Source organism: Marinomonas hwangdonensis (assembly GCF_003721245.1).
GTDB lineage: Bacteria > Pseudomonadota > Gammaproteobacteria > Pseudomonadales > Marinomonadaceae > Marinomonas > Marinomonas hwangdonensis.
In genome coordinates this window covers 517,730-558,778 of the sequence record NZ_RIZG01000002.1, presented here as the reverse complement: position 1 = coordinate 558,778, position 41,049 = coordinate 517,730, and the positions used below count along the sequence as shown (strand labels likewise).

At 44.6% G+C, this 41,049-nt stretch carries 42 protein-coding genes (1 of these 42 running past the window's edge); 33 read left to right on the top strand and 9 right to left on the bottom strand.

Features of this window, described 5'->3' with window-relative positions:
• Nucleotides 1–586: 586 nt before the first annotated feature.
• The 3 genes from EBI00_RS05605 (at nucleotide 587) to EBI00_RS05595 (ending at nucleotide 2,204) form a co-directional block, all read left to right on the top strand.
• Entirely contained in the window at nucleotides 587–796 is a 210-nt protein-coding gene (locus tag EBI00_RS05605) for a cold-shock protein (RefSeq protein WP_012071288.1), read from the top strand.
• Between the two features lie 126 nt (nucleotides 797–922).
• On the top strand, nucleotides 923–1,465 hold the full coding sequence (locus EBI00_RS05600; RefSeq protein WP_123094920.1) for a DUF2058 domain-containing protein: 543 nt from the start codon (nucleotides 923–925) through the stop codon (nucleotides 1,463–1,465).
• A gap of 31 nt (nucleotides 1,466–1,496) precedes the next feature.
• On the top strand, nucleotides 1,497–2,204 hold the full coding sequence (locus tag EBI00_RS05595; RefSeq protein WP_123094919.1) for a fumarylacetoacetate hydrolase family protein: 708 nt from the start codon (nucleotides 1,497–1,499) through the stop codon (nucleotides 2,202–2,204).
• On the opposite strand, the gene EBI00_RS05590 is transcribed toward EBI00_RS05595, so the two are convergent.
• The 4 genes from EBI00_RS05590 to flgA all read right to left on the bottom strand — a co-directional run bounded on the left by EBI00_RS05590 (nucleotide 2,194) and on the right by flgA (nucleotide 4,345).
• The gene (locus EBI00_RS05590) at nucleotides 2,194–2,652 is read right to left on the bottom strand and encodes a DTW domain-containing protein (protein WP_123094918.1); all 459 of its coding nucleotides are present in this window, start codon (nucleotides 2,650–2,652) and stop codon (nucleotides 2,194–2,196) included. The genes EBI00_RS05595 and EBI00_RS05590 overlap by 11 nt on opposite strands.
• A 51-nt stretch (nucleotides 2,653–2,703) precedes the next feature.
• Nucleotides 2,704–3,183: a flagella synthesis protein FlgN gene (locus tag EBI00_RS05585; RefSeq protein ID WP_123094917.1), complete on the bottom strand. Its 480-nt coding sequence runs from the start codon at nucleotides 3,181–3,183 to the stop codon at nucleotides 2,704–2,706.
• A gap of 42 nt (nucleotides 3,184–3,225) precedes the next feature.
• Complete coding sequence (flgM, locus tag EBI00_RS05580) at nucleotides 3,226–3,540, bottom strand: flagellar biosynthesis anti-sigma factor FlgM (RefSeq protein ID WP_123094916.1); 315 nt, start codon at nucleotides 3,538–3,540, stop codon at nucleotides 3,226–3,228.
• 112 nt (nucleotides 3,541–3,652) lie between these two features.
• Nucleotides 3,653–4,345, bottom strand: coding sequence for a flagellar basal body P-ring formation chaperone FlgA (gene flgA, locus EBI00_RS05575; protein ID WP_123094915.1), 693 nt, complete (start codon nucleotides 4,343–4,345; stop codon nucleotides 3,653–3,655).
• A gap of 141 nt (nucleotides 4,346–4,486) precedes the next feature.
• Here flgA and EBI00_RS05570 point away from each other — a divergent pair, with 141 nt between their 5' ends.
• The 23 genes from EBI00_RS05570 to pseG all read left to right on the top strand — a co-directional run bounded on the left by EBI00_RS05570 (nucleotide 4,487) and on the right by pseG (nucleotide 29,254).
• Nucleotides 4,487–5,419, top strand: a complete 933-nt coding sequence (locus tag EBI00_RS05570) for a chemotaxis protein CheV (protein WP_123094914.1) — start codon at nucleotides 4,487–4,489, stop codon at nucleotides 5,417–5,419.
• A gap of 49 nt (nucleotides 5,420–5,468) precedes the next feature.
• Nucleotides 5,469–6,305, top strand: coding sequence for a CheR family methyltransferase (locus EBI00_RS05565; protein WP_123094913.1), 837 nt, complete (start codon nucleotides 5,469–5,471; stop codon nucleotides 6,303–6,305).
• Nucleotides 6,306–6,505: 200 nt separating this feature from the next.
• Nucleotides 6,506–6,898 carry a flagellar basal body rod protein FlgB gene (gene flgB, locus EBI00_RS05560; RefSeq protein WP_123094912.1) on the top strand — a complete coding sequence of 131 codons (393 nt, stop codon included), beginning with the start codon at nucleotides 6,506–6,508 and terminating at the stop codon, nucleotides 6,896–6,898.
• Nucleotides 6,899–6,903: 5 nt separating this feature from the next.
• Nucleotides 6,904–7,353: a flagellar basal body rod protein FlgC gene (flgC, locus tag EBI00_RS05555; protein ID WP_123094911.1), complete on the top strand. Its 450-nt coding sequence runs from the start codon at nucleotides 6,904–6,906 to the stop codon at nucleotides 7,351–7,353.
• Between the two features lie 10 nt (nucleotides 7,354–7,363).
• Entirely contained in the window at nucleotides 7,364–8,068 is a 705-nt protein-coding gene (locus tag EBI00_RS05550) for a flagellar hook assembly protein FlgD (protein WP_123094910.1), read from the top strand.
• 12 nt (nucleotides 8,069–8,080) lie between these two features.
• Complete coding sequence (locus EBI00_RS05545) at nucleotides 8,081–9,778, top strand: flagellar hook-basal body complex protein (protein ID WP_123094909.1); 1,698 nt, start codon at nucleotides 8,081–8,083, stop codon at nucleotides 9,776–9,778.
• A gap of 150 nt (nucleotides 9,779–9,928) precedes the next feature.
• Nucleotides 9,929–10,672: a flagellar basal-body rod protein FlgF gene (gene flgF / locus EBI00_RS05540; protein ID WP_123094908.1), complete on the top strand. Its 744-nt coding sequence runs from the start codon at nucleotides 9,929–9,931 to the stop codon at nucleotides 10,670–10,672.
• Nucleotides 10,673–10,715: 43 nt separating this feature from the next.
• Complete coding sequence (gene flgG, locus EBI00_RS05535) at nucleotides 10,716–11,501, top strand: flagellar basal-body rod protein FlgG (protein WP_123094907.1); 786 nt, start codon at nucleotides 10,716–10,718, stop codon at nucleotides 11,499–11,501.
• 23 nt (nucleotides 11,502–11,524) lie between these two features.
• Nucleotides 11,525–12,379 (top strand): flagellar basal body L-ring protein FlgH, encoded by an 855-nt coding sequence (locus EBI00_RS05530; RefSeq protein ID WP_123094906.1) that lies wholly within the window; start codon nucleotides 11,525–11,527, stop codon nucleotides 12,377–12,379.
• Between the two features lie 53 nt (nucleotides 12,380–12,432).
• The gene (locus tag EBI00_RS05525; RefSeq protein ID WP_123094905.1) at nucleotides 12,433–13,512 is read left to right on the top strand and encodes a flagellar basal body P-ring protein FlgI; all 1,080 of its coding nucleotides are present in this window, start codon (nucleotides 12,433–12,435) and stop codon (nucleotides 13,510–13,512) included.
• Between the two features lie 8 nt (nucleotides 13,513–13,520).
• Entirely contained in the window at nucleotides 13,521–14,507 is a 987-nt protein-coding gene (gene flgJ, locus EBI00_RS05520; RefSeq protein ID WP_123094904.1) for a flagellar assembly peptidoglycan hydrolase FlgJ, read from the top strand.
• 108 nt (nucleotides 14,508–14,615) lie between these two features.
• Nucleotides 14,616–16,592, top strand: coding sequence for a flagellar hook-associated protein FlgK (flgK, locus tag EBI00_RS05515; protein WP_123094903.1), 1,977 nt, complete (start codon nucleotides 14,616–14,618; stop codon nucleotides 16,590–16,592).
• A 4-nt stretch (nucleotides 16,593–16,596) separates the two neighbouring features.
• Entirely contained in the window at nucleotides 16,597–17,916 is a 1,320-nt protein-coding gene (flgL, locus tag EBI00_RS05510; protein WP_123094902.1) for a flagellar hook-associated protein FlgL, read from the top strand.
• Nucleotides 17,917–17,936: 20 nt separating this feature from the next.
• Nucleotides 17,937–19,487, top strand: coding sequence for an HD-GYP domain-containing protein (locus EBI00_RS05505; RefSeq protein WP_123094901.1), 1,551 nt, complete (start codon nucleotides 17,937–17,939; stop codon nucleotides 19,485–19,487).
• Nucleotides 19,488–19,768: 281 nt separating this feature from the next.
• Entirely contained in the window at nucleotides 19,769–20,653 is an 885-nt protein-coding gene (locus EBI00_RS05500) for a flagellin N-terminal helical domain-containing protein (protein ID WP_123094900.1), read from the top strand.
• 630 nt (nucleotides 20,654–21,283) lie between these two features.
• Entirely contained in the window at nucleotides 21,284–22,168 is an 885-nt protein-coding gene (locus tag EBI00_RS05495) for a flagellin N-terminal helical domain-containing protein (protein ID WP_123094899.1), read from the top strand.
• Nucleotides 22,169–22,236: 68 nt separating this feature from the next.
• Nucleotides 22,237–22,668, top strand: coding sequence for a flagellar protein FlaG (locus EBI00_RS05490; RefSeq protein ID WP_123094898.1), 432 nt, complete (start codon nucleotides 22,237–22,239; stop codon nucleotides 22,666–22,668).
• A gap of 31 nt (nucleotides 22,669–22,699) precedes the next feature.
• Nucleotides 22,700–24,373, top strand: a complete 1,674-nt coding sequence (gene fliD / locus EBI00_RS05485) for a flagellar filament capping protein FliD (protein WP_123094897.1) — start codon at nucleotides 22,700–22,702, stop codon at nucleotides 24,371–24,373.
• Nucleotides 24,374–24,405: 32 nt separating this feature from the next.
• Nucleotides 24,406–24,837: a flagellar export chaperone FliS gene (fliS, locus tag EBI00_RS05480; protein ID WP_123094896.1), complete on the top strand. Its 432-nt coding sequence runs from the start codon at nucleotides 24,406–24,408 to the stop codon at nucleotides 24,835–24,837.
• Nucleotides 24,837–25,130 (top strand): flagellar protein FliT, encoded by a 294-nt coding sequence (gene fliT, locus EBI00_RS05475; protein ID WP_123094895.1) that lies wholly within the window; start codon nucleotides 24,837–24,839, stop codon nucleotides 25,128–25,130. The genes fliS and fliT overlap by 1 nt, the downstream gene beginning before the upstream one ends.
• Nucleotides 25,120–27,228, top strand: a complete 2,109-nt coding sequence (locus EBI00_RS05470) for a motility associated factor glycosyltransferase family protein (protein ID WP_123094894.1) — start codon at nucleotides 25,120–25,122, stop codon at nucleotides 27,226–27,228. The genes fliT and EBI00_RS05470 overlap by 11 nt, the downstream gene beginning before the upstream one ends.
• A gap of 20 nt (nucleotides 27,229–27,248) precedes the next feature.
• Entirely contained in the window at nucleotides 27,249–28,268 is a 1,020-nt protein-coding gene (gene pseI / locus EBI00_RS05465) for a pseudaminic acid synthase (protein WP_123094955.1), read from the top strand.
• Nucleotides 28,265–29,254, top strand: coding sequence for a UDP-2,4-diacetamido-2,4,6-trideoxy-beta-L-altropyranose hydrolase (pseG, locus tag EBI00_RS05460; RefSeq protein WP_123094893.1), 990 nt, complete (start codon nucleotides 28,265–28,267; stop codon nucleotides 29,252–29,254). The genes pseI and pseG overlap by 4 nt, the downstream gene beginning before the upstream one ends.
• 38 nt (nucleotides 29,255–29,292) lie before the next feature.
• On the opposite strand, the gene pseF is transcribed toward pseG, so the two are convergent.
• The 4 genes from pseF to EBI00_RS05440 form a co-directional block, all read right to left on the bottom strand.
• Nucleotides 29,293–30,021 carry a pseudaminic acid cytidylyltransferase gene (gene pseF / locus EBI00_RS05455; RefSeq protein WP_123094892.1) on the bottom strand — a complete coding sequence of 243 codons (729 nt, stop codon included), beginning with the start codon at nucleotides 30,019–30,021 and terminating at the stop codon, nucleotides 29,293–29,295.
• Nucleotides 30,018–31,202, bottom strand: coding sequence for a UDP-4-amino-4,6-dideoxy-N-acetyl-beta-L-altrosamine transaminase (pseC, locus tag EBI00_RS05450; protein WP_123094891.1), 1,185 nt, complete (start codon nucleotides 31,200–31,202; stop codon nucleotides 30,018–30,020). Before pseC ends, pseF begins: the two co-directional genes overlap by 4 nt.
• Complete coding sequence (pseB, locus tag EBI00_RS05445) at nucleotides 31,189–32,184, bottom strand: UDP-N-acetylglucosamine 4,6-dehydratase (inverting) (RefSeq protein ID WP_123094890.1); 996 nt, start codon at nucleotides 32,182–32,184, stop codon at nucleotides 31,189–31,191. Before pseB ends, pseC begins: the two co-directional genes overlap by 14 nt.
• A 179-nt stretch (nucleotides 32,185–32,363) precedes the next feature.
• Complete coding sequence (locus EBI00_RS05440) at nucleotides 32,364–32,957, bottom strand: DNA-3-methyladenine glycosylase I (RefSeq protein WP_123094954.1); 594 nt, start codon at nucleotides 32,955–32,957, stop codon at nucleotides 32,364–32,366.
• A gap of 130 nt (nucleotides 32,958–33,087) precedes the next feature.
• Here EBI00_RS05440 and EBI00_RS05435 point away from each other — a divergent pair, with 130 nt between their 5' ends.
• The 5 genes from EBI00_RS05435 to EBI00_RS05415 all read left to right on the top strand — a co-directional run bounded on the left by EBI00_RS05435 (nucleotide 33,088) and on the right by EBI00_RS05415 (nucleotide 37,629).
• A complete protein-coding gene (locus tag EBI00_RS05435; RefSeq protein ID WP_123094953.1) occupies nucleotides 33,088–33,714 on the top strand; it encodes an NUDIX domain-containing protein in 627 nt (208 codons plus the stop codon).
• Nucleotides 33,715–33,780: 66 nt separating this feature from the next.
• Entirely contained in the window at nucleotides 33,781–34,266 is a 486-nt protein-coding gene (locus EBI00_RS05430; RefSeq protein WP_241556958.1) for a DUF1249 domain-containing protein, read from the top strand.
• A 77-nt stretch (nucleotides 34,267–34,343) separates the two neighbouring features.
• Entirely contained in the window at nucleotides 34,344–34,925 is a 582-nt protein-coding gene (locus tag EBI00_RS05425) for a YqiA/YcfP family alpha/beta fold hydrolase (RefSeq protein ID WP_123094889.1), read from the top strand.
• Nucleotides 34,926–35,078: 153 nt separating this feature from the next.
• The gene (parE, locus tag EBI00_RS05420; RefSeq protein ID WP_123094888.1) at nucleotides 35,079–36,977 is read left to right on the top strand and encodes a DNA topoisomerase IV subunit B; all 1,899 of its coding nucleotides are present in this window, start codon (nucleotides 35,079–35,081) and stop codon (nucleotides 36,975–36,977) included.
• Nucleotides 36,978–37,014: 37 nt separating this feature from the next.
• Nucleotides 37,015–37,629: a UPF0149 family protein gene (locus EBI00_RS05415; RefSeq protein ID WP_123094887.1), complete on the top strand. Its 615-nt coding sequence runs from the start codon at nucleotides 37,015–37,017 to the stop codon at nucleotides 37,627–37,629.
• 102 nt (nucleotides 37,630–37,731) lie between these two features.
• Here EBI00_RS05415 and EBI00_RS05410 read toward each other — a convergent pair whose 3' ends face one another.
• Nucleotides 37,732–38,928, bottom strand: coding sequence for an amino acid aminotransferase (locus EBI00_RS05410; protein WP_123094886.1), 1,197 nt, complete (start codon nucleotides 38,926–38,928; stop codon nucleotides 37,732–37,734).
• Between the two features lie 190 nt (nucleotides 38,929–39,118).
• Between EBI00_RS05410 and EBI00_RS05405 the strand changes: the two genes are divergently transcribed.
• Both EBI00_RS05405 and EBI00_RS05400 read left to right on the top strand, forming a co-directional pair.
• On the top strand, nucleotides 39,119–40,306 hold the full coding sequence (locus tag EBI00_RS05405) for a methyltransferase (RefSeq protein WP_123094885.1): 1,188 nt from the start codon (nucleotides 39,119–39,121) through the stop codon (nucleotides 40,304–40,306).
• A 354-nt stretch (nucleotides 40,307–40,660) separates the two neighbouring features.
• Nucleotides 40,661–41,049: the beginning of a class I SAM-dependent DNA methyltransferase gene (locus tag EBI00_RS05400; RefSeq protein WP_123094884.1), read on the top strand. Its footprint extends 1,183 nt past the window's final position; only the first 389 of its 1,572 coding nucleotides appear in the window; its start codon is at nucleotides 40,661–40,663; its stop codon lies off the right edge, out of view.

The following is a 41,049-nucleotide window of genomic DNA, read 5'->3' as shown; positions in this document are numbered from 1 at the left end:
GCCGATGCGCTTGCGCCTGTTTCGCAGGCAAGAGCGGCGGGTGTTGTTTGAGCGACCTCTGAACATCTGCTTAGATTAATGATCAAATACATACAATAGCAATGAGAGGGTAGATCAGTTAACTCTGTTTCACGTAGATGGTCTATGTAGATTAACTTGTCAGTAGCCCAGCATAATGCTTCGATGAGACTGCCGAAATGACTTATATGAATGCCTTGCGCTTGAAAATAGAGGTAGAATATAAAGTATGATCTAGTAACGCTACGTTTTAATTTAAAATTTTCTAGCCTTATATTATTTATATTATGTAGTAAAAACAATATGTTAGAGAATATTTCTGCTTTATTGGTCTTTTTGTTAAAAGATTTATTACATTTTTTGCAAAACTGGATTGACCTCAATGACAAAAGAAGACTACAATGAATCTCGTTTAAAAGAGTTGGCAATATTTATGTCCAGAGTTACGAATACTACGTTAAGTATGTTCGCTCCTGTTAAGTCATAAGTAATACCGAGTTTTTTTAGCACTATATCGTTGGTGACTTTCATCTTCGTATAAATTAACTTAACCTACAGGAATACAGACATGTCTGACGTAGTAACTGGTACAGTAAAATTTTTCAACGAAACTAAAGGTTTCGGTTTCATTACACAGGATCAAGGTCCTGATGTTTTTGTTCATTTTTCTGCAATCAACACTTCTGGTTTCAAAACTTTGGCTGAAGGCCAAAAAGTTGAATTCCAAGTAGCTCAAGGCAAAAAAGGCCCTGAAGCTCAAAACGTTACACCTCTATAATGTAACGTTGCTGAGGATACTCTCAGCAGTGCGAATGCTAAAAAGCGACTTTTAAGTCGCTTTTTTTGTTTTTGTACCTTATGTGTGTCATGTGTAGAATTGAATGAAAAAGTAAGGCGACTTTCTATGGCTAAATCATTACAAGAGCAATTGTTGGGTGTTGGACTCGTTGATAAGAAAAAAGTTAAGAAATTAAAAGCGGAATCCCTACAGCAGAAGCAAAAAATCAAAAAAGGCAAGGCTGTTCCATCTGATGAAAGTGAGCGCCAAGAAACCCTAAAACGTCAAAGAGCAGAAAAGACAGAGAAGGATCGCGCTCTTAATTTGGAGCGACAAAAAATTAGTGAGCAGAAAGCGGTTCATAGTCAAATACGTCAAATGATTGAACAAAATAAAGTTCGTAAACAAGATGGCGATATTGCTTATCACTTTACAGATAATAAAATAGTAAAAAAACTGTATATCAGTCAAACATTGCATAACGACTTAAGCTACGGACGTCTTGCGATTGCTAAGCTCGACCAGCAGTATGAGTTAGTACCTGAGCCTGTTGCTGTCAAAATCAGTGAAAGAGACTCAACCTATATACTCGTTTGCAATAATCGCGTCGAAAGTGTTGAAGAAGATCCCTACGCTGACTTTAAAATACCAGATGATTTGATGTGGTAGCATTACGATTGTTTAATTGGGAGTTGAGTTAGTGAAGCTTATTGTGCCGAAGCAGGAAAATGTTTTACTGTCTATAAATAATAGTGACTTATTTTTTCCGGTAGGTCGTGTTTTTTGCGTGGGGCGCAATTATGCCGAGCATGCCAAAGAAATGGGTGACGATCCAGACAGAGATCCGCCGTTCTTTTTTTTAAAAAGTGCTTCATGTGTTGTTCCTGCGTCTTTTGAGAGGCAAACCTTTATATCTTACCCCACGTGTACTTCGCAATTTGAATATGAGGTAGAGCTTGTGGTGGTACTTGGTAAAGGTGGCTTTAACCTTTCTAGGACTCAGGCCTGCGACGCGGTATTAGGTTATGCTGTTGGCTTAGATATGACACGCAGAGATCTGCAGACGGAAGCAAAGAAGAAGGGGCGGCCTTGGGAAGTAGGTAAATCATTTGACCAGTCAGCGCCTATTAGTCCGATTGTTTTAAAAAATGATGATCTAGCGATTGATATGGCCAATGCTGAAATAGGTTTAAAGTTAAATGGTCGAACAATGCAGATTAGTCGCACATCCAATCTTACCTGGTCCGTTGAAGACATTATTGCACAATTGTCTCAGAGCTTTGAGCTACGAGCGGGGGATGTCATTATGACAGGCACTCCCGAGAATGTTGGCGCTGTAAATGTTGGGGGCAATATGCTTGCTTGGGTGGACGGCCTTGGCGCTATTGAGGTCAGTGTTACTGATTGAAGACGTGAAATTCGTGCAATAGAGTTGAGCTGACGGGATTGTCGGTCTTATTTAGTAAGTGAATGACCATTTCAGCCGTACACAGACCATTCTCTATTTGATTGCGGCGTTTCTTATAAGCTGATTTTAGGTGGGTGACTTCGTAGTGTGCAAACTGGCTCAGGTAAGGAGAGCGGTTATACATTTTTTGTGCTTGCTGCCAAGTTCCGTCAAGAATGATAGCGTTGTTAATAGTGTGTAATGTTTCCGTTGTCACGGTTGGGCAATCGTTCGAGTGTTGATATACCAAGATAGTATCAGCCGGAGACAAGTTTAGTATGGAGGCGTGGGGTGCTTTTCTCTGCCACACAATGACTTCGCACTGCTCGCCAAGCACTTTTTTTACGATGGTCCCTGTTCCTGATGCTTTTTTCAGCTCTTCGCTATGGGTAAGTAGCCAAATTTTCATAATGGGGTGCTTTGCAGTAGTAAAAGATTCGGATTGATTGGGTTGTATCGGTTACGCTCTACCTAAGGTGTGTTTGCTGCTGATTGGTTTAGTGGAGCCTCTCGCTGTGTAAACCTTATTCTTTTCGTTATGCCCTTGTAGAAGCTCAAAAAGATGTTTATTACGTTTTTGAAGTGTAAGCAAAATGCGAGCGTTAGTATTGTTTTTGTTTTTGCAGAGATTGAGAAGAGCTTCGCATTCAACTATAAGAAGCCGTAAGTCATCGAATGAGCTATCTTGTTTGCTTAGCCAGTCTTTAAACTCTTTCTCGGTAGGTTTTTTCCTGTTAACGATGTCAAATTTAATGAGAATATTGATTCTTTTCTCGTTAAGCGTATTCATCTCATCCAAAAGAGATTGTTTTTCATTTGATAGGTCAATAATAAGCTTACTATTTTGCTCACCATAGGCAAGCCTCTCCCTATCAAGTAACAAGCTTAATTGTTGTAGTGTTTCTTTACTTTTAATAAAAACTGGGGTGACGGGTAACATAGAAAAGACCAATGGAAAGCAGTAAAAATATTACTGCTTTGCTTAGAATAGTGAATCCATGGAAGCCATGTTACTAGCCAGCTTTTGTGTGTCTATTTTATACTCCCCAGAAGCAATAGCATTTTTTATTTGCTCTACTTTGTCCATATCGATGTCAGGAAGACTGTTCATTTTAGCTTGTTGATTTTGCAATATCTGTGCCGCACCACTAAGTTTGACAGTATCTTCAGCCATAGTATTCGAATTCTGTTTAACATTCGTTTTGTCAGCTGTACTGTTCAATGCGTCATCTTTAAGCGAACGTTCACTTTTGTTGACTGGGCTTTGACCAGATAGACCTGTAAATTGTATTGCCATTGGGTTTTCCGCCCTTAAATTAATTGCTATTGCACTTGTATCGGCTGAGTTTTCCCAAACTTTAATAAAAAGTCTAGTTAAAAGGAATGGTATGCATCCATTCAGGTCGTAACTAGTAGTTTACAAGAACCTCACTGTCAGTTACAACTTTAGCATATATAATTCGATTAGAGCTGGAATTCTTGACACGTATTTGTTGTCCTTTAGTGCCGTTTTCCAGTGCAACGCCATTCATTTTTACTTCTATGTTTCCACTGCTTGCAGTGATAAGGACAGCATCACCTTTTGCAACTAAAGTCGGCATGTCGGTATTCATGTCGGTAATAAAGGTGTTAATACGTAAATTACGTGAAGCGACAAGACCATAAGGTGGATTTTTTTTACCAAACACTTGGCCGCGTAACGTAGAGATGTCAACTTTGGCTAGTCCTGTATTGGATTGATCTATCTTTTGTCCCCTGTTGATGGGGACCGTGGTCTTTATAGCCTCAATCGTAATGGTTTGAGTGACAGGAATATAGGATTTCCATGACGGAGAGTCGCATTTAATTTCATAATTTGTGCGTCGCGTTGCCTCTGGTCTTTGATTATTGATCTGTACCTCTTGGCTTTCACATTCAGGAAGATAATTTAGGGCTGCTAAATTATTTAGTGTGATATTAATGGCCGCTTCGGGGTATATTTGTGTCAGGCGAGGGATTTCAACCTTCGTAATGAAGTCGTTGATTTGCTCTTCGATTGGCGATGCCAGTAGTAAGTTTGATTGGAAACAAATGAAGGCGAAGCTTAGCCTTGTTGTTCGCATGATTGTCTCTCTTCATTTATTATTTACAGTGTAAATAAGATAGTTAGTAAATTATCAAAAATCACTTTATCATTGGACGATGTACTTTAACAATTCTGAGCTAATATCTCAGTTCAATGTTTACACATTTTGGAGGCGTTTATGGCCGGAGTTTTGGATACCGTTAACCAACGCACACAACTGGTGGGTGAGAATCGACTAGAGTTGCTACTGTTTCGTCTAAATGGCAAGCAAATATACGGCATTAACGTCTTTAAAGTGAAAGAGGTACTTCAGTGCCCTAAGCTCACCACAATGCCTCACAGCTCGCCCGTTGTTAGAGGCGTTGCTCACATTAGGGGTGGCACTATACCCATACTTGATTTGGGCTTAGCTACCGGCGCCAGCCCAATGGAAAATATCAGCCAATGCTTCGTAATTATCACTGAATACAATAGAAGGATTCAAGGATTCTTAGTTCGAGGTGTTGAGCGCATAGTCAATATGAACTGGAGCGATATTCAACCGCCTCCTAAAGGGCTGTCAAACGACAACTATCTGACTGCTGTTTGCCAAGTTGATAAAGAAATGGTCGAAATTATTGATGTTGAGCAAATATTATCCGAGGTAGCCCCGACCCGCCAAGATATATCTGAAGGTATCATCAACGCGGGAGTAACGGAAAATGCTCGTAAACATCATATATTGATTGTTGACGATTCTTCTGTTGCTCGTAAGCAGATCAAACGTTGTATGGAACAAGTTGGTTTTGCAACCACCGTTTTGTGTGATGGTAGAGAAGCACTGACGTTCCTTCAAAATCTTGTGGCAGAAGGTAAAGATGTGACGAAAGAGTTTTCAATGGTGATATCGGATATCGAGATGCCTGAGATGGATGGATACACACTGACCACGTCAATTCGCAATGATAGTCGCTTGCAGGATCTTTTTATTCTTCTTCACACTTCACTTAGTGGTGTGTTTAACGAATCAATGGTGAAAAAAGTGGGGGCAGATGGTTTCCTTGCAAAATTTCAGCCTGATGAATTAGCCAGTTTAGCAATACAGACAGTACAGGCTCAGTCAGAAGAATAGTCCTTTTAAGACTGTTTACTTTACTGAATCTGTTTAATATGGAGTTTCAATGCTCAGCAGCACAAATGCGATAACACCCAATGGGTACATAAGGTTTAGAGATTACTTGCAAAAAGCGTGTGGTATCTCGTTGAGTGAGAACAAGCAGTATTTAGTCGCTAGTCGGCTTGGGAAAATTTTAGAAAGAGAAAACTTTTCAAAAATAGAGCAGTTGGTAGACGTGCTTGAACGGTACGGCAGTTCTAAATTGAAAGAAGAAGTCATTAATGCCATGACAACTAATGAGACTCTTTGGTTCAGGGATACTCATCCGTTTGCTATATTAAAAGACAAAATTCTGCCAGAGATGACGTCCTCACCGTTACGTATCTGGTCAGCCGCTTCCTCTACGGGGCAAGAGCCTTATTCTATCAGCATGGTGATTGAAGAGTTTAAATCGTCACGACCTGGTGTTCTAAAAGCGGGGGAAAAAATAGTCGCTACGGATATTTGTACGAATATTTTACAACACGCTAAGCAAGGTGAATATGACAGTCTGGCGATCGCGCGCGGCCTCGGAGCAGACCTCCAGCGTCGATATTTTGATAAAGTGAATGAGTCAACTTGGAAGATTAAGTCAAACCTAAGTTCAAGAGTGGAGTTCAAATACTTAAATTTGATTGAATCTTTTTCAATGCTTGGTAAATTTGATGTGGTCTTTTGTCGAAACGTGCTGATTTACTTTACGGTTGATCTGAAATTGGACATTTTGAAGCGTTTGCACGCTTCCCTTAAACCTGGAGGCTACTTATTTCTGGGGGGGTCTGAAGCGTTGAGTGGATTATCCGAATATTTTGAAATAGTGCAATGTCACCCAGGTATTGTGTACAAAGCCAAAGCACGATAACCCAACGTCAATAGTATTTAGAATTTAGCTCTACCTGATGCAATTTAGGTAGGGCTTTTTTTTGTCTTAAATGCCTTGCCGCTTTTTGCCGTATTGGCTTAAATACTTCATAAGTGATTGAAATAATTGGTTTTTATTTTATGGCATTATAATTGCTTAATGTCAATCAAGTTGAATTTTAAAGTTTTGGTGAGGGTCAAATGGCGATATCTTTTGCAGGGGCGTTTGCAGGACATGACAAGGCTCTGGAGTTTAGAACGGCTAGAGCAGCCGTGCTTGCGAATAACATTGCCAATGCAGATACACCTAACTACAAGGCAAAAGATCTTTCTTTTGATGCGTTGCTGAGTAATGAAAGCAGCAAACTTCACCTTAGAAGTACCAATGCGAAACATATGTCAGGGTCAAGCTTACATGGCGAGCCAGAAGGTACCATGTACAGAACGCCTAGCCAGCCCTCATTAGATGGGAACACGGTTGACATGCAGCGAGAGCAGGCCGAATACGCGCAAAATTCGCTGCAATTTGACACAAGTTTTATGTTTTTGGATAGAAAAATCAGTGGTATGAAAAAAGCACTTACTGGGAATTAATCATAATGTCTTTAACTAATATCTTTACTATTTCTGGTTCTGCAATGAGTGCTCAAACGATTCGTTTAAACACCATTGCTAGCAATATGGCCAACGTCGACAGTGTTGCAAGCTCTGTTGACCAAACTTATCGTGCTCGCAAACCTGTCTTCTCACAATTGATGAATGACAATATGAAAGAGTATGGCTGGGGTAACGCTAATTTAGACCGGAGTGGTGCTGGTATTGGGGTCAAAGTGGACGGGATTGTTGAGTCCGATGCGCCACTTCAGCCAAGATATGAACCTGATCATCCAATGGCAAATGATGAGGGCTACGTTTTTTACCCTAATGTGAATCCAATGGAAGAGATGGCGGACATGATGTCCGCTTCTCGATCATTTCAGACCAATGTGGAAATTATGAACTCAGCAAAAAGTATGATGCAAAAAATGCTGACATTAGGGCAGTCATAGGAGCTGAATAATGGCAAATATATCTGACATGAATGGGCTAAACGGTCTGATTTCGCAATATGGGACTGATGCGGCAAAGTCGAAAGCAGGCATCGAAAAAGCGGACGTAAAAAAAGAAGACGCTGCCCTTGCTGACCAAAATGTGTTTTTAAAGCTTTATATTGAGCAGCTTAAGGGGCAGGACCCTACGGCCCCTCAGGACACAAACGACATGGTGGCACAAATGTCACAGTTTAGTTCCTTAGAGCGGTTAACGGGGATTTCGGATCAGCTTGAAAATATGGCGACGTCACTAACCTCTAATCAAGCGCTTAGTGCTTCCACACTAGTTGGAAAGTCTATCTTGATGGATGGCAGCCAAGCCAAAGTAACGGATAAGATGGAGTCTGTTCAGCTTAGAACCGTTATTCCTGAAAGTGCTCAATCAACGACCTTGAAGATATTTAACGAAAATAATCAGCTTGTTCGTACGGCAAATTTAACATCAGGTGATTTTAAATGGGACAAAACAGGTGACGATGGAAATATATTGCCACCTGGTGAATACCGTTTTGCCGCTACTTCTGTGAACGACAAGGGTGAGGTCTCTGCGCTTAGTATGCAGCTCCCTACTCGTATTCAGGGGGTTACAATTAACGGTGAAAACGGCACGGTTTTGAATGTGGAAAACCACGGCAAGATCAAACTTACAAGTGAATTAGAAATAATAGGGTAACTGGAGCATATTATGGGATTCAATACTGCACTGTCCGGCATCAAAGCTTCTGCCGATTATTTGAGTGTGACAGGTAACAACATTGCGAACGCCGACACAACAGGTTTCAAGAAATCTCGTGTGGAGTTTGATGACTTGTATAACACCAGTGTGCTTGGTGCTGGTAGCGGCAACAGTATTGGCTCGGGTGTCAGTGTGAGTGCTGTTTCACAAGAGTTCTCGGCCGGCACTTTATCTTATACTGACAACAACCTCGATCTTGCTATCGATGGCAGTGGTTTTTTTATCATTGATGGTGGTATGTCAGATGCCTATACGCGGGCGGGCAATTTTAAGTTAGACGAAGATGGCTTTTTGGTAACGAATAACGGAAACAATGTCCAGGGCTTTAATGCGGTTGATGGTGTTGTCGGTGGGAACCTAGATGACCTTAAAATTCCGACAGACCGTATTCCGCCTGAGCCAACCTCAGAAATGAGTTTAAAAGTTAACTTAGATTCTAGAAATCAGGATGTGCCTCCCTTCATCACCGCTGAATTCGATCCTAATAACCCAGACACCTATAATTTTACGCAAACACAGGGTGTTGTTGACGCAAACGGTCAGTCACACATAGTGACTTATTACTATGCCAAGGGGGAGCAGCCTAATACCTATAAGATCCATGCCACCGTTGATGGAAAAACAACCGGTGATGATGGTCTGCCTTTTTTAGGCGACACCTATGCGACCTTCAATAATGCGGAGGGGGGGGTAGACTATAATGGTGACGGTATAGAAGAGCAGCCATTCGAGCTATTATATGTTGGTGCTACACCGCCCAACCCAATTGACATAGAAACAGCTGTGAAAACACCTTTGGCGGTAAACGGGACGTTGAATGGTGTTGCTATAACCTCTGCACTAGCACCAGAAGAGATGCGTGATACCAGTATCGTAGGTCGAGAAGCGTTTGATCCGCTTGATCCAGACACCTATTCTTATGGTAACACTAGGACAACCTACGATTCTTTAGGTGAACCACATACTGTGGGCTACTACTTTATTAAACAAGGCGAAGAGAATACCTATGAACTTCGTGTCACCTTAGATGGTGAAGAGAGCTTTGTGGATCCTTTTACCGGTGATGACGTTCGCTATTTAGAAAGAAATACCTCCGTAAGTTTTGATCCGGCAGGGAATCTTTTGGGGACCTATCGGGGTATCCCACCTCTTGGTACCGCTCAACCCGTTCCTTTAGAGGTGCGAGGTATTGACCCGACTAATAGAGGTAGCATTACAGAATTGGATATTGGTGGTTCTACTCAGTACGCCATAGCAAATACTGATACATTTGAACAAGATGGCTTTTCTTCTGGTGAATTACAAGGGGTCTCGTTTGACAGTGATGGCTTCTTGATTGCCAGCTATACTAATCAGCAAACGGCAATACTTGGCCAGATAGGTTTGGCTACATTTGACAGCACAGACGGTTTAATGCCGACAGGTAAAACCGCTTGGGTGGCAAGTGAAGGTTCTGGTCCAGCGAATGTTGGTCGACCAAACTCTGGGACTCTAGGTAAAATTGCAGGCGGGGCGTTAGAAGAATCCAATGTGGATTTAACCGCTGAACTTGTTTCTTTGATTGAGGCTCAGCGCAACTATCAGGCCAACAGTAAGACATTAGAGACAGAGAATACCGTAACGCAGACAATCATTAACTTGCGTTAATTCTCTAAATTACACTTTTTTTAGAGTCACAAAAAAGACCAAAGTAACCAGCGTACTTTGGTCTTTTTTTGTTTTCTACAGTATTTTCTAAGTTGGTACGAATCTTGAAGGCATACCTGTCATAGACATTAATTTATTAGGAGTAAGGCAGTGGATAAGGCTTTATATTTGGCAATGAGTGGTGGTGTTCAAACCATGCATGCGCAGACCATTCACGCTAATAATCTCGCTAATGTGAGTACCACAGGCTTTCGTTCTGACTTTGAACAAGCACGTTCTATGCAAGTGAATGGGGATCATTTTCCTAGCCGAGTATACGGCATGACTGAAAATCCAGCCACCCGATATACTCAGGGTGACATGATACAAACAGGCAGAAACTTAGACGTTGCCATTGCTGGAGACGGTTTCATCGCGGTATATGACAGCAGCGGTCAGGAAGCATATACCCGCGCCGGTGATTTGCAAATTAATGCCGCTGGTCAACTTGTAACAGGAGGAGGATTGCCGATTGCAGGTGTAGGTGGTCCGATTTTTTTGCCTCCAGCAAGCATCATCAATATTACCGCTGATGGCTCTGTGTCTATCGTTCCGCAAGGTGGAGCGGATAACGAGGTGGCTGTATTGAACCAGATTAAACTGGTGAATCCAGATCGACAGAACTTGCGCAAAGAAGAGGATGGTCTCATTCACGCACGAGATGGCCAGCAATTCGACGTTGATCCGAATGTCAAACTGATTAGCGGTTTCATTGAAGGCAGTAATGTCAATGCAGTCGAAGAGATGACCCATATTATGAACTTGTCACGACGTTTTGAGATGAACGTCAAAATGATGGACACGATTCGTGACAATGCAGACTCATCAGCACGAATATTGCAACGTTCGGCTTAATTTACTCATTAAAACAGAATAGTGAAAATCAAAAGAGGCAAGTATGAATTCAGCATTATGGGTTAGTAAAACCGGTTTAAGCGCAATGGATAAGCAATTAAATGTGGTCGCCAACAACCTGGCAAACGTGTCTACAACGGCTTTTAAAAAAGACAGGGCAGTTTTTGAAGATCTTATGTACAAATCTATACGTGCACCAGGTGGCTTAAGTGCACAAAATGCGGAACTGCCTTCAGGGTTGCAGCTAGGTACGGGTGTGAAAGTTGGAGCAACACAAAAAGACTTTTCCAACGGTGATTATAATATGACGGATAGACAGCTGGATATCGCGATTCAAGGGAAAGGTTTTTTACAGGTTCTCCAACCTGACGGAACCATTGCTTATACTCGTGACGGTAGTTTGCAGCTTAATAACCAAGGTCAACTTGTTACCTCAGGTGGTTTGGTCGTGGTTCCAGGTATCCAAATAGATCAAGATGCCATTGAAATAATGATTGCAGAGGATGGTGTGGTTTCTGTTCGACGCAATGGTGCCGCAGATGCACAACAAGTAGGAGCATTTAACATTGCAGGCTTTGTTAACCCAACAGGTTTAAATGCTGCAGGTCAGAACCTTTTTACCGAAACAAACGCAAGTGGTCCGCCAATTGTTGGAGTACCGGGAACGGATTCATTAGGCACCATAGCTCAGAATATGTTAGAAGCTTCTAACGTAAACTCGATTGAAGAATTGGTGAATATGATCACTACCCAGCGAGCGTATGAGATGAATTCTAAAGTCATTTCGTCAGCAGACGGTATGATGAGTTTTGCCATACAACAACTATAAATAAACTGCGGATAACAACGAAAATGAGATTGCCTTTTTTCTTCTTGCTTAGTATTGGTTTAACAGGCTGTTTGTCATGGGATGTGAACGAGCAAGCGGTTGCAAATGCGGCTGCGGCAGGCGCTGCGGCAGCCATCACTGATGCTGTGATTGATGAACTTGCCGGTGACGAAGAGCCAGCGGAAGAAGCAGTTGTTGAAGAGGAGCCTGAAGATCCGCCTCGTAAAGGTTTTGTTCCAGATCCTAACGACCCATTAAATGGACCGGAATTTAAACAATCTATCCGTTCAGATGACCCCTATTACGCCCCTGTATACCCTAATGATATGGCACCTTCTCAGGCGCCTACAGGAGGTATTTATCAAACTGGAATGGGAGATGTATTTTTTGGCGATCAAAAAGCCAGTAAAGTGGGGGATATATTAACCATTAACTTAAACGAATCCACCACTTCGACAAAAGCCAATGCGGCGAATGTGTCGAAATCCGCCACGGCAACCATCGAGAACCCAACCGTGTTAGGTGAAGAGTTGAGAATGGATACCACTTTACCCCAGCAAGGAACAGATTTTTCTGGTAACGCATCAGCGAATCAGAACAACAGTTTAAACGGTACTATCACAGTGACTGTCTTTAAGGCATTTTCTAATGGTGTGTTGGCGGTTAGAGGGGAAAAATGGCTTCGTTTGAACCAAGGTGACGAATACATTCGTTTTTCTGGATTAGTACGTAAACAAGATATCTCGCCTAATAACACGGTGGAGTCGGAACGTGTTGCCGATGCGAGGATTATTTATTCAGGTACGGGTGATGTGGCGGCGGGTAGTGAGCAAGGGTGGGTAAGTCGTTTACTGAACTCTAACACAATGCCGTACTAACTTAACTGACCAACTATATGGAGTGAGCAATGCTTTTCCATTGGAGTGATATAATGAAACACGTAGCGCTAATTATTTTATGCCTGTTGTCTTTTTCTGCTCATGCTGAGCGACTGAAAGATATTGCTAGTGTTGAGGGGGTTCGTGAAAACCAATTATTTGGTTACGGCCTTGTAATAGGGCTAAATGGTACGGGGGACAGTACGCCTTTTACCAATCAAAGTTTCTCGAGTATGTTGTCTCGCTTTGGTGTTACCTTACCTGAAGGTGTAAATGCAACATCAAAGAATGTTGCTGCGGTATCTTTAACGGCCACATTGCCAGCTTTTTCCAAGCCTGGTCAAAAAATTGATGTCACAGCGTCTTCTATTGGTAATGCCAGTGCTTTACGTGGTGGAACTCTATTGTTATCTACATTAAAAGGGGCTGATGGAGCCGTTTATGCGATAGCACAAGGTAATTTAATCGTTGGTGGTATGGGCACTGACGGCTCCCGAAATTCGGTAAACGTACCAACCGTAGGGCGTATTCCTAATGGGGCTAGTGTTGAACGTATTGTCCCTAGTAGCTTCAACACCGGTGATACTTTAACGTTTAACTTGAACCGTCCAGATTTTACAACGGCAAAAGCGGTATCTGATAAAATCAATAATCTATTAGGTCCAGGTGTTGCGACGACGCTTGATGCCACTTCCATCCGTGTGTCAGCGCCCAGGGATCCTAGTCAGCGAGTCACTTTTATATCCATCTTAGAAAATCTGGAAGTGGATGTAGCAGAAGAGCGTGCTCGAATTGTTGTGAACTCCAGAACGGGAACCATTATTATTGGACAACACGTCACCGTATCGCCAGCCGCCATCACTCATGGTAGCCTTAGCGTTACCATTAGAGAAACGGCGCCAGTGGTTGCGGACGATGGGACAGTAACAGGGGGCGAAACGATTATTTCTCCTCGTGAAGGTATGGAAATTGCCAACAACAGTGGTCGCATGTTTGTCTTTGATCCAGGTGCCTCGTTAAATGATATCGTGCGAGCCGTCAATCAAGTCGGCGCAGCGCCAGGTGATGTGATGGCGATTCTTGAAAGCCTAAAACAGGCTGGTGCTATCAACGCAGATCTCGTGGTGATATAGGGAAAAAAATGAATTCAGTACCACCTAAGCAAGATTTTTTTGCGGATTTTTCTACGCTGACTGCGCTGAAAAATAAAGCTCAAAAAGACCCTGATAGCGCGTTAAAAGACGTGGCTAAGCAATTTGAGTCAATCTTTATCAATATGCTGTTGAAAAATATGCGCAGCACAAATGACGCAATCGGTGGCGGACTGTTTTCCAGTGCTCAAACAAAGCAGTATCAAGAAATGATGGACTCACAAATGTCCCAAGGTTTGGCTCAATCAGGTGGGATTGGTTTATCAGACGCGCTTATTCGTCAATACCAAACGCAACAGAGCGGTCGAATGAGTTCACCTGAAACGAAAGAAGCCGGTGACACCGACTTTTTAAATCAAGTGGCGAAACAAGACTTGGCGAATATTCAGGCATTAGTAAAAAGAGCGTCAGCTGATTTTATGCAATCGGTTCAGCAAGAAAGAGCGCAGGCCGCTTCGGGTTTGTCTAATGTGGAAAAGACCACAGCACCTTCGGCATTGTCCGTTGTTTTTGCATCACCTGATGAATTTGTTGATCGGCTTTGGCCCCATGCACAACAGGCAGGTGAAAAGTTGGGAGTAAATCCTAAGGCGGTGCTTGCTCAAGCGGCTTTGGAAACGGGCTGGGGAAAATACCCGATTGCCAAAGAGGACGGCTCTGCCAGCTTTAACTTATTCGGTATTAAAGCCGATAATCGCTGGGATGGGGAAAGAGCGGTAGTCAATACACTAGAATTTCGTGATGGCGTTGCAAAGCGTGAGAAAGCTGCCTTTCGAGCTTACGATTCGTTTGCTCAAAGTTTCGACGATTATGCTCAGTTTTTATCTTCCAGTGAGCGGTACAAAGATGCCCTTCAGTCAGGTAATGATGCGTCAATGTTTGCCGCTTCTTTGCAAAGAGGTGGGTATGCAACTGATCCGAATTACGCCAACAAAATCGACAACATCCTTTCCAGTAAATGGTTTCAGCGCTTGTAGCGTTTAACTACCTACAAGTCGCTGTCTTGGTAAAGTTTTTGCAACACCAGCCGATAAAGCACAACAAGACAGTGAGAATTCCTCAATAACGTACTAGGGGTATGGGCTATGAGCTCAAATTTATATTCAATTGGTTTATCTGGACTGCAGTCTAGTAATGCCCGAATCAATACCACAGGGCACAATACGACCAATGTGAATACAGAGGGCTATAGTCGTCAGAGAACGGATGTCGTCAGTTCTCCAGCGGGCGGTGTTGTACTGCGTGATACTGGCCGATTAGTCGATCAGTTTGTTAGCAGTCAGATCCGATCCGATACCTCTGAGTTTAATTACTACGACACTTACCGTTCCATGATGTCTATGTCTGATGAGCTCTTTTCAGAAGAGAGTGTGTCACTTTCCGGTTATCTTGATAGTGCTTTTACGGCGCTACAAAATGCCAACAATGACCCAACCTCGTCATCTCTAAGACAACTTGCTCATTCCAGCTTGAATAACCTAGTAGAGCAATACAACTCTCTGTCTAATTTAGTTACCAGACAAGAGGATCTCGCTGATGATCAGATCTCAACTTCATTGGTTGATATCAACAGCATTACAGCCAAAATGTCTGATTTGAATGGGAAGATATTACGCGAAGAAAGCTTGTCTACCTCGCCAGCAAATGAACTTCGTGATCAACAAGAGCTTTTAGCAAAAGAGCTGTCTGAGTATTTAGACATAAAAGCCCAGTTTGATAAAAACGGTCTAATGACGGTTCAGCTGACAAATGGACAGCCACTCTTAATGGACCAGAAGCCGACCGAATTAAAAATGGTCACCAATCCTCTGGATCCAAGCACACCTAGCTTAGAAGTGGATTTTGGAACTCACAGAGTGGGTTTGAAATCTTCCGCCTTGGGCGGCAGTGTCGGCGGTCTAATGGATTTTCGTTCTGAGTTCAGTGCCTTGGCTGACAGAACGTTGGGCCAAAATGCCATTGCCATTGCGGATGCTATGAACATGCAAAATGGAAAAGGACTGGATGCGAACGGTCGCATGGGGGGAGAACTGTTTGCGATGGGCGATATAAGCATTCATTCAACGCAAGATAATGCCCATAAATTGGATAACATTTCCGTTAAAGTGTCGGCTGGAGAGGCTGCAAAAATCACCAAAGAGACCTTTGAGCTCGCTAAAATAAGCGACAGTCAACTCGTCCTTAAAAGGTATGATGCCAGCGGCCAGTCATCAGGCCAGTCATTGCTATTTGATCCTACAAACATGACACCTGACGCTCAAGGCTACTATAAAATTGAAGAGCTTGGGTTGGATATTCGTGTCGCCGATATGGCCTTGATTGACAATAATGATGTCTTTCGTTTTACCCCAACTCAAGGCGCGTCAGCGAATTTGGCTATGCAGGCTAAAAATGGTGATGCAATCGCCCTGAGTGCTCCTGTTGGTGTGGTAACCAACTCGGATAACCTATCTGATGCTAAGATAAGTCTGTCATCTGTTAGTAATACACGACCAGAGACGTCAGCCTTTGCAAGTAATGGTGAGTTATACCCTAATGCTCCCCACGAGATTTACTTCACTTCACCTAATTCCTATGTGGTAAGAGATAGATTTGGTTCAGAGCTTGCCAATATCAACAATGTGGTGGAATACAGCAACTTGCTTGAACAAGCTGGTTTAGCTAGGGAAGCGGGCTTTGATGTTTCAGTTTCTTCCGTTCCACAAAGAGGGGATTCTTTTTCCATCAGTACAGAGGTGATGGGGCCATCAGATAACTTTAATGGTATCGCTTTGATGGGATTACAAAATCAATCCTTGGTAGAAGGGAAAGCCAGCGTGTCAAAAGCGTTTTCTGGTCTCGTATCGCATATTGGCAGTAAAACAGCGGAGGTCTCAGGGCATGCTGAGGCAAGTGAGGTCGTGATGAATGACAGCATTAATCGTCGCGATCGTTTGTCAGCGGTCAGTTTAGATGAAGAAGCCGTTAATTTAATGAGATATCAGCAATCTTATTCTGCGTCTGCGCAGGTGATTTCCGCAGCTCGTACTACGTTTGACACCTTACTTGGAATCACGAGGTAAGTTTATGCGAGTGACAGAAAATTTAATCTATAGTCAGTCCAGTAGGTCGATTAGCCAAGCTAATGAAAAAATGCTTAACGCACAAGAAAAATTGCTGGCTCAGACTGACATAGTAAAACCGAGCGATAATCCTGTCGGTGCAAGTCAAATACTGATGCATCAAGATAATAATAATCGCTTAAAGCAATACGATGAATCGATCAAAATGGCCAAGAACAATCTTGAATATCAAGAAGTGGCTCTAGAGAGTTTGAACGATTCTTTGGATGATATTCGTACGCTGTTTATTCAAGCGCAAAACGACATTAACTCCCAAGAAGATCTGGATGCTATTGGTCAGGAAGTTGCCATGATAGCAAACTCAATGGCAGAACTAATGAACTCCAGAAGCGCCGATGGTAATTATATTTTTGCTGGTACAGACACCCATAAGCCACCGTTTGTATTGAATGGTGAAGGGCGTTACCAGTGGGCTGGTAATGAAGGTCAAAAATTTGCACAAATTTCTGAAGATGTGAAGGTTGCAGTATCGGATTCAGGGAAGCGTCTATTTCAAGATGTTTGGACAAACAAAGGTTTTACATCAGAACTATTCTTAGGCGATGTGTCTTTGACAGGGAAGGTATCTAACCAAGAAAAGTTTAATCAGTTCATGGCGGACAATTATGATCCGGTCAATCCCGCAGACAATGTGTACCGATTAACAACCCTTCCGCTCACACAGCAAGATACAGATGTGAATGTAGCGGACATTGTTGATACGTTACTAACAGGGTCCAATACCAAAGAAGACCAAGAGAGGCGTCGTGGTTTTGAGGGTACGCCTGGGATGTTTAAGATTACCAATAGTTCAGGTGAAGAAGTTTCCTCTGGATCATACGTAGCGGGCAAGCCTATTGAGTTTGCGGGTATGTCGTTTACCTTAGACGGCGCACCGGGTGCGGAGGTCGGTTTTTCGCTTGATAAACCAAAGCGTGACAATGTATTGAATGAGATAAAAGACACACTTGCTGTTTTGGGTGATAAATCTTCCACCAAAGAAGAGCGGCGCGCTGCTTTTCAAGATGTGACCGTCAGTATTCATAATACACAAAGAAGCATCAGTGAAGGGCGTTCTTCAGTGGGTTCTAGATTGAACACCTTGAGCAGCAGAGAAGACTTTAGTTCGTCCAATCAGTTGTCGAATACCATCGCAAAAGACCGTATTGGTGGGCTAGATATTGCGTCCGCGGCTTCTGAACTCTCTATGAAAGAGACCGCACTCAATGCGTCTCAAAAAGTATTTACCCGCATGAGTAACCTGTCACTCTTTGATAAAATGTAATACCGGAATTTGGAACTCACATGTCCACATTTAAAATTGAATCCTGCTTTGGCGCTGATATAAACGTTGGCTATTTTGATATCGAAGAGATACTTGGTATTTTCGAAATTAAAGACGAGATTATCAAAAGTAAACGGGTTCAAAGTCTCATCAAAATGCATGGGCGCAAGGAAAAAATTGTCTCTATTGCGATGCGCCAAGTAGCTTTTGATTTGTTACGCCCAACGTTGGATTCCGAATTCCTTCCATATGATCCTTATTTTACGGACGGTAAACTGCTCAACAGCCGTCGAGAAAGATTATACGATGCCGAAGAACGCTTTCTTATCTTATGTTTGTCTGTCGCGCATGGGCGATCTGTTCGCAGTTTGAAAAAGTTAACCCCCGATTTAAACACCAAGGAACTACGCAGTAAGCATACGCGCGGTCAAAGTTTATTTCGTCACTTTCGACAAGAACTTAATGATCACACTAGAGACTATATTTTAAGCTACAAGTCGAAGTTAGACGGCGACAGTAATGATGGCAGTTCGTTGGAAACCCAAGAAACAGCGTTGTCCGAGCAGGTGGAACGAAAAGCTGAGAAAGCTGTGTTGGCACAAAAAGTCGAAAAAGAGACTCGTCTAATGCCGACGTCATTTGACAAAGAGGCGGCGACAGCGATGAGGTTATTTAATGATGGCCTTGAATTGCTCTCGTCTCAAATTGAAAGATCTAAGCGGGGAGAGCCGCTTGAGATGATGGAGTTGAAAAAATTCTGTCTTAAGTTAATAGAATCACACACACGAAATAACTTTTCTCTGATGGCGATTCGCCACATGAAAGACGCATCGATTTATCTCGAACAGCATGCCATTGGCATGGCTGTGTTGGGTATTCATTTTGCCAAGGCTTTAAAGTTATCAAATGCCTACATAGAAGTCATTTGTTTGGGCGCCCTGCTTTTTGACCTAGGGCGTGCCCGATTGCCGCAGGCCATGGTGGCTAAAACCACAAAGATGACGGACAGCGAGTTTGATCTGTTTCGTAAACACATTCAGTTCGGCGAACAAATGTTTAAAAAATGCGATGATATTCCGAAAGCGGCCTATCAAATGCTAATGGATCATCATGAGAAACTGGATGGATCAGGATACCCTGCTGGTAAGCAAGGAGACGAGATCTCTGTCTATGGAAAAATCGCCGCTATCGTTGACGCTTACGATGCTATGACGTCAGAGCAAGCCCATAAGCCCTCAATGGGGCCAATAAAAGCCTCGCAAAAAATGCAAAAAGAGTCTGGTTTGGCTTTTGATAGAAAATTGCTGTCTGTGTTTCTAAATAGCATTGGTCGTATTCCTGTTGGTTCATGCGTTTTATTATCAAACGGTCGAGTAGGGTTTGTTTTGACGTTAAATAAGTCATTCCAGCCATCCTTGGTGCGTCAGGTTTACAGCTTGACCAACAAAGCCTTTGTTGAAACATCAGATATTGAGTTAAATCGTCCTGCAAGCGTAGGCACAGAAGTTCGTATTGAAAAAGACATTGACCCGCAAACATTAGGTTTGCAGTTTATTAATCACATTTCCTAGTTTTTTCTCTTCTTCTATAGTTATTCACTCTTCATTTACTCCTGCCTCTGCTTCTAGGTTTTTTAATATTTTGGTTTTTTTTTAAAGTTCTCCGCTTTGAGATCGATACAGAGTTATGTCAAAAAAGCGGGCATGTAACAAAATAAAAAAGATAAAATTAAATCAAAATATTACTAAAGATACCCGCCAAGGTGACGATAACCTTTATAAGAGACGAAAGCCAAATAACTAATTAAATCAAAAGGTTGTCTCATCAGAAAAATGTTTTAGGAGAGAAAAAAATGTCTTTATATGTTAATACCAATGTGTCCTCTTTAAATGCCCAGCGTATGTTAAACAATTCAGGCGCTGACTTAGATGTTTCCTTCCAGCGTCTATCTTCCGGTCAACGAATTAACAGTGCGGCAGACGATGCGGCTGGTCTTCAAATATCCGACCGTTTAACGTCGCAGATAAACGGTTTGAATCAAGCGGTTCGAAACGCTAATGACGGTATTTCTCTTGCTCAAACGGCAGAGGGTGCTCTTGACGAAACGACCAGCATGCTGCAACGGATGAGAACACTCTCTATTCAGGCTGCAAACGGATCTAACTCTGATAAAGACAGGGTAGCAATACAACAGGAAGTAGCTCAGCTTTCAGAAGAAATTAACCGTGTTGCGGCAACCACAACATTTGGTGGTGAGAATCTACTTGACGGTACTTATCAAGGTATATTTCAAGTGGGTGCAGACGCTAACCAAACCATCAGTTTTACTATGCAATCTGGTGGTACGAATAACTCTATCGATTATTTAACAAACAGTGGCTTCACGATGTCAGGTTTGTCTAACCAAGCTTCTGCTCAAGTTGGTGTGTCAACGGCATCGGTATCGAGTGTTGTCAATGCGCAGAGTATGATCGGCATCATTGATACCATGATCTCTGCAGTGGATTCAAAGCGAGCTGAGCTCGGTGCGGTACAAAACCGTTTTAGTTCGACAATCACTAACTTAAGCAATATATCGGAAAACGTTTCTGCGGCTCGTTCCCGAGTTCGCGATGCAGACTTTGCAGAAGAAACGGCGAAAATGACCAGTGCTCAAATTCTGCAGCAAGCAAGTAGCACTATTTTAGCTCAAGCGAATCAGCGTCCACAAACGGCTTTGTCTCTTCTTGGGGGCTAACTAGTTAGCCCTATGAGGGTTAGTCTCAAGATAAAATAGAAAATGCACACAATTTCAAGCGACTGTTTCAGTCGCTTGAAAAAAGTATTCGGGAGCTTTCTCGGAATACGGGCTACTTCTCTCTCCTAGAGGTGCCTTTTCAGCCGGGTGAACTTTCATCTGGCTTTTTTTTACACAAAATTTGTTGTGCCTTCCCTATGACGGGTAAGGTAATTTTTTGCCGTTTTTGAGGTGTGCTTTTACCTATTGCGGCTCAAAAGTTCTGTGTGTCAGTTTTGGTGCCCCCTTATCGTGACATCTTGGGTATGGTGTCGCTTTTGTATTTTGTTGCGACTCTTGTCTTGCCAAGGTCATGTGAGGCATTTTTGAGTCTTAATAGCGGTTTTCCCATACTTTGACTGAATCCAGAGTTAAAAATGGGCGTACATAGCCAAAATCTTCAAATATATTGCAAATATTTTATTCCTTTTAAAAACAATTGCTTGCGGCATTTTTCGGCCTTTTTGGGGTTGTTATTTGCCTGTCTTAGGTAAAAATTTACCGAAAAGCGTTAAAGCTTTTATCCATCAAGCCGAAATCCTTATACGAACTGCTTTTTTTGCAGGGGTAAATAAAACCTAGGAGGCTATAATGGCTCTTTACGTAAATACGAATACTTCATCTTTAAATGCGCAACGCCAGATGATGAACTCATCTAATGCGCTAGATACCTCTTTTGAGCGTTTGTCCTCTGGTAAGCGTATCAACAGTGCATCAGACGATGCTGCAGGCTTAATGATCTCTAACCGTTTGACTTCTCAGGTTAATGGTTTGAACCAGTCTGTTCGTAACGCCAACGATGGTATCTCTCTAGCACAAACTGCAGAAGGTGCATTGGACGAAACAACCAGTATGCTTCAGCGTATGCGTACCTTGTCCATCCAATCAGCAAACGGTTCAAACTCTGATAAAGACCGTGTAGCGCTTCAGCAAGAGATTTCACAGCTATCGACAGAAATTAACCGTATTGCTGAAACGACCACGTTTGGTGGTGAGAACTTACTAGATGGTACTTACAACGGTATCTATCAAGTAGGTGCTGATTCGAACCAAACAATCAGTTTCAGCATGTCTTCAGGTGGTGTGAACAACTCTATCGACTACGGTGCCAATGGTGGCTTCACTATGTCTGGTCTGTCAGCGGGTGCCTCTACGGCGCAGGTTAGTTTGACAACAGCATCTATTTCAACTGTTGCGAACGCGCAAAGTATGATTAACGTTGTTGATACTATGATTGCAGCGGTTGACTCTAAGCGTGCGGAGTTAGGTGCGGTACAAAACCGTTTTGGTTCAACCATCAATAACTTGAGCAATATCGCTGAAAACGTATCAGCGGCCCGTTCTCGAGTTCGTGATGCTGACTTCGCGGAAGAAACAGCGCAACTTACGAGTTCACAAATTCTTCAGCAGGCAAGTTCGTCGATTTTGGCACAGGCAAATCAACGTCCACAAACAGCCTTGTCATTGTTGGGCTAAGCAATGAGAGATAGTATAAAGCTGGGGTAATCTGGCCCCGGCTTTTGTCTATCCGGAGGGACTCTGAAATGTCTATTAATGCGAGTGATTTTTCAAAGTATGCAGTTAATTATTCTTCGAGGCCCGAACAGCGTGCCATTGAAGATTTTACTGCTATGCGTCAGTCTAACGCTAAGGTTGTGCAGAACCTTGCCGATACCACAAGGTCAAACAAAGAAAGTACAGAAAAGAAAGACGTTCAAATGGCTCAGCCTTTAGCTAAGATTGAACCGAATGACATACAAGAAATGAATCAAAAGATGTCACAGTTAAATGTGCAATTAACATTTGAGATGGCGGATGATCAAAAGCAAAATATAGTTAAGGTACTCGACCAATCAACGGGCGATGTTGTCCGTCAGATACCGACGGAAGAGTTTCTTAAAATGTCAGAACGAATTGATGCTATTATGAATCAGCTGAGCGATATCAAAGGCACTTTGGTAAACAGTGAGGTTTGATAGTTAAAGTGATGGGGTAGGAGATTAAGTTATGTCAGTAGGCTCATTGGGTGCGGGATCTGGACTGGATCTAGAATCCCTTGTCAAACAGATGGTGAGCGCACAGAAAGACGCTAAAGTCGGACTCTATCAAAACAAAATCAATGGCTACGAATCTGAATTGTCTGCGCTTGGCAAAGTCGGCTCTGCGATTGATAATTTCAAATCTTCTGTTAAAACACTAAACGATGATGAACTATTCACTGGACGAGATGCAAAAATTGCTCAGAAAGAAGGTGAAGAAGTCATTTCCATCACAACCGATCGTTCCGCTTCAAACGGTTCTTATTCCATTGATGTCAATCAGCTAGCAAAAGGCAGTCGAGTTATGTCGGCGCCAGGTTTGTTTTCATCGCCTGATGATGTTGTAACAGACCAAGATGCGAAATTAACCTTCACCGCGGGTAGTAATGAATTTTCTATTGACGTTAAAGCGGGTACCACCCTTTCTCAATTGCGAAATCAGGTAAATACGTCTGAAGACAATTTTGGCGTGTCAGTGAACCTAGTTGATGATGGGGCCGGAAATCTTTTCTTCACTGCGACCTCAGCCATTGAGGGTGCAGAGAACTCCCTGCGAATCAGCAATGACGTGATCGTTCGCGATGAAGATGGGAATGTTATTGAAGACGTACCTGAAGCTGTATCTCTACCTATTGAGGAGGAGCCAGAATTAGAGGAACTTTCAGAACCTGCTCCTGTTGACGAAGTAGATGAATTAGATTTAGAAGGCGATGAATTTGATTTTGCAAATGATGGCCCTATTCCGAAAGACAAAGAAAAGGAAAAAGCAGAGGCACTAGCCCAGTCTAATGCTGAAATGGACGCGAAAGCAGCTGAAAAAGCTGAGGTAGAAAAAGCCGCTGAAGCGGATGCGACTGAGCTAAATGTACTGCCTCAGAAAAACACATCCTTGTCTTTAAACAGCGTTTCTACTGAGGGGCTGTCGGCCGGTTTATATACGCCTTTTGGAGAGGAAGCGCGTGATGCCATTATTACAGTGGATGGCATTCAAATTCGCAACGATACCAATACTTTTGACGAGGCAGTAGCCGGCTTATCCATTGAAGCGCTAGCGCCTACGGAGAAATCCACTAAAGTGGACATCAGCTTCGATCAGGAAACGGTCAAGGACTCAATTAAAGAATTCATCGATTCCTACAATAGTATGGTGGGGTTGCTTCAAGCGAGCACAGATCGTGGTGCCGTGTTGAACGGCAACAGTATGATTCGAAATCTGCAATCCTCCCTTTCTACAGAGCTCATGTCCAGCCGCGGTGAGACAGGTACCTTTACGTCTATTTTTGACTTAGGGGTAAAGATGAGTAGCCAAGGTGAATTGAGTTTAGATAATGCTAAATTTGACGATGCAATGCGTCGTGGTTATAGCGAGATTGCACCGCTAATCTCAGGGGAAAAAGGCCTTGCTCGTTCTTTGGAAAAATTACTGGATAACTACACAGGATCAGATGGCCTAACAAATTCATTAAAGGATTCTGTTCGTCGGTCGATAGATAGTACAGAAGAGACGTTAGAAGCCTACGAAGAACGTATGGTTAAGTATGAAGAGTCTCTGCGTTCTAAGTTTACCAGTTTAGACTCTCGTCTGGCTGTAATGAACGCACAGGGCGGATATCTAAATTCCGTTTTAGCTAACATGCAGTAGTTTTTAAAATAGACACAGTAATGGGGTTGCATATGTACAAGAGTAAAGGGATACAAGCCTACCGCAAGGACTCTATCAAGTCCGATTTGGCGTCGGCTGACCCTCATCGCGTCATTCAGCTCTTGATGCAAGGAGCGCTCGAGAAGCTTGCTTTAGGTAAAGGTTGTATTGAACGTCGCGATTGGGAAGGTAAGTCACACGCCCTAACCCGAGCTGTTGAAATTATCAACGCACTACGAGATGCACTAGATCGTGATGTGAATCCTGAATTGGTTGATAATCTTGAGTCACTGTACGAATACATGACGGTGCGTATTACTGAAGCAAGTGTCAGCAAAGACACCACAGTGCTCGACCACGTCATGGGATTAATATTGCAAATTAAAGGCGCTTGGGACCAGATCACACCTGCTGATAAGCAAGCCGCGTACGGGCAAACCGAAGCCAGAGTAGGGGCGGTTTAATGTTGGATGTGTCCCACTTAACTCAGTTAAGTGCCGCATTAGAGCAAAGCATTGAGCAAAAAGACATCGAAACCATACAGCAACTGTGTATAGACAATGATGATCTTATTCGTAGCATAAAACCCCTTACAGACCCTGCTGACAATGCTCAGATTAAGCATTTTATTATGCTGCATCAATCAGCCACTCAACTTGTTCGAGATGTGCGCGTCGAAATGCAAAAACAGCTCTATCAAACGAATAAAACCCGTAAGGGCGTAAAACAGTATAAAGGCGTGAAACATGCAAAATGAGGAATTCTCTTCCTCTCTTAATCAAGCTGAGACCTTTGTTTCTATGTTTGAAAGAGGTGCGGCACGCCTCAAAGAGAGTGACACTGCGTTAACGGAACGCTATCTGAGAAACATGACGGTTTTTTCTCAGATCATGCCTCACATATTTGATTCTTTCCAACACTACCAACCTAAAAAACGCCATATTTACATGGAAGAAAGCGGAGATTTAAACCTTATCCGTGATGATATTGGCGTACCGCTTTTTTCTGCCAACCCAAAACAGCAAGCGTCTAAAAAAGTGGCTCAGGCGTTGATAAAACCGAACAAAACCTTGCTGAATTTAGAGCGCACGGACAATCATCCCACTCGCCACGTTCATTACAGCAACAAAATGTTGGATCAGAAAAACCAGCACAGCCAAGGGCTAGAGCTATTACAAGGCTGGCCTGATTTTGTGGGATCAACCATCTTATTTGGCATTGAGCTGGGTTATCAGCTCGAGTTGCTACTGGCTCAGCGTTCGATAAAGCATTTGTATTTATACGAATACGATCTGGACTTCTTCTACTACTCTTTGTTTGCCATCGAATGGCAGCCTATCTTAGAGCGCTACAATCAGGATGGCCGCACTATACATTTCTTTCTTGGAGTAGAGGCGGAAGAATTTACAGAAAAATACCTGCGCCAGTTAGAAGAAAATGGCTACTTCATGGCGCCAGAAACGTATCTACACATCGCTTATTCCAGTCCGGAAAATGATCTGGCTATTGCATACTTTAAGAAACATTATGCTCGTCAAGTAATGGGCTGGGGGTTTTTTGACGACGCTCTAATTGGTGTAGCACAAGGCTTGAAATCCTTACCAAACACTAAACTGGCGCATTTCCAAGGGCGCGATGCCTTGCCAAAATGGGTGAGTAATATCCCTGTTTTCATTCTAGGGAATGGGCCGTCTCTTGATCAAGGGATCGAATTGATCAAGGAGGTGCGCGAGCAAGTGTTGTTAGTGTGCTGTGGTTCAACCATTAACACGTTAAAAAAGCTGGGCATTACCCCAGATATTCATGTGGACATCGAACGTCTCAAACAAACGGTCGATAAGTTTTTGTTTTTAGACCAAGAGTACCTAGACAAGATTTGGGGATTGTCCGTCAACGTTATGCACCCCGGTTTCTTTGACTGCTTTAAACGCTCGGGCATGGCGATGAAGCCAGGCGAAGCCATTACTTCCTTAATGCTAGGTCAAGCACGCGCCCAGGGCGACACCAAAGAATATGTACAGTTGAATTACTGTAACCCTGTTGTAGCGAATCTGGCTTTGTCCTATGTTCATTTATTTGGGTTTAATAACGTCTACTACCTTGGCGTAGACAACGGGTTTAAAGACAAAGGCAGCCATCATTCGGTACACAGTGGCTATTACAAAGACGGCAAAGAATCGGGCTTTCAAACGTTTCAACAAGCCAAGCTGATTGAACGAGAAGGCAACTTTGGTGGCACCGTTTATGCCACGGGCATGATGGACACATCACGGGTGCAGCTTGAAGCACTAACCCGTCAGCTTAACAAGCGGCGAAATTTTGCCAGTTTTAACTTGTCGGATGGGGCCAAGATCGAAGGCGTTACGCCCTTATTGCTGGAAGATGTGTTGATTTTAGACCCTAAAATTAATCATGCTAAAGTGATTGATATTTTAGAAAGTGTCTACTTTACAGACCCTCCAGCCTCATTGCTCGGCCAATCAGCCGAAGCGCTGATATGTGTCGATGATTTCCGTAAGATAAGTCAAATGCTACAGCAAGGCTGGGATGAAAATCTAAAAACACGAGAACAGGTGTGCGATCTACTTTGGTCTCACCATCGCCAAATTTACTTTTTAAAAGGCAGTATCCACCGTCATGTGTATGACCTGCTGATTGGCTCTTTTACGTATTCGGCGTTTTTAATTGTGCAGTTTTTGTTTGCCCATCAAGATGAAGCTGAAACGGTCAGTCGAGCTCGTCATTTATTTGAACCTTGGTGTGAATTCCTTGAAGAAATGCCCTGTATGCTGCAACAGGCTTCTGAGTACGTTGATCAGGGTAACGATCACCTGATTACTTATTACAATGGTTAATGGGAGCTATAACGCACGCCATGTTTGAAAAGACGCCTTTTATTATTGCTGAGTTATCAGGCAACCATGAGCAAGACTTTGAATTGGCGAAAGCCATGATACAGGCGGCTGCCTACGCTGGTGTGGACGCCATTAAGTTACAGACCTACACCCCAGACACCATGACATTGGATATTCGTCAGGGTGAGTTTATGGTGTCCGAAAGCGACAGTTTATGGCGTGGCAGTAATTTGTACGATCTTTACGCCAAAGCCTCGACACCTTGGGAATGGCATAAACCGCTTTTTGAATTGGCTGAATCTTTGGGCTTGGTGGCCTTTAGCTCGCCGTTTGATTTGAGTGCAGTGGCTTTTTTAGAAACCCTGAATGTGCCCATGTACAAGATAGCGTCGTTTGAAATGACGGACATTCCACTCATACAAGCCGTCGCTCGTACTGGGAAACCCATTATAATGTCGACGGGTATGGCCACCCTAGACGAAATAGAAGAAGCGGTAGCCGCCATTCGAGCCATTGGAGATAACCCTTTAACCTTGCTCAAGTGCACCAGCACCTACCCAGCAAGAATAGAAGACTCTAACTTGGTCACCATGGCTGACCTAGCGACTCATACTGGATGTTCAGTTGGTTTATCGGATCACACACAAGGATTGGGGGCGGCCGTGGCGGCCACGGCATTAGGCGCAACTGTGATCGAAAAACACTTTGTATTGGATCGCAGTGCGGGGGGCGTTGATGCCGCTTTTTCCATGGAGCCTGCTGAAATGAAGGCGCTGGTGGACGCTTGTCGAGCAGCGAAAGCCGCTCTTGGCTCAGTGACTTACGGTGGCTCAGACGCAGAACAGGCGGCGAAAAAATACCGCCGTTCCATTTACGTCGCGGTGGATTTGCCAGCGGGTACTGTTCTTACGGAAGATCACCTTAAAATCATTCGTCCATCGTTTGGTCTTGCCCCAAAGCATTGGCCTGATGTTGTGGGTAAAACGCTGTCGGTGGCGGTGCAAAAAGGTCAGCCGCTTGCTTGGGATATGATGGCGTGAAAGTGCTGGTTCGAGCCGATGCCTCAGTCGAAATTGGCATGGGGCACAGAGTTCGTTGCCAAGCGCTGATTCATGCTTTTACCGCCTTTGATTGGCATTGCCAATTTGTTGTAGATCAGCGTTACCAAGCGTTTGGCTCCCCAGACGATTGCTTTGTGGAAACCGAAGCGCAGTTTTGGCAACGGGCTGAGCAAGTCGATTTGGTTATCTTAGACCATTATGCGTACAGCGCCGATCTCATCGCCATGCTCTATCAGCATCAGCCGAATCTTTTGGTGCTGGATGATATGAATGACAGGGGAGATTTTCCCGCTAAATGGCTGCTGAATCCTCTGCAACAAAATTATTCTAAGCTTGTTGAGTGCCCGTTAATAGGTAGCCGTTATGCGTTATTAAGACCTGCTTTTCAGCAACAGGACGAAAATCAAAGCCCACCAGAGCAACTGCTTATTACGTTGGGGGGAACCGACCCGCTTGCACTTACCTTGCCTATTTTAAACGCCTTGGTGGCATCCGGCTTTGCGACAGAATGCATTCAGGTGTTGTTAGGCGCGAATGCCAAACAAGCAGAACAAGTCATTGCATTTTGCTTGCAGAACGGCATAGCGGTTGAGCAGGGAGTATCTGATGTGACCCCCTTGATGCAACAAGCTAAGATGGCGATTTCCGCCGCTGGTGGCACCTTATTTGAACTGGCTTGTATGGGCGTACCGACGGTTTTTGCTCAAGTGGCAGACAATCAAACTCGTTCATTAGAGCAGCACGTACCTCTTAATTGGTGTCGCTCTGTGCGTTTTGATAATGTCTCAGACACACTTTACGCACAACGTATTGGGCAACTCGTAGAGGAAGTGAATAGCCTGTGGAGTGACACTGAATGGCAGCAAACCGCTCGAAACACGGCTCGCAGTCTGGTTGATGGGGCAGGGGCTGAACGAGTTGCCCAGACCATCCATGCTTATTTTGTTAGTGAATCTATTTTGTGAACGAATAGACTGGATGAACGAATAGACCTCGTTAGACATTAAAGATTGAGGTCTGATGCTTGTTTCAAAAGCATAATCTGCGTTAAACGTAACCAATCTTCTTCTGTATCCAAATCTTGAATACGATGCCGTGGTAATAACAACGGCTTGGATTTAGGGCCAAATATAGCCTCATCAAACCAATCTTGGGTGCGTGCCCAATAGAACTGACCGGCATCGTGAATGGCTTCCACCAAATCTTGCGAGCGCTTAGCTATGTGCTCCGGAAACAGCGGCGCGAGTTCGCCAGAATCCTGAATGTGCAAGGCTCTCTGGATAGGAAAACCAAACGTCGTGGCAGAAAAGCAAAAAGCGGTATTGTCGTCTAATCGTTCAACGCCCTGCTGTAAGTCTTCCGGTGTTAACAGAGGGCAGGTGGCGTAGATCAAGCAGGCCTCATCGGGGGTCTTGCCTTCATCGATTAAAAACTGCAAGGCATGTTGCATCACAGGAGTGGTGCCTGTCATGTGATCGGCCAACATGGTTGGGCGCATAAAGGGTGTTTCTGCACCAAACTGTCGAGCAATCTTGGCGATTTCCGCATCATCAGTGGACACAATCACACGATCAAACAAGCCGGAGTCGATGGCCGCCTCAATGGAATAACCAATCAGCGGTTTGCCATTTAATAAGCGAATGTTTTTTCTGGGAATACGCTGAGAACCGCCACGGGCAGGAATCACCGCCACACGGTAAGGCGTCTCTGTAAAAGGTGTATTGTTTATCATGCAAACACCTCATTTTCTATTAAAGACTGACGTAACACCTGGGCAACTCGATCTTGTTGCTCCGCGCTCAATCCCACAAAGAGTGGCAAACTCAAAGTGCGCTGGTAATAGTCTTCCGCAATCGGGAAATCGCCCAGTTGGAACCCCAGCGCCTGATAGTAAGGCTGGGTATGCACAGGGATATAATGCACCTGAACGCCTATGTTTGCCTGACGCAACGCATCGAAAATGGCTCTGCGTTTTTGTGCGTGCGGCTTAGGCAATAAAATGGGAAAAAGATGCAAGGAGGAATGGGCCCATTCCGCCTGAAACGGCAAGCCAATAGGCAAGTCAGACAGTAGCTCAACATAGCGAGCAAACTGCTCATGACGCTCTGCAATAAAGTCATCCAGCTTCGACAATTGCGATAGGCCAAGGGCCGCTTGAAGCTCAGTCATGCGGTAATTAAAGCCCAGCGTATGCTGTTCGTAGTACCAGTCTCCTGGCATCTGAGTAAGCTCATCGGGAGATTTTGTTGTGCCTTGCTGCGCATGAGTACGCATATGATTGGCAAGCACTGGGTCATTTGTGACTGCCATCCCACCTTCGGCAGACGTGATGATTTTTACTGGATGAAAGCTAAACACACAAATATCACTGTACTGGCCGTTGCCCACTGGGGTGCCACGGTATGTTGCGCCAATAGCGTGGGAGGCGTCCTCAATGATATGAAAACCATATTCCTCAGATAAAGCATAAATAGCGACCATGTCACAAGATTGACCCGCAAAATGCACCGGGATAACGACCTTTGGTAATTTTCCGTTGGCTTTTGCGTGGATCAATTTTTCGGCCAACTTGTCAGCACACATGACGTAGGTGCGAGGGTCTATATCAACAAAATCTACTGACGCGCCGCAGTAACGCGCACAATTGGCCGATGCAATAAAAGTATTTGGGCACGTCCAAACCGAATCGTTAGCGCTTACGCCTAGGGCTAAACAAGCAAGATGCAATGCCGACGTTGCGCTATTGGCTGCCACCGCATACCCGGCACCGACTTTTGCTGCAAGTGCTTGTTCAAACTCACTGACACAGGGCCCTTGAGTCAAAAAATCGGAGCGCAGTGAACGTACCACCGCTGCAATGTCGTCTTCGCCAATAGACTGGCGACCATAAGGAATAAAATCAGTGGGCGTCATCGAAATTCAAAATCTCTTCAACACTGAGAAAATACGGATTACTACCGGATTGATACTCGTACCCAGGCTCAACCAATTCCCCGGTTTCTCCCAGACGATTGCAACCAAAATCCATGTCTTCTTGATAAAACTTAATGCTAGGAGAAATCACATAATGATCGGTAAATTCATAAGTATGATACGAATCATCCGCTGGACACATGACTTCATGCAGTTTCTCGCCAGGGCGAATCCCCACTTCTTTTGTTGGCACCTGCGGAGCATAAGCTGCCGCCAAATCCATAATACGCACAGAAGGGATTTTAGGAATAAAGATTTCTCCACCATGCATGCGCTGGAAGTTTTTTAGCACAAAATCCACACCCATTGGCAAGGTGATCCAAAAACGCGTCATATCAGGGTGAGTAATCGGTATGGCATCGGCCCCATCCGCCACTAACTTTTGGAAAAAGGGCACCACGGAGCCGCGCGACCCCACCACATTGCCGTAACGTACCACAGAGAATCGCGTGCGACCTTGGCCGACCATATTATTGGCCGCAACAAAAAGTTTATCCGATGCCAACTTGGTGGCGCCGTAAAGATTGATCGGCGCGGCCGCTTTGTCGGTGGATAACGCAATGACTTTATCCACATTATTCGCAATCGCGGCAGCAATCACGTTTTCAGCCCCATGAATGTTGGTTTTAATGCACTCCATTGGGTTGTATTCCGCCGCTGGCACTTGCTTGAGCGCCGCCGCATGAATCACAAAATCCACATCTCGCATGGCCTGAGTTAAACGGTCTTTGTCTCTCACATCACCAATAAAATAACGCATGCAAGCCGCGTCGAAATCTTGCTGCATTTCGTACTGCTTCAGTTCATCGCGGGAATAAATGATCAAACGCTTAGGTTGGTAATTGGCCAGTAATGTTTTCACATACTGACGACCAAATGACCCCGTACCGCCAGTAATTAAAATGCTTTTGTTGTTAAACATAAATGCGTACCAAACCAAATGAAAGTTAAACAAGCCTAATGAAGAGGGCGATCCGACCAAACCCAAAGGACACTCAAAGGACAAGAAATGCGTGTATTATACCAAGTTATATCGACCGCTGTAGGCGAAACATTAACGAAAACAAGCCTCTGCTCTCGTTGAAAATGCACAGACCCTATTTATGTCTCTTGTCGAGAAGGCGTTGGCATAGAAGAGGAGGTTCGTGTTACGCAGTCTGCAATATGATCATTCACCATACCGGTGGCTTGCATAAAGGCATAACAGGTCGTAGGGCCAAGAAATTTAAACCCACGTTTTTTTAGATCTTTTGCCAACCGCTTAGATAGTTCAGTCACAGCCGGGACTTCAGCAAGGGAATCAAACCGATTATCCATCACCTTGTGATCACTAAAGCCCCAGTAGTATTGGCTGAACGAACCAAACTCGTCGGCAATGTTCAAAAAAGCCTTAGCGTTACTAATAGTGGCTTCTATCTTGGCTCGATGGCGAACAATGCGTTGGTCCAAAAGCAATCGTTCCACATCGGCGCCTGTCATATTCGCGACTTTTTCGGGATCAAAATGGTGAAAAAGCGCCCGATAGCCTTCACGCTTGCGCAATATGGTAATCCAGCTTAGACCTGCCTGTGCGCTTTCGAGTACAATGCATTCAAACAAAGAGACGTCGTCGTAGACGGGGATGCCCCATTCAGTATCGTGATAATCTATGTATTCGGGCGATCCTAAACACCAATTGCAACGTATAGGTTCCATTAACTCAGCTCCATGTGTGACAGACTCAAATAAGCATGTTAAAAAATAAGGGCGTTCACATTCCATTTTTTCAATGACCAAGCAAGCTCTTTTTGTTATCAGGCTTGCGGTTCAATTATGGCAACATACTATGAAGTTTACACCGACATACAGCAAAAAAGACGTGGAAGTCCTGAGCGACGAATGCGTGTACAAAGGTTTTTTTGAAATGCGCAAATTGACGTTAAAGCATAAAAAATTTAACGGAGAGTGGAGCCAGCCCATGAATCGAGAGCTGATGGTGCGAAACGATGCGGTTTGTGTGCTGCTATTTGACCCCGTGGCCGATAAAATACTTTTGATCGAGCAATTTCGTCCCGCCGTATTGAACAGCGATTCTCCCTGGCTATTGGAGTTGGTCGCTGGCATGGTAGAAGAAGGCGAAAGCGATGAAGACGTGGCGCGCCGAGAATCCTTAGAAGAAGCAGGTGTCACCGTTAAGCGTTTGGCATACATGTTTAAATTTGTGCCCTCGCCAGGCGGTTTGGTAGAGTACTTGCGTATGTACGCAGGCGAGTTTGATTCACGCTCAGTGGACACAAGCCAGGTTCATGGAGTCGACAATGAACATGAAGACATCAAGCTGCACCTCATGTCGGCTGATGACGCCATTGACTTGCTCAAACACGATGTAGAAAACGCCAGTACCATTATGGGTTTGCAATGGTTTGCTTTAAACAAAAGTCAACTGGTCTCCCAGTGGCGCGCTGAATCTTGATCTATACTGGCATAACAGGATGCCAGTTCGAATAGGGTTTACAGCATATTATCAATGACAACAGCAATGATTATAAAGGCGGTAATGACAGAGAAAATGGCGAAACAATACGTACCAGATTTGGTCAGTTTACAAATGCTCGGCGAGCTTAATTATCGTCGGCTGGGCAAACTCATGCGTGGCCAAGAGGAAATGGATTCATGGCACTTTTCGATCCACAGTGCCGGCAATCAAGAAAGCCGTTTAAGCCTCACTCTTGGAAAAGAAAGCCGCTTTACCTCAGAAATCGCTCTAGAGTTTGGTCCAGAAATAGAAACCAAACTGCTTTTTGATGCCAGACTGTCTATGATCATTCGGCTGTATCATGATGTCGGTATTGCTGAAATCACTGATGGTCATCGTCAATACAAAGGGGTGTACCCTTACCCCAATGATGCCATGTTACATCGGGATGAAAAGTTCCGTCTGAACCAACAACTGGCTGATCTGCTGGAGTTGTGTTTAAAACATGGTCACAGGCTGCATCATGTTGTGTCTTTTCAATTTGCCTAATGTACTTTTATTTAATGTACTTTTGCTTTTAGTTCTTTTGATCCGTTTATCTAGCTTTTATTCGATACGAGAATCTTGTGGCTACTTTATTATACATTCACGGTTTTAACAGCTCTGAGCGCTCCCACAAAGCCACTGTGCTGGTGGAGGCGGCCACCGCATTAGGTTTCCCTGATGCGGTTATGTCACCGCGTTTGTCTTGGCAGCCTGCCAAAGCCATTCAGCAGTTAGATGCCATTATTGAAGCCAAAAAAGACACGGGTCTCACCTTAATCGGCAGCTCTCTTGGGGGCTTTTATGCCGCTTATTTAGCAGAAAAGCACCGCCTAGCTGCCATACTAGTGAATCCGGCGGTTCAAGCGCCAACTCTCTTGCTTGATTACCTTGGGCCGCAGCACAACCCTTATACGGGGGAACGCTACGAGCTCACCGCATCGCATATGGCAGAGCTAGAGCAGCTTGTCGTTGCAAAGCCCACTGCTGATTTGTATTGGCTCATGGTACAAGAAGGGGACGAAGTACTGGACTATCGAGAAGCGCTAAAAGCCTTTCCTAACACCGCACGCCTGACGCATGAAGCTCAAGGTGACCACAGCTTTACCGAGTTTGCGCGTTTTTCAACTGAAATCCTGCGTTTTGCTCAAATAATAACCGACTGAGTAAATGAACCCTTTTAGTCGCTAACCGAGTAGCCAGTAGGCTATTTCACACCGTATAGAAGCAGTGGTAGACTGCTGCCATGAATTTATACTCGAATGCCGTACACAACGCATTTTTTGTACAGCACGACCAACTTGGAAGTAAAAACACGCATGTCTGCAAAAGAATATAACGCTGGTTCGATAGAAGTTCTGAGTGGCTTAGAGCCGGTTCAAAAACGCCCAGGAATGTACACAGATACCGCGCGACCTAACCACCTAGCGCAAGAAGTGGTCGACAACTCAGTTGACGAAGCCCTTGCTGGTCATGCGGATCGCATAGAAGTGGTCTTATACAAAGATGGCTCCTTAAGCGTCGAAGACAACGGCCGCGGCATGCCCGTTGATATCCACCCAGAAGAAGGCATCTCCGGGGTTGAATTGATCCTCACCAAGCTGCACGCTGGTGGCAAATTCTCGGGCGACAACTACCAGTTTTCCGGTGGTTTGCATGGTGTCGGTGTCTCAGTAGTCAACGCCTTGTCAACGTCCTTAGAAGTCTGGGTAAGACGCAACGGCATTCACTACCACATTGGTTTTGAAAACGGCTTTAAAACCTCAGAACTGAAAGAAATCGGCACAGTCGGTAAGAAAAATACCGGCACCAAGGTGAAATTTACCGCCGACGGAAAATATTTTGACAGCCCTAAATATTCGGTTTCTCGTCTCAAACATTTGCTTAAAGCCAAAGCGGTGTTGTGCTCGGGTCTGCATGTGGTCTTTATTGATCAAAGCGGCAGCGAAGAAGTCCGCGATGAATGGTTTTATCAAGATGGCTTAAACGATTACTTAGCTCTTGCCAATGAAGGTTTTGTGTTACTACCAGAAACGCCTTTTATTGGTGGTTTGACCGAAAAAACACAAGGCGTAGATTGGGCGGTACAATGGTTGCCAGAAGGCGGCGAGTTGGTGACAGAAAGTTACGTTAACCTCATCCCAACCGCGCAAGGTGGTACTCACGTAAACGGTCTGCGCACTGGCTTGTTAGAAGCCATTCGGGAGTTTTGTGACTTTCACAGCCTTTTGCCTCGCGGCATCAAACTGACTGCAGAAGACGTATGGGATCGTTGCAGCTACGTACTGTCAGCCAAGATCCAAGAACCACAGTTTTCTGGGCAAACCAAAGAGCGTTTATCGTCTCGTCAAATTGTGGCCTTTATTTCAGCCACCGTAAAAGACGCCTTTAGTCTTTGGCTAAACAAACACGTAGAAGATGGCAAAAAAATCGCCGATATCGTGATTAACAGTGCACAGAAACGACTAAAAGACAGCAAAAAAGTCGTGCGTAAACGCATTACCCAAGGCCCAGCGCTACCAGGTAAATTAGCCGACTGTTCTGGGCAAGACACGTCTCGAAGCGAGCTTTTCTTAGTCGAAGGGGACTCGGCGGGCGGTTCTGCCAAGCAAGCCCGTGAAAAAGATTTCCAAGCCATTTTGCCACTGCGCGGTAAAATTCTTAACTCATGGGAAGTGGACTCTAATCAAGTACTGGCATCGCAAGAGATCCACGACATTTCCGTGGCCCTTGGGGTAGACCCAGGTGACGACGATCTAAGCGGCCTGCGCTATGGCAAAGTCTGTATTCTAGCCGATGCCGACTCGGATGGTTTGCACATCGCCACCCTGATCTGCGCCTTGTTTGTGAAACATTTCCCCGCTTTGGTGAACAGTGGTCATGTCTTTGTCGCCATGCCGCCCTTGTACCGCATCGACATCGGCAAAGAAGTGTATTACGCCCTAGACGACGAAGAAAAAGACATCACACTGCATAAAATCGCTGCCGAAAACAAACGCGGTACACCCAACGTACAGCGCTTCAAAGGCTTGGGTGAAATGAACCCATCGCAACTGCGCGAAACAACAATGGCACCCGACACCCGTCGTTTAATCCAGCTGACTATGGAAGACAAACCGGACACCGACGAACTACTCGACAAACTGCTGTCAAAAAAGCGTGCTGGCGACCGCAAAAGTTGGCTGGAAACCTACGGCAACTTAGCGATTATTGACTAATTTACATTACACCGCTCAATTAAATGGAAACGAATGAATGTCTGAAGAAGAAAACGACGAAATCATCAGCGAAGAAGTACTTTATGAAAGGATTGATCATTATTTGCTGACGTTCGGAACAGATCGTTCGCTTATGTGCGTGTCAGAATTGGATGGTTTCTTAACGGCCTTGGGTTGTTCTATTAAAGAATTGGAACCAGACCTGTGGCTCAATGCCATCTGGGGAGCAGATGAAGACCAGCCTGTTTGGGATTCCACCGAACAGGAAGACGAATTCCTCAGCTTGGTGTTGATCATGTACATGGAAACCATGAACAGCTTGTTGTTTGGGGATTTTTACCCCGTTTATTTGGAACAAGAAGTGGATGGTGAATACACCATCTTAGTAGAAGAGTGGTGTGTTGGGTTTATTCGTGGTGCCAAGTTAATTGGCATGGGAGACAGCGATGACCGCGAATTCTTTGACGAAGCCCTAGGCCCAGTGCGTCTATTTGGTACCGAAGCTGGCTGGCAAAAGCTCGAAATGATGACCAAAGAAGAAGTGGATTTTTGGCGTGATAATTTAGAATCCTCTGTGCTGCGACTTGCCCAGTACTATCACCCTGAAATGTCATCCGAGAACAACGAAAGCGATGGGCGAACCTTGCACTAAACCAAAATACTGCCCAGAAAAGTAAAAAAGAAAACAAAAAAAACCGTGATATGACATCACGGTTTTTTTATTTAACGCGCTAGTTCACTCAAGCCAGAGAAATTACCCAACGACTTTCGCAATGCTCTCGCACAAGTAATCGATATTGGTATCACTCACGCCCGCAATACTCATACGGCCTGTATCAGCGATATAAATAGAATACTCGCTACGCAAAGTACGCACTTGCTCTAGTGTCAAACCAGAATACGAGAACATACCGCGCTGATCTTGAATAAAGCTAAAGTCTTTGCTCACGCCAGACGCCGCCAATTTAGCAACCAGCTTTGCACGCAAACCGTTAATACGGTCACGCATCGCTGTTACTTCTAATTCCCATTCGGCTTTTAGCTTAGGGTTACTCATAATGGTGTACACCACAGCCGCACCGTGCGCAGGTGGCATAGAGTAGTTGGCACGAATCGCCTGACCAATGATAGAAAACGCCGCATTCGCTTCAGGTGTGGACGCCGCGATCACGCTCAAGCCGCCGCAACGCTCACGGTAAATACCGAAGTTTTTCGAGAAAGAGTTTGCGATCAGCATGTCTTGAACATTGGCCGCCATGTAACGCAAGCCCGCCAAATCTTCGTCCAAACCGTCACCAAAACCTTGATACGCCGCATCCACTAACGCCAACAAACCGCGTTTGTTAACGAATTCCGTCAGCACTTTCCAATGATCAAATTGTAAGTCGATGCCCGTCGGGTTGTGGCAGCAAGCGTGCAACAACAACACATCGCCTTCTTGTACTTCAGCTTCTAGCGTCGCCATCATGTCATCAAAGCGAAGACCGTTCGTGGCTGGATCGTAATAAGGGTACTCTTTGACCTCAACGCCCGCTGAGTTGAAGATGGATTTATGGTTCCCCCACGTTGGGTCACTCACCCAAAGACGTGCGCCATTCAAATTAGCACTAATAAAATCTGCCGCGACTTTAAGCGCGCCTGTTCCACCCGGTGTTTGAGTAGAGCGCATACGGCCAGAAGTAAGAATGGGGTTGCCTTCACCAAGCAACAAAGATTGGATAATGGCTTCAAATTCAGTGGCACCATAAATACCCAAATAGCTTTTAGAATCTTCCTGTTCAAGCAAAATCGCTTCCGCTTTTTTAACGCTATTCAAAATCGGCGTATGGCCATTGTCGTCTTTATACACACCAACACCCAAATCAATCTTGTTCGGATTTGGATCTTGTTTATGAGCCATAATAAGAGCTAAAAGAGGGTCGCCAGAAACGGCTTTAAGATGCTTAAACATGATAATTACGGGGTCCTTATTGTGCGTCACAGGAAAATCACTGTGAAAAAAGTCGTTGTTTAAATAGCCTCTTCATTCTGCCGTTTTTATGACAAAATACAATGCAAGCGAGCGGGAAATTTCCGCAATACTGTCAAGAAAACAAGACACTGATACCTCACGACCCAGCCACACTGCCAAGAGCCACATCATGACCCCTTTACAACAAGGATTTCACACACTCGACCATGGGTTAAAAACGCACCGGCCGCTCTGGCAATTTGATACCTTTGCGTCGTTTGGCATTCCTTGGCGCGAATATTACCCCGCGCTGGCTCAGTGGCTAGAACACACCACCATGGAAGACCTAGCGGGTGAAGACTTCAAGCAGCAAGTGTTTCAGCTTTGTCCAGACTTGCCATCCGCACTCAATGTGCCCACACCAAGCTTAATGAATACATTACCGAAGCAAGCACTTACTTACGTTCCTAGCTCTTTATCTTCTGGCATAAAAGGCCGTAAGTGGGAACAAATCCAAGCCTTTGTGAGCCACACACCACACGCCGATCACTACTTAGAATGGTGTTCAGGTAAGGGCCATTTAGGCAAGCTCTTGGCCTATCATCATGGCAACCCCGTCCATAGCCTAGAATGGCAAAAGGTACTCTGCGAAGCAGGGGAGCAAGAAGCAAGACGTCGCACATTGCCACAAACTTTTACCCATGCCGACGTATTAAAAGGCGAAGGACATTCTGCGTTAGCAAGCACTCACTGCGCTGTTGCGCTTCACGCCTGTGGCGATTTACATGGCGAACTGATCCAGCAAGCCGTTGCAGCCAACACTTCCATGCTGTGTATTTCCCCTTGCTGTTATCACCTAACCCGAGCGAGCCAGTACCATGCCTTTTCACACACGGGCCAACAATCCACACTTAACTTACGCCAAGCCGACCTCAAGCTTGCCGTCAAAGAAGTCGCGACGGCCGGAGCGCGAGAACAGCGGCTCAAACAGCGTGAACTCACTTACCGCCTTGGTTTCGATGCTTGGCAGCGATGCGCCCGTCAACAAGACGAATACCTCCCTGTCCCCTCTATTCAAAAAGCCCTGCTAAACCAAGGCTTCCACGCCTTTTGCCACTGGGCAGCTGAACAAAAAGGCCTAACGAATTTAATATCTAACCTACCCTTTGACGACTTCGAACAAATAGGCCAACAACGAGCCCAACACGTACACAAACTCGAAGCCATCAGCCAACTCTTTCGCCCCGCCCTAGAGTACTGGCTCGTCCTCGACCGCGCCCTCTACCTAGAAGAAAACGGCTACCACGTCGACATCGGCACATTCTGCGATAAAAGCCTCACCCCAAGAAACTGGATGATAAGGGCAAAGCGGACGTAAGAGGCTTGTTGAATAGTGAGCTATAGTCAGACGGTGGCAGATTGTCACCGTCTGAAACGTTGAGTGACAGATGGCAAAACCTGTCAAATAACTTTACGTGTATAAAATCACAGGGTTGTGAGGTAGCGCAAAGCAAGGCACAGTGAAAACGTTGGATACGAAAAGCGAGAAGGGATAAACAATGGCAACGTCTATGTGGCTGCGGTTAGTCATCTCTGTTAATTGAGATGCACCGACTATTCCTAACTGGCCCTATGTTTCCAAATACGTTAAATTACCTGCACATCACGGGCAGCCTTGCCAAGCAATAACCCAGCGCGTGCGCGATGCACGACATAAGGACATATCCCAATCATGCTACAAGACATCAAGAAAACCCTCTGGGCCACTGCCGATAAACTGCGTGCTAACGTCGATGCCGCCGAGTACAAACACATAGTACTGGGGCTAATTTTCGTTAAGTTTATCTCCGATGCTTTTGCCGGCCGCCGTGCCGAGTTGTTGAAACGCTTAAAAGACCCAAAGGACGAGCTGTATTTTGCTGATGCCAGCGAAGAGGATTTAGTCGCCGAGCTGGAAGACCGCGATTACTTTAAAATGGTTAATGTGTTCTGGGTGCCGGAAGGCGCACGCTGGGAAGCATTGCGCGCTAACGCTAAACAGGCCGACATCGGCAAGCGCATTGACGATGCCTTAGCCGCGATAGAGCTGGAAAACCCCACCTTAAAAGGCATTTTGGATAA

What these genes read in the sequence shown, in the direction of transcription:
- EBI00_RS05565 (WP_123094913.1), top strand. Translation starts at nt 5,469, where the DNA reads ATGCTCAGCAGCACAAATGCGATAACACCCAATGGGTACATAAGGTTT.
- flgL (WP_123094902.1), top strand. Translation starts at nt 16,597, where the DNA reads ATGCGAGTGACAGAAAATTTAATCTATAGTCAGTCCAGTAGGTCGATT.
- EBI00_RS05415 (WP_123094887.1), top strand. Translation starts at nt 37,015, where the DNA reads ATGTCTGAAGAAGAAAACGACGAAATCATCAGCGAAGAAGTACTTTAT.
- EBI00_RS05605 (WP_012071288.1), top strand. Translation starts at nt 587, where the DNA reads ATGTCTGACGTAGTAACTGGTACAGTAAAATTTTTCAACGAAACTAAA.
- flgM (WP_123094916.1), bottom strand. Translation starts at nt 3,540, where the DNA reads ATGGCAATACAATTTACAGGTCTATCTGGTCAAAGCCCAGTCAACAAA.
- EBI00_RS05590 (WP_123094918.1), bottom strand. Translation starts at nt 2,652, where the DNA reads ATGAAAATTTGGCTACTTACCCATAGCGAAGAGCTGAAAAAAGCATCA.
- EBI00_RS05430 (WP_241556958.1), top strand. Translation starts at nt 33,781, where the DNA reads ATGATTATAAAGGCGGTAATGACAGAGAAAATGGCGAAACAATACGTA.
- EBI00_RS05530 (WP_123094906.1), top strand. Translation starts at nt 11,525, where the DNA reads ATGAGATTGCCTTTTTTCTTCTTGCTTAGTATTGGTTTAACAGGCTGT.
- pseC (WP_123094891.1), bottom strand. Translation starts at nt 31,202, where the DNA reads ATGACGCCCACTGATTTTATTCCTTATGGTCGCCAGTCTATTGGCGAA.
- fliD (WP_123094897.1), top strand. Translation starts at nt 22,700, where the DNA reads ATGTCAGTAGGCTCATTGGGTGCGGGATCTGGACTGGATCTAGAATCC.
- pseF (WP_123094892.1), bottom strand. Translation starts at nt 30,021, where the DNA reads ATGATAAACAATACACCTTTTACAGAGACGCCTTACCGTGTGGCGGTG.
- EBI00_RS05470 (WP_123094894.1), top strand. Translation starts at nt 25,120, where the DNA reads ATGCAAAATGAGGAATTCTCTTCCTCTCTTAATCAAGCTGAGACCTTT.
- pseI (WP_123094955.1), top strand. Translation starts at nt 27,249, where the DNA reads ATGTTTGAAAAGACGCCTTTTATTATTGCTGAGTTATCAGGCAACCAT.
- flgA (WP_123094915.1), bottom strand. Translation starts at nt 4,345, where the DNA reads ATGCGAACAACAAGGCTAAGCTTCGCCTTCATTTGTTTCCAATCAAAC.
- flgK (WP_123094903.1), top strand. Translation starts at nt 14,616, where the DNA reads ATGAGCTCAAATTTATATTCAATTGGTTTATCTGGACTGCAGTCTAGT.
- fliS (WP_123094896.1), top strand. Translation starts at nt 24,406, where the DNA reads ATGTACAAGAGTAAAGGGATACAAGCCTACCGCAAGGACTCTATCAAG.
- EBI00_RS05440 (WP_123094954.1), bottom strand. Translation starts at nt 32,957, where the DNA reads ATGGAACCTATACGTTGCAATTGGTGTTTAGGATCGCCCGAATACATA.
- flgB (WP_123094912.1), top strand. Translation starts at nt 6,506, where the DNA reads ATGGCGATATCTTTTGCAGGGGCGTTTGCAGGACATGACAAGGCTCTG.
- EBI00_RS05505 (WP_123094901.1), top strand. Translation starts at nt 17,937, where the DNA reads ATGTCCACATTTAAAATTGAATCCTGCTTTGGCGCTGATATAAACGTT.
- EBI00_RS05405 (WP_123094885.1), top strand. Translation starts at nt 39,119, where the DNA reads ATGACCCCTTTACAACAAGGATTTCACACACTCGACCATGGGTTAAAA.
- EBI00_RS05495 (WP_123094899.1), top strand. Translation starts at nt 21,284, where the DNA reads ATGGCTCTTTACGTAAATACGAATACTTCATCTTTAAATGCGCAACGC.
- EBI00_RS05585 (WP_123094917.1), bottom strand. Translation starts at nt 3,183, where the DNA reads ATGTTACCCGTCACCCCAGTTTTTATTAAAAGTAAAGAAACACTACAA.
- EBI00_RS05490 (WP_123094898.1), top strand. Translation starts at nt 22,237, where the DNA reads ATGTCTATTAATGCGAGTGATTTTTCAAAGTATGCAGTTAATTATTCT.
- EBI00_RS05570 (WP_123094914.1), top strand. Translation starts at nt 4,487, where the DNA reads ATGGCCGGAGTTTTGGATACCGTTAACCAACGCACACAACTGGTGGGT.
- pseB (WP_123094890.1), bottom strand. Translation starts at nt 32,184, where the DNA reads ATGTTTAACAACAAAAGCATTTTAATTACTGGCGGTACGGGGTCATTT.
- EBI00_RS05600 (WP_123094920.1), top strand. Translation starts at nt 923, where the DNA reads ATGGCTAAATCATTACAAGAGCAATTGTTGGGTGTTGGACTCGTTGAT.
- EBI00_RS05545 (WP_123094909.1), top strand. Translation starts at nt 8,081, where the DNA reads ATGGGATTCAATACTGCACTGTCCGGCATCAAAGCTTCTGCCGATTAT.
- flgG (WP_123094907.1), top strand. Translation starts at nt 10,716, where the DNA reads ATGAATTCAGCATTATGGGTTAGTAAAACCGGTTTAAGCGCAATGGAT.
- flgC (WP_123094911.1), top strand. Translation starts at nt 6,904, where the DNA reads ATGTCTTTAACTAATATCTTTACTATTTCTGGTTCTGCAATGAGTGCT.
- EBI00_RS05410 (WP_123094886.1), bottom strand. Translation starts at nt 38,928, where the DNA reads ATGTTTAAGCATCTTAAAGCCGTTTCTGGCGACCCTCTTTTAGCTCTT.
- EBI00_RS05550 (WP_123094910.1), top strand. Translation starts at nt 7,364, where the DNA reads ATGGCAAATATATCTGACATGAATGGGCTAAACGGTCTGATTTCGCAA.
- EBI00_RS05500 (WP_123094900.1), top strand. Translation starts at nt 19,769, where the DNA reads ATGTCTTTATATGTTAATACCAATGTGTCCTCTTTAAATGCCCAGCGT.
- EBI00_RS05435 (WP_123094953.1), top strand. Translation starts at nt 33,088, where the DNA reads ATGAAGTTTACACCGACATACAGCAAAAAAGACGTGGAAGTCCTGAGC.
- fliT (WP_123094895.1), top strand. Translation starts at nt 24,837, where the DNA reads ATGTTGGATGTGTCCCACTTAACTCAGTTAAGTGCCGCATTAGAGCAA.
- EBI00_RS05525 (WP_123094905.1), top strand. Translation starts at nt 12,433, where the DNA reads ATGAAACACGTAGCGCTAATTATTTTATGCCTGTTGTCTTTTTCTGCT.
- parE (WP_123094888.1), top strand. Translation starts at nt 35,079, where the DNA reads ATGTCTGCAAAAGAATATAACGCTGGTTCGATAGAAGTTCTGAGTGGC.
- flgJ (WP_123094904.1), top strand. Translation starts at nt 13,521, where the DNA reads ATGAATTCAGTACCACCTAAGCAAGATTTTTTTGCGGATTTTTCTACG.